Source organism: Actinophytocola sp. KF-1 (assembly GCF_054661535.1).
Map to the genome: position 1 here is coordinate 1 of NZ_BAAFVK010000014.1, position 57,671 is coordinate 57,671.

At 73.8% G+C, this 57,671-nt stretch carries 46 protein-coding genes (1 of these 46 running past the window's edge); 14 read left to right on the plus strand and 32 right to left on the minus strand.

The genetic code is table 11. The annotated features are described in order from the left end of the window. Positions 1-168 precede the first annotated feature (168 nt). The gene (locus ACYQ77_RS35325; protein ID WP_459719449.1) at positions 169-1,116 is read left to right on the plus strand and encodes a helix-turn-helix transcriptional regulator; all 948 of its coding nucleotides are present in this window, start codon (positions 169-171) and stop codon (positions 1,114-1,116) included. 231 nt (positions 1,117-1,347) lie between these two features. Here the strand turns inward: ACYQ77_RS35325 and ACYQ77_RS35330 are convergent, their stop codons facing one another. The 5 genes from ACYQ77_RS35330 to ACYQ77_RS35350 all read right to left on the minus strand — a co-directional run bounded on the left by ACYQ77_RS35330 (position 1,348) and on the right by ACYQ77_RS35350 (position 7,560). Then, a complete protein-coding gene (locus tag ACYQ77_RS35330) occupies positions 1,348-1,983 on the minus strand; it encodes a potassium-transporting ATPase subunit C (protein WP_459719452.1) in 636 nt (211 codons plus the stop codon). Positions 1,984-1,987: 4 nt separating this feature from the next. After that, positions 1,988-4,015: a potassium-transporting ATPase subunit KdpB gene (kdpB, locus tag ACYQ77_RS35335; RefSeq protein ID WP_459719455.1), complete on the minus strand. Its 2,028-nt coding sequence runs from the start codon at positions 4,013-4,015 to the stop codon at positions 1,988-1,990. Further along, the gene (gene kdpA / locus ACYQ77_RS35340; protein ID WP_459719458.1) at positions 4,012-5,673 is read right to left on the minus strand and encodes a potassium-transporting ATPase subunit KdpA; all 1,662 of its coding nucleotides are present in this window, start codon (positions 5,671-5,673) and stop codon (positions 4,012-4,014) included. Before kdpA ends, kdpB begins: the two co-directional genes overlap by 4 nt. Next, on the minus strand, positions 5,673-5,774 hold the full coding sequence (gene kdpF / locus ACYQ77_RS35345) for a K(+)-transporting ATPase subunit F (RefSeq protein ID WP_459719461.1): 102 nt from the start codon (positions 5,772-5,774) through the stop codon (positions 5,673-5,675). The genes kdpA and kdpF overlap by 1 nt, the downstream gene beginning before the upstream one ends. 1,006 nt (positions 5,775-6,780) lie before the next feature. Further along, positions 6,781-7,560: an enoyl-CoA hydratase-related protein gene (locus ACYQ77_RS35350; protein ID WP_459719464.1), complete on the minus strand. Its 780-nt coding sequence runs from the start codon at positions 7,558-7,560 to the stop codon at positions 6,781-6,783. Positions 7,561-7,651: 91 nt separating this feature from the next. On the opposite strand from ACYQ77_RS35350, the gene ACYQ77_RS35355 reads away from it, so the two are divergent. Both ACYQ77_RS35355 and ACYQ77_RS35360 read left to right on the plus strand, forming a co-directional pair. Next, positions 7,652-8,512, plus strand: coding sequence for a TetR family transcriptional regulator (locus ACYQ77_RS35355; protein WP_459719466.1), 861 nt, complete (start codon positions 7,652-7,654; stop codon positions 8,510-8,512). Positions 8,513-8,537: 25 nt separating this feature from the next. Further along, complete coding sequence (locus tag ACYQ77_RS35360) at positions 8,538-9,764, plus strand: acyl-CoA dehydrogenase family protein (RefSeq protein WP_459719469.1); 1,227 nt, start codon at positions 8,538-8,540, stop codon at positions 9,762-9,764. Between the two features lie 61 nt (positions 9,765-9,825). On the opposite strand, the gene ACYQ77_RS35365 is transcribed toward ACYQ77_RS35360, so the two are convergent. From ACYQ77_RS35365 to ACYQ77_RS35375, 3 genes are all read right to left on the minus strand, one after another. Beyond that, positions 9,826-10,086, minus strand: coding sequence for a hypothetical protein (locus ACYQ77_RS35365; RefSeq protein WP_459719470.1), 261 nt, complete (start codon positions 10,084-10,086; stop codon positions 9,826-9,828). Positions 10,087-10,098: 12 nt separating this feature from the next. Continuing rightward, positions 10,099-10,386, minus strand: a complete 288-nt coding sequence (locus tag ACYQ77_RS35370; RefSeq protein WP_459719473.1) for a hypothetical protein — start codon at positions 10,384-10,386, stop codon at positions 10,099-10,101. 173 nt (positions 10,387-10,559) lie between these two features. Further along, positions 10,560-11,816, minus strand: coding sequence for a hypothetical protein (locus ACYQ77_RS35375; protein ID WP_459719475.1), 1,257 nt, complete (start codon positions 11,814-11,816; stop codon positions 10,560-10,562). Between the two features lie 127 nt (positions 11,817-11,943). On the opposite strand from ACYQ77_RS35375, the gene ACYQ77_RS35380 reads away from it, so the two are divergent. Continuing rightward, a complete protein-coding gene (locus ACYQ77_RS35380) occupies positions 11,944-14,952 on the plus strand; it encodes an AfsR/SARP family transcriptional regulator (protein WP_459719478.1) in 3,009 nt (1,002 codons plus the stop codon). On the opposite strand, the gene ACYQ77_RS35385 is transcribed toward ACYQ77_RS35380, so the two are convergent. The 5 genes from ACYQ77_RS35385 to ACYQ77_RS35405 all read right to left on the minus strand — a co-directional run bounded on the left by ACYQ77_RS35385 (position 14,933) and on the right by ACYQ77_RS35405 (position 31,693). Further along, entirely contained in the window at positions 14,933-15,715 is a 783-nt protein-coding gene (locus tag ACYQ77_RS35385; RefSeq protein ID WP_459719480.1) for a Calx-beta domain-containing protein, read from the minus strand. The two genes, ACYQ77_RS35380 and ACYQ77_RS35385, sit on opposite strands and share 20 nt — an antisense overlap. A gap of 197 nt (positions 15,716-15,912) precedes the next feature. Continuing rightward, positions 15,913-18,099: a penicillin acylase family protein gene (locus ACYQ77_RS35390; protein ID WP_459719483.1), complete on the minus strand. Its 2,187-nt coding sequence runs from the start codon at positions 18,097-18,099 to the stop codon at positions 15,913-15,915. Further along, complete coding sequence (locus ACYQ77_RS35395; RefSeq protein WP_459719486.1) at positions 18,086-19,330, minus strand: MFS transporter; 1,245 nt, start codon at positions 19,328-19,330, stop codon at positions 18,086-18,088. The genes ACYQ77_RS35390 and ACYQ77_RS35395 overlap by 14 nt, the downstream gene beginning before the upstream one ends. After that, positions 19,330-21,990 carry an amino acid adenylation domain-containing protein gene (locus tag ACYQ77_RS35400; protein WP_459719488.1) on the minus strand — a complete coding sequence of 887 codons (2,661 nt, stop codon included), beginning with the start codon at positions 21,988-21,990 and terminating at the stop codon, positions 19,330-19,332. The genes ACYQ77_RS35395 and ACYQ77_RS35400 overlap by 1 nt, the downstream gene beginning before the upstream one ends. A 13-nt stretch (positions 21,991-22,003) precedes the next feature. Next, positions 22,004-31,693 (minus strand): amino acid adenylation domain-containing protein, encoded by a 9,690-nt coding sequence (locus ACYQ77_RS35405; RefSeq protein WP_459719491.1) that lies wholly within the window; start codon positions 31,691-31,693, stop codon positions 22,004-22,006. Between the two features lie 140 nt (positions 31,694-31,833). Between ACYQ77_RS35405 and sbnA the strand changes: the two genes are divergently transcribed. Further along, positions 31,834-32,832: a 2,3-diaminopropionate biosynthesis protein SbnA gene (sbnA, locus tag ACYQ77_RS35410; RefSeq protein WP_459719494.1), complete on the plus strand. Its 999-nt coding sequence runs from the start codon at positions 31,834-31,836 to the stop codon at positions 32,830-32,832. A 5-nt stretch (positions 32,833-32,837) separates the two neighbouring features. After that, complete coding sequence (gene sbnB, locus ACYQ77_RS35415; protein ID WP_459719497.1) at positions 32,838-33,860, plus strand: 2,3-diaminopropionate biosynthesis protein SbnB; 1,023 nt, start codon at positions 32,838-32,840, stop codon at positions 33,858-33,860. On the opposite strand, the gene ACYQ77_RS35420 is transcribed toward sbnB, so the two are convergent. The 9 genes from ACYQ77_RS35420 to ACYQ77_RS35460 form a co-directional block, all read right to left on the minus strand. Next, positions 33,861-34,346: a hypothetical protein gene (locus ACYQ77_RS35420; RefSeq protein WP_459719500.1), complete on the minus strand. Its 486-nt coding sequence runs from the start codon at positions 34,344-34,346 to the stop codon at positions 33,861-33,863. Between the two features lie 90 nt (positions 34,347-34,436). Next, positions 34,437-34,598 (minus strand): hypothetical protein, encoded by a 162-nt coding sequence (locus tag ACYQ77_RS35425; RefSeq protein ID WP_459719502.1) that lies wholly within the window; start codon positions 34,596-34,598, stop codon positions 34,437-34,439. Further along, positions 34,595-35,530: a peptidoglycan-binding domain-containing protein gene (locus tag ACYQ77_RS35430; protein WP_459719504.1), complete on the minus strand. Its 936-nt coding sequence runs from the start codon at positions 35,528-35,530 to the stop codon at positions 34,595-34,597. Before ACYQ77_RS35430 ends, ACYQ77_RS35425 begins: the two co-directional genes overlap by 4 nt. Further along, entirely contained in the window at positions 35,527-36,006 is a 480-nt protein-coding gene (locus ACYQ77_RS35435; protein WP_459719506.1) for a hypothetical protein, read from the minus strand. Before ACYQ77_RS35435 ends, ACYQ77_RS35430 begins: the two co-directional genes overlap by 4 nt. After that, on the minus strand, positions 36,003-36,527 hold the full coding sequence (locus ACYQ77_RS35440; RefSeq protein WP_459719509.1) for a MauE/DoxX family redox-associated membrane protein: 525 nt from the start codon (positions 36,525-36,527) through the stop codon (positions 36,003-36,005). Before ACYQ77_RS35440 ends, ACYQ77_RS35435 begins: the two co-directional genes overlap by 4 nt. A 7-nt stretch (positions 36,528-36,534) precedes the next feature. Then, positions 36,535-37,233: a hypothetical protein gene (locus ACYQ77_RS35445; protein WP_459719512.1), complete on the minus strand. Its 699-nt coding sequence runs from the start codon at positions 37,231-37,233 to the stop codon at positions 36,535-36,537. Positions 37,234-37,387: 154 nt separating this feature from the next. Continuing rightward, positions 37,388-37,999 (minus strand): class I SAM-dependent methyltransferase, encoded by a 612-nt coding sequence (locus ACYQ77_RS35450; RefSeq protein ID WP_459719515.1) that lies wholly within the window; start codon positions 37,997-37,999, stop codon positions 37,388-37,390. Between the two features lie 93 nt (positions 38,000-38,092). Next, positions 38,093-39,742, minus strand: a complete 1,650-nt coding sequence (locus ACYQ77_RS35455; protein ID WP_459719517.1) for a LuxR C-terminal-related transcriptional regulator — start codon at positions 39,740-39,742, stop codon at positions 38,093-38,095. Positions 39,743-39,759: 17 nt separating this feature from the next. Continuing rightward, positions 39,760-41,115 (minus strand): serine/threonine-protein kinase, encoded by a 1,356-nt coding sequence (locus ACYQ77_RS35460; protein ID WP_459719520.1) that lies wholly within the window; start codon positions 41,113-41,115, stop codon positions 39,760-39,762. Between the two features lie 137 nt (positions 41,116-41,252). On the opposite strand from ACYQ77_RS35460, the gene ACYQ77_RS35465 reads away from it, so the two are divergent. Next, positions 41,253-43,073 carry an AAA family ATPase gene (locus ACYQ77_RS35465; RefSeq protein WP_459719522.1) on the plus strand — a complete coding sequence of 607 codons (1,821 nt, stop codon included), beginning with the start codon at positions 41,253-41,255 and terminating at the stop codon, positions 43,071-43,073. On the opposite strand, the gene ACYQ77_RS35470 is transcribed toward ACYQ77_RS35465, so the two are convergent. Continuing rightward, positions 43,066-43,758 (minus strand): aspartate/glutamate racemase family protein, encoded by a 693-nt coding sequence (locus tag ACYQ77_RS35470; protein ID WP_459719525.1) that lies wholly within the window; start codon positions 43,756-43,758, stop codon positions 43,066-43,068. The two genes, ACYQ77_RS35465 and ACYQ77_RS35470, sit on opposite strands and share 8 nt — an antisense overlap. 123 nt (positions 43,759-43,881) lie before the next feature. On the opposite strand from ACYQ77_RS35470, the gene ACYQ77_RS35475 reads away from it, so the two are divergent. Then, positions 43,882-44,868, plus strand: a complete 987-nt coding sequence (locus ACYQ77_RS35475) for a D-alanine--D-alanine ligase family protein (protein ID WP_459719528.1) — start codon at positions 43,882-43,884, stop codon at positions 44,866-44,868. Positions 44,869-44,873: 5 nt separating this feature from the next. Then, on the plus strand, positions 44,874-46,235 hold the full coding sequence (locus tag ACYQ77_RS35480; RefSeq protein WP_459720053.1) for a UDP-N-acetylmuramoyl-tripeptide--D-alanyl-D-alanine ligase: 1,362 nt from the start codon (positions 44,874-44,876) through the stop codon (positions 46,233-46,235). Between the two features lie 3 nt (positions 46,236-46,238). Here the strand turns inward: ACYQ77_RS35480 and ACYQ77_RS35485 are convergent, their stop codons facing one another. After that, positions 46,239-48,449, minus strand: coding sequence for a hypothetical protein (locus ACYQ77_RS35485; protein WP_459719530.1), 2,211 nt, complete (start codon positions 48,447-48,449; stop codon positions 46,239-46,241). Next, a complete protein-coding gene (locus ACYQ77_RS35490) occupies positions 48,449-49,324 on the minus strand; it encodes a 5'-methylthioadenosine/S-adenosylhomocysteine nucleosidase family protein (protein ID WP_459719532.1) in 876 nt (291 codons plus the stop codon). The genes ACYQ77_RS35485 and ACYQ77_RS35490 overlap by 1 nt, the downstream gene beginning before the upstream one ends. Positions 49,325-49,458: 134 nt before the next feature. On the opposite strand from ACYQ77_RS35490, the gene ACYQ77_RS35495 reads away from it, so the two are divergent. After that, positions 49,459-50,163, plus strand: coding sequence for an NUDIX hydrolase (locus ACYQ77_RS35495; protein WP_459719535.1), 705 nt, complete (start codon positions 49,459-49,461; stop codon positions 50,161-50,163). Between the two features lie 82 nt (positions 50,164-50,245). On the opposite strand, the gene ACYQ77_RS35500 is transcribed toward ACYQ77_RS35495, so the two are convergent. From ACYQ77_RS35500 to ACYQ77_RS35510, 3 genes are read right to left on the minus strand one after another with little or no spacing between them, the layout of a single operon-like run. Further along, entirely contained in the window at positions 50,246-50,692 is a 447-nt protein-coding gene (locus tag ACYQ77_RS35500; RefSeq protein ID WP_459719538.1) for a helix-turn-helix domain-containing protein, read from the minus strand. A gap of 31 nt (positions 50,693-50,723) precedes the next feature. Next, entirely contained in the window at positions 50,724-51,716 is a 993-nt protein-coding gene (locus ACYQ77_RS35505) for a 1-aminocyclopropane-1-carboxylate deaminase (RefSeq protein WP_459719541.1), read from the minus strand. Continuing rightward, complete coding sequence (locus ACYQ77_RS35510) at positions 51,713-52,363, minus strand: GntR family transcriptional regulator (RefSeq protein WP_459719542.1); 651 nt, start codon at positions 52,361-52,363, stop codon at positions 51,713-51,715. Before ACYQ77_RS35510 ends, ACYQ77_RS35505 begins: the two co-directional genes overlap by 4 nt. A 37-nt stretch (positions 52,364-52,400) precedes the next feature. Here ACYQ77_RS35510 and ACYQ77_RS35515 point away from each other — a divergent pair, with 37 nt between their 5' ends. Beyond that, entirely contained in the window at positions 52,401-52,949 is a 549-nt protein-coding gene (locus tag ACYQ77_RS35515; RefSeq protein WP_459719545.1) for a VanZ family protein, read from the plus strand. Here the strand turns inward: ACYQ77_RS35515 and ACYQ77_RS35520 are convergent. Genes ACYQ77_RS35520 through ACYQ77_RS35530 form a run of 3 tightly spaced genes read right to left on the minus strand, consistent with a single transcriptional unit; the run spans position 52,935 to position 54,998 of the window. Then, positions 52,935-53,957 carry an aldo/keto reductase gene (locus ACYQ77_RS35520; RefSeq protein ID WP_459719547.1) on the minus strand — a complete coding sequence of 341 codons (1,023 nt, stop codon included), beginning with the start codon at positions 53,955-53,957 and terminating at the stop codon, positions 52,935-52,937. The two genes, ACYQ77_RS35515 and ACYQ77_RS35520, sit on opposite strands and share 15 nt — an antisense overlap. Before the next feature lie 45 nt (positions 53,958-54,002). Further along, the gene (locus tag ACYQ77_RS35525; RefSeq protein ID WP_459719549.1) at positions 54,003-54,530 is read right to left on the minus strand and encodes an N-acetyltransferase family protein; all 528 of its coding nucleotides are present in this window, start codon (positions 54,528-54,530) and stop codon (positions 54,003-54,005) included. A 15-nt stretch (positions 54,531-54,545) separates the two neighbouring features. Then, a complete protein-coding gene (locus ACYQ77_RS35530; RefSeq protein WP_459719551.1) occupies positions 54,546-54,998 on the minus strand; it encodes a hypothetical protein in 453 nt (150 codons plus the stop codon). Positions 54,999-55,151: 153 nt separating this feature from the next. Here ACYQ77_RS35530 and ACYQ77_RS35535 point away from each other — a divergent pair, with 153 nt between their 5' ends. The 3 genes from ACYQ77_RS35535 (at position 55,152) to ACYQ77_RS35545 (ending at position 57,383) form a co-directional block, all read left to right on the plus strand. Beyond that, positions 55,152-55,343, plus strand: a complete 192-nt coding sequence (locus ACYQ77_RS35535; protein WP_459719554.1) for a hypothetical protein — start codon at positions 55,152-55,154, stop codon at positions 55,341-55,343. A gap of 229 nt (positions 55,344-55,572) precedes the next feature. After that, positions 55,573-56,508, plus strand: coding sequence for a peptidoglycan-binding protein (locus ACYQ77_RS35540; RefSeq protein WP_459719556.1), 936 nt, complete (start codon positions 55,573-55,575; stop codon positions 56,506-56,508). Then, complete coding sequence (locus ACYQ77_RS35545) at positions 56,505-57,383, plus strand: peptidoglycan-binding domain-containing protein (protein ID WP_459719559.1); 879 nt, start codon at positions 56,505-56,507, stop codon at positions 57,381-57,383. Before ACYQ77_RS35540 ends, ACYQ77_RS35545 begins: the two co-directional genes overlap by 4 nt. Before the next feature lie 4 nt (positions 57,384-57,387). Here ACYQ77_RS35545 and ACYQ77_RS35550 read toward each other — a convergent pair whose 3' ends face one another. After that, a protein-coding gene (locus ACYQ77_RS35550; protein ID WP_459719561.1) for an Lrp/AsnC family transcriptional regulator crosses the window boundary here: on the minus strand, positions 57,388-57,671 show its 3' portion. 166 nt of this gene lie beyond the right edge of the window; the window shows 284 of its 450 coding nt (coding positions 167-450); the start codon falls outside the window, past its right edge; its stop codon occupies positions 57,388-57,390.

Genomic DNA, 57,671 nt, shown 5'->3' on the forward strand with positions numbered 1-57,671 from the left:
CACCGGGAGCGGGCTGCGGCAGCCGGGTGCGGTCCAGCCGCTCGGCCAGATCGTCCACCTCGGCCTGGGTGACCTCGATGCGGAAGGGGCGGATCTCCGTGTTCGTCATGACCAGAACGCTAAACTCGGTATAGGAAAGAAACGTTCCTATACAGCGGAGGTGACGGTGTGACCGCGGACACGTCCGGACGGCTGCTCGCCCTGCTCGGCCTGTTGCAGTCGCGCCCGTCGTGGAACGGCACCGAGCTGGCCGAGCGGCTGGGTGTCACGACCCGCACCATCCGCAACGACGTGGAGCGCCTGCGCCTGCTCGACTACCCCGTCGAGGCCACCCGCGGCGGGACCGGGGGGTACCGGCTCGGCGCGGGCGGCAAGCTCCCGCCGCTGCTCCTGGACGACGAGGAGGCGGTGGCCGTCGCGATCGGGTTGCGCGCGGGGCGCGGCATCGCCGGGGTGGAGACCGCCAGCGCCCGCGCACTGGCGAAGCTCGAACAGGTCCTCCCGTCCCGGCTGCGGCCGACCGTGGCGGCGCTGGCCGCGGTCGTCGACCACGCACCGGAGAACACCGGCACCGACGCCCCCGACCCCGAGGTGGACCCGACGGTACTGCGCACCATCGCGACCGCGATCCACGACGTCGAGTGGTTCCGCTTCGACTACCGGGATACGTCGCGGCTCGTCGAGCCCTACCGACTGCTCGCCTGGCAGCGACGGTGGTACCTCGTGGCCCGCGACCCGTCCAGCGGCGAGTGGGACGTCTTCCGGGCCGACTGGATCACGCCCCGCATGCGCACCCACCGCCGCTTCGCCCCCACTCCCCTCCCCGACGACGACTACACGACGTTCACCATGCGCCGCGTCGCGTCCAGCGGGTGGCAGGTGCACGCCCGCCTGCGGATCGACGCCCCGGCGGACACCGTCCTCGCCAGGATCAACCCGGCCGTCGGCGTCGTCGAGGCGGTCACCGACAGCACGTCGGTCCTGGTCACCGGCGCCGACTCACTGGACACGGTCGCGGCCTACATCGGCATGCTGGGGATGGACTTCACCGTCGAGTCACCCGTCGAGCTGCGGGCACTGCTCCACCGCCTCGCGGAACGCTACGCCCGCGCCTGAACCCGGTCACCGCCGGCCGTCCGCCCAGTCGACAGCAGCACGGACCTGCCCTGAAGGAGCGCGGTCCGCCAGTGTCCTGGACATCACGTCTCGCAACCGGTCCCGTGCGTCCCCGAGGACAGCGTTGGGTGAGGGGAACGTGCGCTCAGCCAGACGTTCTCGGCGGCGAGCGTTCCGGCACACGGCTTCGTGGCGTTCACGATGCCGAAACGGTGCCGGCCACGTTGCCGGTCACCGCCGCGCGGCCTGGACGGCCAGGTTGAGCCGCAGGACGTTCACGCCCGGTTCGCCGAGCACGCCTGCGCCCCGGCCGTCGGTGTTCTCCTCGACCAGTGCGCGGACCCGTGCCGCGGACAGCCCGTTCTCGCGGGCGACCCTGCGCACCTGCAGTTCCGCGTAGGCGGGGCTGATGTGCGGGTCCAGACCCGACGCGGACGCGGTCACGGCGTCGGCGGGCACCTGGTCCGGGCGCACGCCCTCGCGCTCGGCGATCACCGCCGCGCGGGCCCGGACGGCCGCGGTGAGGTCCGCGTCGAAGCCGCCCTTGTTGGAGCCGCCCGAGAGCGACGGGTCGGCCGGGCCGAGCAGGTCGGGTGACCCGTCGCCGTCGCGGTCCACGGCGACCGCGGACGGCCGGGTGTGGAACCACGGGTCGTGGGCGGGGTCGGCCGCGACCGGGTCGACGCCGATCAGGTCCGAGCCGACAGCACGGCCGTCGACCTCGACGACCGAGCCCTCCGCGTTGGCCCGCAGGCCCGGGACGCGACTGACGGCCCAGACGCCGAGCGGGTAGAGGATGCCGGTGAGGACGGTGAGGACCACCAGGATCCGCAGTCCGGCGAAGGTCTGTTTCGCGAGTGCGGTCATGACGTCACATCCCTGGGACGAGCCGGACGACGAGGTCGATGAGCCAGATGCCGGCGAACGGGGTGACCACGCCGCCGAGCCCGTAGACGAGCAGGTTGCGGCGCAGCAGCGCGCTCGCCGTGGACGGCCGGTACCGCACGCCGCGCAGCGCGAGCGGGATCAGCGCGACGATGATCAGCGCGTTGAACACCACCGCCGACGTGATCGCGGAGGCGGGCGAGTGCAGGCCCATGATGTTCAGCTCGCCGAGCTGCGGGACGATGCCCGCGAACATGGCTGGCAGGATCGCGAAGTACTTCGCGAGGTCGTTCGCCACGCTGAACGTGGTCAGCGCGCCCCGCGTGATCAGCAGCTGCTTGCCGATCTCGACGATCTCGATCAGCTTCGTCGGGTCCGAGTCGAGGTCGACCATGTTGCCCGCTTCCTTGGCCGCCATGGTCCCCGAGTTCATCGCCACGCCGACGTCGGACTGGGCGAGCGCAGGCGCGTCGTTCGTGCCGTCGCCGGTCATGGCGACGAGCCGGCCACCCTCCTGTTCCTTGCGGATCAAGGCCATCTTGTCCTCGGGCCTCGCCTCGGCGAGGTAGTCGTCCACACCGGACTCCGCCGCGATCGCCCCGGCCGTCACCGGGTTGTCGCCGGTGATCATGACGGTCCTGATGCCCATCCGGCGCAGCTGCGCGAACCGCTCCCTCATCGCGGGCTTCACGACGTCGGACAGCCGGATGACGCCGAGCACCGCGTCGTTCTCGGCCACCACCAGCGGGGTGCCGCCACCCGCGCTGATCTCGTCCACGACCCGGCGGGACTCCTCGGTGGCGAGGAAGGCGCTCGCCGCGCCCTTGCGGATCCGCCTGCCGCCGATGTCGATGCCGCTCATCCTGGACTGGGCGGTGAACGGCACGAACTCGTGCGGCTCCGCCACCTCGGCGGGACCGCCGCAGAGGTCGAGCACGGACCGCCCTTCCGGTGTGGTGTCGGCGATGCTGGCCAGGCGCGCCGCGTCCGTCAGCGCCGCGGGCGTGGTGCCGCCGACCGGGATCAGCTCCGTCGCCCGCCGGTTGCCGAAGGTGATCGTGCCGGTCTTGTCCAGCAGCAGCGTCGACACGTCCCCCGCGGCCTCGACCGCCCGGCCCGACGTGGCGAGCACGTTGCGCTGCACGAGCCGGTCCATGCCCGCGATGCCGATCGCGGACAGCAGCGCGCCGATCGTCGTCGGGATCAGGCAGACCAGCAGCGCGGTCAGCACGATCACCGACTGGGTGCCGCCCGCGTACCGCGCGATCGGCTGCAGCGTCACGACGGCGAGCAGGAAGATGATCGTCAACGTGGCCAACAGGATCGTCAGCGCGACCTCGTTCGGCGTCTTCCGCCGTTGCGCGCCCTCGACGAGCGCGATCATCCGGTCCACGAAGGACGCACCGGGTGCCGTGGTGATCCGCACGACGATCCGGTCGGACAGCACGGTGGTGCCGCCGGTGACGGAGGAGAAGTCGCCGCCGGACTCGCGGATCACCGGCGCGGACTCCCCCGTGATCGCCGACTCGTCGACCGTGGCGATGCCCTCGACGACGTCACCGTCGCCGGGGATCACCTGTCCGGCCTCGACGACGACCAGGTCGCCGATCCGCAGGTCCGCGCCCGGCACCGGTTCCTCGGCGCCGTCGGCACGCAGCCTGCGCGCCGTCGTCTCCTTCCTGGTGCGCCGCAACGTGTCCGCCTGCGCCTTGCCCCGGCCCTCGGCGACCGCCTCGGCGAGGTTGGCGAACAGGACGGTGCACCACAGCCACACCGTGACCGTGGTCGTGAACACGCTCGGGTCGCCGATCGCGAAGACCGTGGTGAGCACCGAGCCTGCCCAGACCACGAACATGACCGGGTTGCGGGCCTGGTGGCGTGGGCTGAGCTTGCGCAGCGCGTCCGGGAAGGACGCGAGCAGCTGCCGGGGGCTGAACACGCCAGCGGCGACGCGGCCGGTGTTCTCGGCGTGGTGCCGTTGCCGGTCGGCGACGGGTCGTTCGGTGGTGGTCATGCGAGAGCCTCTGCGAGGGGACCGAGGGCGAGTGCGGGGACGAACGTGAGTGCCGCGACCAGCACGACCGTGCCGGTGAGCAGGGCGCCGAACAGCGGGCCGTGCGTGGGCAGCGTGCCCGCCGTCGCCGGGACTTTCTTCTGCGCGGCAAGGGATCCGGCCAGGCACAGCACCGCGACGACGGGGACGAACCGGCCGAGCAGCATGCAGATCGCGAGCGAGGACTGGAACCACGGGCTGGTCACGGTGATGCCCGCGAACGCGCTGCCGTTGTTGTTCGACGCGGACGTGTACGCGTACAGCACCTCGGACCAGCCGTGGACACCGCTGTTGGCCAGGTAGCCGGGGGTGCCGGGCAGCAGGATCGCGGTGCCGGCGCCGAGCAGCAGCACGGTCGGCATGGCGAGGATGGCGATCGCGGCCGCCGTCACCTCCCGGCGCCCCAGCTTCTTGCCCAGGTACTCCGGCGTGCGGCCGACCATCAGCCCGGCCAGGAACACCGCGATGATCGCCATGACCAGGATCGAGTACAGCCCGGTGCCGACGCCGCCCGGCGTCATCTCGCCGAACAGCATGTTCAGCATCGCACCGCCGCCACCGAGGCCGGTGAAGCTGTCGTGCATGGCGTTGACCGCGCCGGTCGACGTGCCGGTGGTGGCGTCGGCGAACAGCGCCGATCCCGGGATCCCGAACCGGACCTCCTTGCCCTCCACGGCGGCGCCGGCGAGCAGCGCGGCGGGGCCGTTCGGGTGCGCCTCGGCCCACCAGATCACGGCCAGCATCGCGCCCCAGAGGACGCCCATCACCGACAGGAGCGCGTACCCCTGCCGCCGGTCGCCGGCGAGGGTGCCGAACGTCCTCGTGAGACTGACGGGGATCACCAGCAGCAGGAAGATCTCGACCAGGTTCGTCCAGGAGTTCGGGTTCTCGAACGGGTGGGCCGAGTTGGCGTTGAGGACGCCGCCGCCGTTCGTGCCGAGTACCTTGATCGCCTCCTGCGACGCGGCCGGCGCGAGCGCGATCGTGCTCGACGACCCGTCCGGGTTGGTCACGACCACCCCGGAGGACAGGCTCTGCACGACGCCCAGCGCGATCAGCACGACCGCGAACACGAACGCCATCGGCAGCAGGATCCGGACGACGCCCCTGGTCAGGTCGACCCAGAAGTTGCCGAGCCGGTCGGTCGCGGACCGGGTGAACCCGCGCACCAGGGCGATCGCCACCGCGAGCCCGACCGCGGCCGACACGAAGTTCTGCACGGTCAGCCCCACCATCTGCACGGTGTGGCCCATGACGACCTCGGGCACGTAGGACTGCCAGTTCGTGTTCGTCACGAAGCTGACCGCCGTGTTGAACGCGATCCCCGGGTCGACCGCACCGCGCCCGAAACCGAACGGCAGCACCGGCTGCAGCCGCTGGACGAGGTAGAGCAACACGATCGACACGAACGAGAACCCGAGCACGCCAGCGGCGTACACCGGCCAGCGCTGCCGGCTGCCGGGGTTCACCCGGCCCAGGCGGTAGACGACCCGCTCGACCGCGAGGTGCTCGGTGTCGGTGAAGACGCGCGCCATGTGGTCCCCGAGCGGCCGGTACACGACCGCGAGCGCCGCCAGCAGCACACCGACCTGGAGCAGACCGGCCACAGTGGACGACATCAGAACCTCTCCGGCCGCACGAGGGCCACGAACAGGTACCCGATCAGCAGCAGCGCGAGCACGCCACCGACCACGTTTGCGACAACTCCGCTACCGCTCACAGCTTCGCCAACCCCCGCAACACCAAGGCGAGAACGAGAAACCCGGCGACCAGCACCACGGCGAAGGCCAAGTCGGCCATCGGCGCATGCTCCCTCCACGTGGGCCGCCTCTGATGGCGGCCGGCCGGGCGAAGTGTGCGCCCGCGCAGGTGGCCGGCACCCGCACCTGACGGGACGTTGACGCCCCCAGGCCCACCGTTAACGCGATCCGAACACCAACGTGACGGCCGCCACCGGTAGCTGCTCGATCCGGAAGTGCTGGCAAGGCCGATGTCTTCAGCACCGTGGGAGCACACGCCAGGCGCCACTCACCCGCCGTTTCGGCAGCACCGCGGCGACACGCCAGACACACGGACCCCGTCACCGACGAAGATCGAACGCGCCGCTCCGGAAGCCGCCGCCACCGGCGCACGCCAGGAACCGAGTACCGGGAACAACGCCACTCATCCCAAGCCGCGGGGAACTCCGGCGTCGTTCTCCAGCACCGTGGGGGGCACACCAAGCAGCGCAGGTCCCCGGTCCGCAGCGCCTTGCCAAAGAAAGCCTCCGCCACCGGCGCCAGGAAGCCCGCACTGGAACAACGCCACCCACCTCAACCGCCGGGAAACGCCGATCCGCCGCGTCGCCACCACCGTGGGGACACGCCAAGCACCGCAGGTCCCGTCACGAGGACCGAACGCACCACTCCACAGAAGCCTCCACCACCGGTGCGCGCCAGGAACCGAGCCGGAAACAACGCCGCTCATCCCCATCCGCTGGGAAACTCCGGGCGTCGTTTCCTCAGCACCGTGTGGGTGCGCCACGCAGCGCAGGTCCCGTTACGAGGATTCGAGCGCACCGGAACAACGCCACCCACCCCAACGCCGGGAAACGCCGATCCGCCGCGTCGGCAACACCGTGGAGACACGCCAAGCAGCGCAGGTCCCGTCACGAGGACCGAACGCACCACTCCACAGAAGCCTCCACCACCGCATCCCCAGGGACCGAGTACCGGAACCAGCGCCGCTCACACCGAGCCGCTGGGGAACTCCGGGCGTCGTTTTTCCAGGAAGGCGGCCACGCCCTCCCTGCCGTCCGGGCTCGCGGCTCGGGTGCGGATCGACAGCGTTTCCCTGCGCAGCGCGGTCTCCTCGGCCGGGGTCGCCGTCTCGCGCAGGAGTCGTTTCGCCGCCACCTGGGCCGGGCGCGAACCCGCCCGCAGTTCGGCGACCACGTCCTCGACGGCGGCTGCCAGCTCGTCGTCCGGGTGGACCTGGGCGACGAGACCCATCGCGAGTGCCTGGTCTGCGGACAGCACCGGGTTGAGCAGCGCCAGGTGCAGGGCGCGGTGCAGGCCGACCGACGCGGTCAGCAGTGAACTGCCGCCGTCCGGGGAGAAGCCGATCTTCGTGTAGGCGAGGGTGAACCGGGCCGACGTGGCGGCGAGCACCAGGTCGGCCGCCGCCGCCAGGGGTACGCCCGCGCCCGCTGCCACGCCGTGCACGACCGAGACGACGACCGCGTCCATCCGGTGCAGTTCGCTGACCACCCGGTGCAACGACTCCGCGAGGTCGTCGACCGTCCGCTCGGTGTCGGGCGCCTCGGCGAAGGCGGCCACGTCACCGCCGACGCAGAACGCGCGGCCCTGCCCGACGAGCACCACGACGTGCGCGTCGTCGGCCCTGGCCCGGCGCACCGCCGCCGCCAGCTCGTCCACTGTGGACTGCCGGAGCGCGTTGCCCCGGTCGCCGTCGGCCAGCGTGATCCGCGCGACCCCGTCGCGGCACGCGTAGGTGACCAGGTTCATCGCACCTTCCCGAACGTTCGGCCGGTCGAACTGAACAGACCTGGAGTACTGTCTTCCGTGCACCTGACGATGTCAAGCGACGGGGGCGGGGATGGACGGACCGGCGACCGCCGACCGGGCCGAGGTCGGCCTGCGGCTGCGGGCCGCCCGGCGCGCCGCCGGGCTGACGCTCCGCGAGACCGCCAGGTCGCTGGACGTCAGCGTCGGCACCTGGAGCGCCGTCGAGAACGGCCGCACGCGGATCACCGGCGAACGGCTCCGCGCCGCCGCGCGGCTGTTCCGCACCTCGACGCGCCGCCTCCTCGCCGCGCCCACGTCGGCCGGCACCACATGGCGCGACTTCGGGCCGCTGGACCTCGACCCGCCGCTCGCCGGGGCCCTCGAGGCGTTCGCGGAGCTGGGCTACCACGGCGCGCGCATCCGGGACGTCGCGCAGCGCGCCGGGCTGTCCGCCCCGGGCATCTACCACCACTGGCCGACCAAGCAGCACCTCCTCGTGGCCTTGCTGGACCTCACGATGGCCGACCTGTCGGCCCGCTGCCGCGCGGCCAGGGCCGAGGGCGACGGGCCGGTCGAACGGTTCACCCTGCTGGTCGAGTGCCTCGCGCTGTTCCACACGCACCGCAGGGAGCTGGGGTTCATCGGCGCGAGCGAGATGCGCAGCGTCGACGAGCCGGACCGCACCCGGATCGCGGCGCTGCGGCAGGACGTGCAGCGGATGGTCGACGACGAGGTGGCCGAGGGCGTCCGGCGCGGGGTGATGGCCACGCCGCTCCCCCACGAGGCCGCCCGCGCCGTGGTCACGATGTGCACGGCGCTGCCGCAGTGGTGGTCGCCGACCGGGCCGTCCTCCCCCGAGGTCGTGGCCGGGCAGTACGTGGGGTTCGCGCTCGACGTGGTCCGCGCATTGACGCCCACCCGGGCGGCACCTATCGTCGAACCGACCAGTTGATCGGTTTGTTCAGGAGGCGGGCACCGTGGCCGCGTACGACCTTCCCGCACCGTCCGAACGCGCGCGGGCGCTGCACGACCGGATGGTCGCCTTCATGCGGGACCGGGTCCTGCCCGCGGAGGACGAGTACCTGGCCGCGCGCCGGGCGGCCGGGCCGGACGACCACACCGTGCCGCCGGTCGTCGAGGAGCTGAAGGAGCAGGCGAAGGCGGAGGGCTTGTGGAACCTCTTCCTGCCCGCCGAGTCCGGTCTCACCCAGCTCGAGTACGCGCCGATCGCCGAGTTGTCCGGGTGGAGCCTCGACCTGGCGCCGGAGGCCATCAACTGCGCCGCCCCCGACACCGGCAACATGGAGCTGCTGCACCTGCTCGGCACCGACGAGCAGAAGGAGCGGTGGCTGGCGCCGTTGCTGGCCGGGGAGATCCGGTCCGCGTTCGCGATGACCGAGCCCGACGTGGCGAGCAGCGACGCCACCAACATCGCCACCCGCATCGAACGCGACGGCGACGAGTACGTGATCAACGGCCGCAAGTGGTGGACCAGCGGCGCCATGGACCCCCGGTGCGCGCTGTTCATCGTGATGGGCAAGACCGACCCGGCCGCGGCCACCCACCGCCGGCAGACGATGGTGATCGTGCCCCGGGACACCCCCGGCGTGACGGTGGTCCGCGACCTGCCGGTGTTCGGCCACCACGACCAGCACGGGCACGCCGAGGTCCGGTTCGAGAACGTCCGCGTGCCGGTGACCAACGTGGTCGGCGAGGAGGGCGGCGGGTTCGCGGCCGCGCAGGCCCGGCTGGGCCCCGGCCGGATCCACCACTGCATGCGTGCGCTCGGCGCGGCGGAACGGGCGCTGGCGCTGCTGGTCGCGCGGGCCAAGGACCGGGTCGCGTTCGGCGGCCCGCTCGCCGACCAGGGCGTGGTGCGCCAGCAGATCGCCGAGTCCCGGCTGGAGATCGAGCAGGCGCGGCTGCTGTGCCACCACGCGAGCCACGTCATCGACACCCAGGGCAACAAGGCGGCCCGCGACCTCGTCGCCATGGCGAAGGTCGCCGTGCCCCGCGCCGCGACCCGCGTGATCGACCGCGCCATCCAGGTCCACGGCGGCGCGGGCGTCACCGACGTGACGCCGCTGGCCGCGATGTACGCGTGGCACCGCGCGATGCGGCTGTTCGACGGCCCCGACGAGGTCCACGTCCGCGCCATCGCGAAGGCCGAGCTGAAGCGGACGCCGGTGCTGCCGCCGAGGTAGCCGCGTCACCGCAGGCCGGGGGTGTGTTCCTCGAGGGCTCCGGGCACGGGAGCCCAGGCGATCACTCGCCCGCGGGTTCGTCCTTCCGCGCGATGCGCGCGGACGTGCCGCGGCCGACGTCCACGCGGTAGTTCTGCGCGAGGTCGGCCAGGTCGGCGAGGAGGTCCCGCTCCGAGGAGACCGCGATCGTGTCCGGCAGCTCGATCTGTGCGACCGCCTGCCCCGGCTCCATCGACGTCGGGAGCGTCGGCGGGGCGCCGTCCGGGCAGCCCACGATCCGCGCGATGTTGCCCGCTGTGTCGTGCACGGCGAAGAACCTCATGACCACTCCGTCCTAAGCGCCGATCGTGGTGACCCATATCGTGTACGCCACGACATGGGACGAGTGGACGTTCTTGATGACGTACTGCGCGTAGTGCTCGCCGAACTGGTTGACCGTCATCTGCACGAGGGTCACCGCCAGGGCCTGCGTGTACTGCGCCCCGGGGCCGATCCACGCGTGCGCCATGACCTGCACGGTCCCGCCGAACGACGCGGCAAGCGGCCCGGTCCACCAGGACTGCTCCTGCCCCGGCGCGAGCGCGCCGCCTTGTGGGTAACCCCAGACGTTGATGGTGGCCACGTGTCCACCTCCTCCATGTGCGCGAACCTCCGATTGTGCGACCCGCGATACCACAGTGGACACGCCCGCCGGCACGTCCGATGGGGCAGGCGGACCGGTCCATCGGGCAGGGAAAGGCGGACGCCGAGGCGCCCGGACCACTCCGGACGCCTCGGCGCGGTGCCACCCGCCGGTCAGGGGTTGACCTGCCAGTGCACGTTGACCTTGTAGCTGCCGCCGTGCCCGTTGAACGTGAACGTGCCGGTCGGCAGGCGGAAGTTCGTCCACCCGTAGTCCGAGGCGTTCTTGTACATCCACTCGTACCGGTTCGGCAGGTACACGTAGTGGGTGCCCGGGTCGAACAGGTCGTCCTGGAACAGCTCGAACAGCCAGTCGAAGAACACGCCGACGAGCCAGGCGACGGCCTTGCCGATGGCCTCCGCGAGCGCGGCGCCGAGGTAGCCGGTGAGCACGCCGGCGACGGCCTTCTCGATCACCGCCAGCACGTCGTCCTTGACCTTCGCCCACACGGTGTTGATGGCGTCGGCGAACCCGGAGCCGTCCTTCTCCGCGAGCATGACCACGGTGCTGTAGGTCCTCGGCCACGCGCCCGACCCGGTGAGGTCGAAGCGGTGGAAGAGCTTGCCGGGGTCGGCGTAGACCTTGACCTCGTTGTCGTCGAAGTCGTCGGCGACCATGAACTGGTTGACCTTGGTGGTGCCGCCGTTGTGCCCGACGGCGACGCCGCCCATCGCGATCTCGTCGTCACCCGGCCACTCGGGGTTGGTCTCGTCTGCGCACTTCACCCGCTCGATCCGGTAGTCGAGGCTGGTGAGCGTGGGGATCTGCAGGGCGGTCGGGATCTGGTACTTCAGCGCCATCTCCTTGGCGCCCGCCTCCTCGATCCGGTGCGTCGCGGCGATCCGGGCCGCCTGGTCGGTGAGCCGGTTCTTGAGCGCCTCCCGGTCGAACGGCACGGTCTCGGGGGTGAACACGCCGGAGAAGCCCAGCTGCGCGTACTTCGCCGGGTCGATGGCGCCGTGCCTGCCGAACTCGCGCTTGCGGATCGCCGGGTCGCTGATCATCGCCCGGGCGGCCGCGGCGGCGGACTTCTGCCGCTCGGCCGGCATCGACAGGATGCCCGTGCGCAGGTCCTCCTCGATGCTGCCGACCGGGTACGGCGTGGCCGGGTCCGCGGCGACCACGGCCATCGAGTACTTCAGCGCGTAGTCTGCGTCCTGCATGATCGACGCGATCTCGGGGTCGGCTCTCAGGTCGCCGGGCCCGGGCGGGGCCGGGTAGTCCCCCGGCTCCTCGGCCGTCACCGCCCGGGGCGACGCGGTGGCGACGGCCTGCGCGGGGATCAGCGCGGCCGTGACCGCCGCGACCGCGATCAGTGGCAGGGCGTAGCGACGTAGCCCGCCCGGACGAGAGCATAGGCGTGTACGCATGGGTATTTTCCTTTCGTGGACCGGGGCGGCAGGTGTCCGCCGTCCCGGTGGCAGGTCTACGGACCGGCGGTTGCCGGACGGCTGTGGAGCGGTTGCCGGGTGGATGCGCCCCTGGAAGGAGCGGTGGGTGACCGATCTCGAGATCCGGGTCCTCGGCGTGGTGGAGGCCGCCGGTCCGCACGGGACGGTCGCGCTGACCAGCACCCGGCGGGTGATCCTCGGGGTGCTCGCCATGCGCGCCGGTGCGGTCGTGCCCTACACCGAGCTGGTCGACGTCCTGTGGGGCGAGTCGCCGCCGCGCACGGCGTTCAAGACGCTGCACAGCCACGTCGCGCGGATCCGGCAGGCGCTCGCGGCGTCCGGGGTGGACCCGGTGGTCACCACACGCGACCCGGGTTACGTGCTGGAGCTGCCCCGGGAGCGGGTGGACGCGCACCGGTTCGAGCTGATGGTCCGGCGGGCCCGCGCCGACCTCGACCGGGGCGACCCGGCGGCGGCGGTGGAGACGCTGCGCGCGGCGGCGCGGCTGTGGCGCGGCGAGCCGTTCTCGGGCACCGACCTCGGCGAGTGGGGGCACCACGAGCTCGACCGGCTGCGCGAGCTGTACCTGTCCGCCACCGAGGACCGCTGGGCGGCGGAGATCGCGACCGGCGGGGCCGCCGCGGCGGCGTTGGAGCTGCCGCGGCTCGTGGCCGCCGAACCGTTGCGGGAGCGCCTGACCGGGTTGCTGATGCTGGCGTTGCACCGCTGCGGCAGGCACGCCGAGGCACTCACCGTCTTCGAACGGCTGCGCACCCGCCTCGCCGACGAGCTGGGCGCCGACCCCGGCCCGGAGCTGTCCGAACTGCACACCGCGATCCTGCGGCGCGACGCCGCCCTCGCCGCGCCCGCGCACGCCCAGGCCGCCGCGGTCGCCACGCACGTGCCCGCGCAGCTCCCGGCCAGGGTCGGGCACTTCACCGGCCGCGACGGGGAACTGTCCGACCTGGACGACGTGCTCGACGGCGACGAGCTGCCGATCGTGGTGATCTCCGGCCCGGCAGGCATGGGCAAGACGTCGCTGGCCGTGCAGTGGGTGGCGCGGATCGCCGCGCGCTTCCCCGACGGTCACCTGTTCCTCGACCTGCGCGGCCACGACCCCGACCACGCGATCACGGCCGAGCAGGCGCTCGCGCACCTGCTGCGCGGCCTGGACGTGCCGGAGGACCGCATCCCCGCCGGGGAGTCGGCGCGGTCGGCGCTGTACCGGACGCTGGTGCACGCGCGGCGGTGCGTGGTGCTGGTGGACAACGCGGGCACCGTCGACGACGTGCTGCCGCTGGTCCCCGGTTCGGACACCAGCCTGCTCGTGGTGACGAGCAGGCGTTCGCTCACCGGGCTCGTCACCCGGCACGCCGTGCACCATGTCGTGCTCGACGCGCTCGACGCGGCGGGTTCGGTCGCGCTGCTGGGAAAGGTGCTCGGCAGGGCGCGAGTGGCGCGGGAACCGGAGGCCACCGCACGGCTGGCGCGGGTGTGCGCGGGGATGCCGCTCGCGCTGCGGATCGCGGCCGCGCGGCTCGTCGGCGCGCCCACCCGGTCGGTGGCCGAGCTGGCGGACGAGCTGTCCACCGCCCGGCTCGACGGGTTCGCGGTGGAAGGGGACGCGCGCACGGTCCGCGCCGTGCTGGCGGGCGCGTACCGGCCGCTGTCACCCGGCGCGGCGCGGATGCTGCGCCTGCTCGGCACCGCGCCGACGCCGACGGTCAGCGGCCACCTCGGTGCGGCGCTGGCCGACGTGCCCGCCGCCGCCGCGCACGCGGTGCTCGGCGAGCTGACCGGGGCGCACCTGCTGATCGGCGCCGGCGAGCACCGCTACCGGTTCCACGACCTGATCCGCGAGTTCGCCCGCGACCGGGCCGCGGCGGAGGAAACCGCGCCCGCCGCGGTCGCCGGACGGCTGCTCGACTGGTACCTGTTCATCGCCGACGAGGCGAACCGGCTCGTCAACCCCGACCGCGACGCGGTGAAGCCCACGTTCCGGTTCCCGTTGCCACCGCTGCCCTTCGCGGCGGGCAGGCACGAGGCGACGGCGTTCCTGGAGTCCGAACGGGACGGCTTCCTCCCGGTGGTCCAGCACGCGCGCGAGCACGGGATGCCGACCGAGGCGTGGCACCTGGTGTACCTGCTCACCAGCTTCTACGAGGTGAGCGGCCACTGGACCGAACGGGTCGAGCTGTGCCAGGCGGGCCTGGGCGCCGCGCGCGACAGCGGCGACCAGGCCGCGGAAGCGGAGATGTTGCGCGCGCTCGGCGTCGCGTACTACATGACCCGGCGGCTCACCGAGGCGGTCGAGACCAACCTGACCGCGTTGCGCGTCGTGCGCGAGGTCGGCGACCTCGCGGGCGAGGGGCACGTGCTCAACAACCTCGCCAACGCCTACGCCGAGCTGCGCCGGTTCGACGAGGCGGTGCCGGTGTTCCGGGAGGCGGGTGCGCGTGCCGCGGCCGCGGGGAACCGGATCGGCGTCGCGTTGTCCCAGCGCAACCTGGGCCACGCGCTCGTGCGGATGGGCCGCGCGGGTGAGAGCCTCGCGCCGCTCGCCGCCGCGCTCGCGATCTTCGACGACATCGGCAACGCCCGCCTGCGCGCGGGCACCCTCGACACGCTGGGCGAGGCGCACCGCGACCTCGGCAGGCACGCCGACGCGCTGCGCGACTTCGCCGAGGCGCTGGCGATCAGCCGCGACATCGGTGACCGGTGGCTGGAGTGGGAGTTGCTGCGCGACTGCGGGATCACGCACCTCGCCGCGGGCGACCTCGCCGCCGCGCTGGACCACTTCGGACAGTCGCTCGCGGTCACGAGGGCCGTGCACGACCGCAACGGCGAGGCGATCGCGCTCCAGCTGACCGGCCACGTCCACCTGCTGGCCGGCCGGACGGACGCGGCCGCCGAGCACCTGGAGCAGGCCCTCGCGGTCCGCTCGCAGGTGCCCGACGCCTACGAGGAGGCGCACGTCCACCGCGACCTCGCCGCGCTCGCCGCCGCACGCGGGGACGGCGCGGCCGCGGCGTCCCACCGCGACCGCGCCGTGCACCTCTACCGCCGGGTCAACGCCACGGCCGAGGCCGGGGCACTCACCCCTCCTGGATCGTGACCTTCATGTGCGCCCACCCGATCGTGCCCGCGGTGGCGCCGCTGATCTCGACGCCGAAGTACTCGCCCGGCGCCGCACCGGCCAGCAGGTCGACGGGCACCACGACCCGGTCCGCCCCCTTGGGGATGGTGACGAGCCGGTCCTTGATGGGCTCGTAGTCCTTGCCGGCCACCGCGGTGCCGTCCACCGTCCGCATCCGCACCGAGACCGGCGCCCGCGCGACGGTGTTGAGCCGCACCGGGATCGCGCAGTGGTCGGAGGGCCACCAGCAGATCCCGCTCTCCGGCAGCGCGACCACGAGACCGGTGCCGGGGATGCTCCCGTCGTCGTCGAGCACCTGCACGGTCGTCGCCGGGTCCGCGATCGTCACGCCGCGCGGCCCGAACAACGCCAGGGTGAAGTACTCGTCCTGCTCCTTCAGGTCGTCACGCAGCACCGACAGCTGCACCTGCTGGGAGCCCGGCCCGGTCCAGCTCAGCGTCCCGGCCGCGGTCACGTAGTCCGAGCCGGCTTCCGCCGTCCCGTCGACGGTCTGGTAGCGCACGGAACCCGTCTCCGGGCAGCCCGCCGTGGACGCCGCCATCGTCACGGTGAGCTTGACGGTCGTCGTGCCGCCCTCCGAGCCCTCGTACTGCGCCCGCGGATCGGCCACCGACACCGCGGGCGCCGCGCACACGTCCGCGGCCGCGGCACCCCCACCCGCCACGACGTTCCCCAGCACGGCAGCGGCCGCCGCCACCACCGCGAGCACCCTCGCACGCATCCGTCCACCCCTTCTCACGGAACTCATGGCGGAAGGTGTACCCAGCACCGGTTGTGAGGCGGTTGTGACCGGCTGCCCGAAAGGGCAGCGGCACCGGACTCGGGGCGCGGCGCCCTCCGGCAACGGAACCCCGGACAGCTCAGCCAAGATCGAAGCCACCACGCGGCCCCGCCTCCCGCGACGAAACCCGGGACTGCTCAACCCCGCCGAGGCCGCAGGCGCAGCGCGGTGCCGCCGTCCGGTGGGAACGGGACCGTGGGCAGCTCGCCGCGGGTGTGCCGTGCCGTCTGGTCGTCGTAGTGCGGGGACGCCGGGTGGCCGGACGCGCCGTGCCGCAGCACGTCGCGGACACGCGGGCCGTCCCGGTGTGGTTCGGCGACCATGCGCCACGGGGCGCCCTCCACGACGTGTCCTTCCCGGACGGCGGCCATCATGCCCACCGTCTGGCTGCTGCCGCCTGCCGGCGTCGGCGGGGTGCAGAACACCGCCCGCAGTGCCGCGCCGCCCGCGCCCAGCGGGTGCGGGTCGGTGATGCGGTGCTCCGTGTCGTAGCGCCACGTCTCCGGCGGGCCGTACTGCTCCGTCAGCGTCGCACCGACCTCGTCGAGCAGCCTGCCCACCGTGTCCGCCAGCGGGGGCAGTCCCAGCGCGTCGCGGGCGGACGGGGTGCGGACCAGGTGGTCGACCTGCAGCACCAGGTCCGGCGCGGTCGTCGCGTGCGGGCCCAGCCACGCGTCGGCCAGTGCGATCATCAGGCGGGCGAACACCAGCGGTGCCGCCGCGTCCGGCCGGTCGTGGTGGTCCCACGTGGACAGCAGGGCCTGGCACGTCCGGCCCGCCGCGGTCGCCGGGGTGCCCCGCAGCAGCGGCACCAGCGCGCGGGCGCGGCCGTTCAGGTCGTCGGTCTGCCAGCGGGCACAGTCGTCCGCGGTCGCCTCCGGGGTGGCGCGGATCAGCTCCTCGATCCGTGCCGCACGGTACGGGGGCATCCAGTCGCCGCCCAGGTCCGGGGACGCGTCGTCGGGCAGGAGCTTGTGGTTGGCGGACACCACGTAGCCCTCCGGCGGGTTCACCGCCTCAGGCAGCGCGTCGAACGGCACGAACTCCCGCCACGACGCCGCCACCGCGTCGAACGGGGCCGGCGCGAGGCCGCTCCCCCGCACCCGGTCCGGTACCCGGCCCGCGGTCTTCACGGCGATCGTCCCGTCGCGGCCCGCGACCACGACGTTGAGCACCGGCACCCCGAACGACCGCAGCACGTCCCGGAACTCCACGTAGGACCGCGCGCGCCACATCCGTTGGCACGCCTGGATCTCCGCCGACGGGGTGCACCCGCTCCAGAACAGGCCGGTGCCGTCGCCCATCGCCACCCAGCCGTCGCCGCCCGCCGCGGTCACCGGCACCGGGTCGCCGCCGCGGACCTCGACCGCGCTCTCCTCTGTCCACGTCGGCGCGGGCGGGTCGGTCGCCAGGTCCTGCGTGTCCGCCCACGAGTTCGTGATGCCCCACGCGAGGTCCCGGGACGCCCCCGCGATCAGCCCCGGGATGCCCGGCACGGTCACGCCGTAGGCGGCGGACTCCCCGTGCCGCAGCCCCGCCTGGTACCACAGGCTCGGCTGGGTGAACAGCACGTGCGGGTCGTTCGCCAGCAGCGGCGCGCCGGACGCGGTGCGCTCGCCCGCGATGGCCCACGCGTTGGACCCGATCGTGCGTTCGCCGTCCAGCAGGTCGGTGAGCCACACCCGCGACGGCGCCGGCAACGCCGCCACCCCGGCCGGCCGGGCAGCACCGGCGCGCACGGTGACCGGGCCGTCCGCCGGGTACCTCGGCACCCGCAGGTGCGCGGGCACGTCCTGCCCGCGGAACGCCTCGTGGCGCAGGTTCAGCCCCAGGTCGAAGCCCAGCTGCTTGACGATCAGCACCGAGTCGAGCGGGGTCCACGGCTCCGGCCGGTACCGCAGCAGCACGAACTCGGGCGGCAGCCACCACCGCCTGCCCATGAGGGCGTTCACCCCGGCGCTGAACGCCTCCAGGTTGGCCAGCGTGCGGTCGTCGAGCAGCGCGAGGCTCGCCCGCGCGACCCTGGTCAGCGCGAGCGAGCGCCACCGCACGTCCTCGCCGGCCACGACCCGGCCGAGCACCGCGGACAGCCTGCCCGCGGCCCGGCGGCGCAGCACGTCCATCTGCCACAACCGGTCGGCCGCCTGCGCGTAGCCGAGCGCGAAGTACAGGTCCGCCTCGTCGTCCGCGTGCACGGTCGGCACGCCGCGCTCGTCGCGGGCGATCGTCGCGCCGGTGCGCAGGCCCGCCCCGCGACGGGTGCCCGCGGACCGGTGGCGGCCGAGCCGGGCGACCTGGCGGACCGCCCACTCAGCGAACGGCATCGACCGGCTCCTTCTCGGGGGTCTTCCCCATCAGCCCGGGCACGCGGCGGCCGACGACGAGGTAGAACGTGACGCTCAGCAGGGCGAGGGACCCGATGCCGAAGAACATCACGGTGCCGTTCCAGGTCGCGAGCAGCAGCCCGCCGAGGTACGGGCCGACGAACCCGCCGAGCTGCCCGAACGTCTGCGCGCCGAAGTAGCTGCCGCGCCGCTCCTCCGGCGCGATCCGGTCGATGACGGCGAACTCGGACGGCACGATGAACGTCTCGCCGACGCTGAACACCACCATGGCGACCACGAAGTGCCACGTGGTGGTGGCGGTGGCGAACCCGGCCATGCCCGCGAACATCAGCACGCCGCCGACCACGATCGCCGTCACGGGGTCCCGGCGGGTCACGACCTTCGACGCGAACAGCTGGAACACCACGACGGTGATCGCGTTGGTCGCCATCACGATCGCGAGGATCCGCGCCCCGTCGGCGAAGTCGGCGTCCAGGTCCTGCGCGAGGAGCGCGGAGATCCGCAGGTGCACCGACTCCAGCAGCAGCCCGGCGATGAGGAGGCACAGCAGCCTGCGGTCGGTGGCGACGGCGCGGGCGCTGTCGAGGAACCGGGACAGCACGGTGCCCTCGGTGCGAGCCGGCCGGCTGGTCACGACCGCGCGGCCGGTCCGCAGCGACCCGGCGAGCAGCACGAAGTACACCCCGTACGCCATGGCGGCGACGAGGAACGCGGTGCGGCCGCCGGACAGCCCGAGGAACACGCCGACCAGCGGGCCGACCGCGAACCCGACGTTCGCGACCAGGTACTGGTAGGAGAACCACCGCACCCGGTCACCCGACGGCAGCAGGTCGCTCAGCAGCGCCTTCCCGACCGGGCTGAACGACGCCGTGGACAGCGCGAGCGTGGCGTTGAAGACGAACATCAGCGCCACGTGCCGGCCGAGGTAGAAGCCGACGAACGACAGCGCGACGCCGAGCATCGAGCACAGCAGCACGTTCGTCCGCCCGAAGATGTCCGACAGGGTGCCGCCGAGGAAGCCCGCGAAGATCGAGAAGAACACCGAGGACCCGATCAGCAGGCCGATCGTGGTCGGCGCCATGGCCATCTCGCGGGCGAGGAAGATCGCGAGGAACGGCACGGTGATCGCGATGGCGAGGCTCATGATGCCGGAACCGGCGACCAGGAGCTTCGCCAGGAACGGCGGCCGGGCGGGCAGGCTTTCGGTCATCAGGACGCCTTCCGGTGACTGGTCTGCTCGACGTCCGCGAGGAACTCGGACGTCATGGCGGCGAGCGTGGTGGCGTGCGGGGCCTGGATCATGAGGATGTGCGTGGCGTCGATGCCGCGTGCGGTCAGGGGCAGCAGCGCGGACCAGCCCGCGACCTGCCTGCTCCCCAGCGACGCCGTGCGGGCCTGCACCAGCAGCGCGGGGACCGGCACGGGTGCGGGTGCCGGCCAGCGCAGGTCCGCGAGCCTGCGGTAACCGTGGTACGCGGGCACGAGCCCGCGGGGGAACAGGTCGGCCACCTCCCGGTCGAGCAGCGACTCGGCCCGGGCGACCACCTCGTCGTCCGGCACCGACCCGTCCGTCGGCAGCGCGTCCGGCCAGCGGGTCGTCGCGCCCGGGAACACCGTGGCGACGTGCGTCAGGTACTCCCACATCCGGTGACCGCGCGACGCGGCCAGCTCGTCGGTCAGCAGGGCCGGGTCGACGGCGTCGTACAGGACGAGGCTCGACACCTCCTGGCCGAGCGCGCGCAGCACGGGCACCAGCGCGAACCCGAGCGTGCCGCCCAGCGAGTGCCCGACCAGGTGCACGGGCCGCCCGGCCGCCGCCTCCGTGACGTGGGTGGCCAGCTCGGCGAGCAGCACGGGCATGGTCAGCCCCGCGCCGCGCGCGGTGGCGAGGTCGCCGAGGTCGATCGAGTACCACGGCCGCCCGGGCATGGCGGCCGACAGCTGCGCGAACGACAGCCCGAACCCGAGCGCGCCGGGGATCGACACGACGACGGGCCCGGGGTCGGCGCTGTGGTGCAGGGGAAGGAGGGTGGACGTGGCCGCGGTCGCGGCGGTGGCGGCCCGCACCGAGTCCGCGAGCGCCGCCACCGTCGGGTTCAGGAGGAAGTCCCGCAGGGACAGATCGGCCCGGAACGTCTCACGCACGGTGGCGAGCAGCCGGGTGGCGAGCAGGGAGTGCCCGCCGAGCGCGAAGAAGTCGGTGGTCGTGCTGACCGACGGCACACCGAGCAGGCCCGCGACGACGTCGTGGACCCGGCGCGTCACCGCGTCCATCGTGGACACCTCGACGGGCACAGCCTCCCGCACGGCCTCGACGGCCGGCGCGGGCAGTGCCGCGCGGTCCAGTTTCCCGTTGTCGTTCATGGGCATCGCGTCGAGGAACTCGATCCGCGCGGGCAGCATGTACGCGGGCAGCACCTCGCCGAGCCGCTCCCGGATCGCGTCCGCGCCGGGCGCGCCGGGCTCACCCACCACGTACGCGACGAGGCTCGGGCCACGCGTCGGCAGGTCCCGCACGACGACCGCGGCCTGCGCGAGCCCGGGCACGGCACGCACCGCGCTCTCCACCTCGCCCAGCTCGATGCGGTAGCCGCGGATCTTGACCTGGTCGTCGCGGCGGCCGTGGTACACGAGCTCGCCGTCGGGGGTGCGGGCGGCGAGATCGCCGGACCGGTAGCCGCGCACACCGCCGACCGTCACGAACCGCTCGGCGGTCAGCTCGGGCCGGTTCAGGTAGCCGATGGCCACGCCGGGGCCGGTCACCACGATCTCGCCGACCTCGCCGTCGGGCACCGGGTTCAGGTCCTCGTCGACGAGCAGGAACGCCAGCTCGGACATCGGGACGCCGATCGAACTGTCCGAACGCGACAGGTCGGCGCGGGTCACCGGCCGGTAGGTGGAGACCACGGTGGTCTCGGTGATGCCGTACATGTTGACCAGCCGGGGTGTGGTGTCGCCGTACTTCGCGAACCACGGCGCCAGGTCGGCGAACCGCAGCGCCTCACCGCCGAAGATCACGTGCCGCAGCGCGAGCCGGTCGGCGTGCCGGACGTCCTCGGCCATCAGCTGGGTGAACGCGGTCGGCGTCTGGTTGACCACCGTGACGCGTTCGTCGCGCAGCAGGGCCCGGAACGCGGCCGGGTCCTTCGCGGTCTCCGTCGGCACGACCACGACGCAGCCGCCGTGCAGCAGCGCGCCCCACATCTCCCAGACGGAGAAGTCGAACGCGAACGAGTGGAACAGCGACCACACGTCGTCCGGGCCGAACCCGTACACCGGCGCGGCGTCGCGGAACAGCCACAGGACGTTGCCGTGCGAGACCTGCACGCCCTTCGGCCTGCCGGTGGTGCCGGACGTGAAGATCACGTACGCGCGGGAGTCGTGGGTGGCCGGGCAGTCCCGCAGCGGGACGGCGGCCGGGTGCGGCTCGTCGACCAGCAGCGTCGCGGCACCCGCCCGGTCGGCGAGCCGCCGGGACGTGATCACGAGCGCGGGCGCGGCGTCGGCGCGGATCAGCTCGACGCGGGCGGGCGGGGTGGCCGGGTCGATCGGCACGTAGGCCGCGCCGACCCGGACCACCGCGAGCGCGGCGACCACCATGTCGATCGACCGGTCCAGCAGGATGCCGACGAGCGTGCCCGGGCCCGCGCCGCGGTCGCGGAGCGTCCCCGCCAGCTCGGCGACCCGGGTGTCGAGGTCCCGGTAGGAGAGGCGGTCAGCGCCGCAGCGGATGGCGGTGCGGTCGGGGAACCGCTCGACCGAGCGGGCGAAGGCGTCCGCGAGGTTGGCCGGCCCGGGCGCGGGGGCGGCGGGCACCCCCCGTTGCCTGGCGAGCCGCTGCCGCAACGCTTCCGCGCGATCGATGCCCATGTGCCCTCCAGAGTCACAGCGTCAGCAGCAGCGCGGTGAGCAGCCCGCGCCGGTCGGCCAGGTCGAGGAACGCCGTGGCGTGCTCGGACGCGAGCACGGTGGCCGCGTCGAACACCGCCTCGCCGGTCAGGTCCCGCCAGATCGCGGCGAGCGCGGCCCGCTCGTCGTCGCCGCACAGCACCGCGTCGGTGAGCGGGCGGTCCGGGGCGGTGACGAAGAAGTCCAGCAGCCGCACCACGCCGTCGGCCAGCTGCCCGGCCGCGGCCGGGGAGAACAACGTGGCGTCGTACTGGATGGTCAGTTCGAGCCCGTTCCACTCGACGAACCGGAACAGCAGGTCGAACCGGCTGGTCTCCTGCGGCACCTGGATCAGCGTGCTCGTCAGCCCGGGGAGCCCGGACAGGTCGAACGGGAAGTTGTCGAACGTGGTGAGCACCTGCACGAGCGGCGGCACGCCGGGTTCGCGGCGCACCCCGCCCGCCTCCACGATCCGGCCGAACGGCAGCAGCTGGTTCTCCATGCCGCTCACCGCGCTCGCGGCGACCGAGGACAGCACCGACGCCGGGGTCGCCGTCAGGTCCACGGAGTACCGCAGCGGCAACGTGTTCGCGAAGAACCCGACCAGCTGCTCGGTCTCCGGCACGGTCCGGCCCGCGACGACCGCGCCGACCACCACGTCGTCCTGCTGCGCGAGCTTCGCCATCAGCACCGCGGTGACCGCGTGCCCGAGGATGAACGGGGTGACGTGGCGTCCGGCGGCGAACGCGGCGATCCGGTCCGCGGCCGCGCGGTCCCACGTGCGGGTCACGTAGCCCGCGGTGCGTGCGCGGGCCGGGTCGCGCGGGTAGGTGGTGGCCACCTCGAGCACGCCGTCGTAACCGTCCAGGTAGGACTTCCAGAAGTTCTCGTCCTGCTGCGCGTGCGTGGCGAGGTAGTCCTGCTGCCAGCGGGCGTAGTCGGCGTACTGCACCCGCAGTTCGGGCAGGCCGGGGTCGCGGCCTGCCAGGTGCGCGAGGTAGGCGGCGCGAATCTCGCGCATGGCGACGTCCGAGGACCAGCCGTCGGTCACGATGTGGTGCACGCGCCACTCGAACACGTGCTCCTCGGGGCCGAACCGGTGCAGCCGGGCGATCGCGAGCGGGCCGCGGGCCAGGTCGAAGCGGTGGTCGCCGGCCCGGACGTGGGCCACCATCGCGTCCCGGTCGGTGGCCACCCCGGTCGCGTCGACCACCTCCAGCTCGACCGGCGCGCCCGGCGCGGGTGTCTGGTAGGGCACGCCGCCCTGGTCGCCGAAGCGGACGGTCAGCACCTCGTGGCGCCGGGCCATGGTGGCCACGGCGTGCCGCAGCGCGCTGACGTCGAGCGGGCCGCGCAGGTGCAGGAGGCTGAGGTTGTCGTAGGCGCGGTCGTCCGGGTCGACCTGGTGCAGGTACCACAGGCTGGCCTGGTTGAGCGTGAGCGGGAACCGGGTCATGCCCGCCGGCCGGTCCGGGATGCCGTGCGCGGTCACCTCCTCGGCGCGCCACTCCCCCAGCGCCTCGTCGATCGCGGCGGCGACCCCGCGCGCGGTGCGGTGCTCGAACAGCAGCCGCAGCGGCAGGTGCACGCCGAACCGGTCGCGCAGCCGGGCCATCACGTGGGTGGCGTGCAGCGAGTGCCCGCCCAGTTCGAAGAAGTCGGCCGTCGGGTCCTGCGTGCCGGTCCTGAGCACCGCGCCGATCACCTCGAGCACGGCCGCCTCGGTGGCGGTGGCGGGTGGCTCGGCCGCGACCCGCTCCAGCGCGGGGAGCACCTCGGTGCGCTGCAGCGCCTTGGTGTCGACCTTGCCGTGCGGGGTCCTCGGCAGCTCGTCGAGGCACACGAGGAAGTCGGGCACCGCGTACCGGGGCAGCACCCCGGCGAGCGCGGCCCGCAGGTCCGCGGTGGACAGCTCGGTGCGGGCGACGAAGAACCCGGCGAGGCGCTGCTCGCCGTCGTCGGTGCGCACCACCACCGCGCTCTCGCCGACCCCGGGCACGGCGGCGAGCGCGGCCTCGACCTCGCCCAGCTCGACGCGCTGGCCGCGGATCTTCAGCTGCCGGTCCACGCGGCCGAGGAACTCCAGGCTCCCGTCGGCGAGCACCCGGCCGCGGTCGCCGGTCTTGTAGAGCGTGGCGCCCGGGTCGAACGGGTCCGGCACGAACGCCGCCGCGGTCCGGTCGGGGTCGTTGACGTAGCCCGCGCCGACCGCGACGCCGCCGACGTACAGCTCCCCCGGCGTGCCGTCCGGCACCGGCTCCCCGGTCCCGTCCAGCACGTACACGGCGGTGTTCTCGATGGGCGTGCCGACGGGAACGGACGGCAGCCGCTCGTCCACCTCGGCCGTGACCTCGTGGTGCGTGGTGTCGTCGGAGGTCTCGGTGATGCCCCACATGTTCAGCAGCCGCACGTCCGGCAGCAGCCGGCGGAACTCGTTGGCGGCACCCGGTTTGAGCGTCTCGCCGCTGGACGCGACCCAGCGCAGCGCGAACGGCGGGTACGCGTCCACCCCGTAGTGCGCGAGCTCCGCGCAGAACACGCTGAGCACCGACGGCGCCACCTCCAGCACGGTGATGCCGTCCTCGGCGACGGCACGCAGCAGCCGCGGCGGGTCCTGGCTGACCTCGTCCGGGTAGATCACGGTGGTCGCGCCGACGGCGAGCGGCGAGAACCACTGCCACAGCGAGATGTCGAAGGTGGCGGCGGCGTCCTGCGACACCCGGTCGCCCGGCGCGATGCCCAGCACGCCGACCTTCGCGAGCACGTGGTTCAGCATGCCGTCGTGGCGGATGAGCGCGCCCTTCGGTTCGCCCGTCGAGCCGGACGTGAAGATGACGTACGCGCCGTCCCGGCCACCGGGCAGCGGACCGTCGTACGGCGCGTGGTCCTCGACGTCGGCGAGCCGCGCGGTCGCGATCCCCTCGGCCGCCTCCCGCACCACGTCGGCCGACGCGTCGTCGTGCAGTACCAGCACGGCCGCGCCGCGCCGGAGCATGCTCGCGACGCGCGACGCCGGACCGGCGGGCAGCGGCAGGTACACCGCGCCGACCCGCAGCACGGCCATGAGCGCGACGAGGTAACCGATGTCGCGGCCCGCACGCAGCGCGACCACGTCCCCGGCACCCACCCCGCGCGCGGCGAGCCACCCCGCGCACGAGGCGACCCGCGCGGCCAGCTCGGCGTATGTCACCGCGTCGTCGCCGCACATCGCGGCCACCCGGCCGGGGTGCGCGGCCACGGACTTCGCGAAGGTGGCGAGGAAACCGGTGTCGGCGTGCGGCCGCACGGGACCGCGGCTCGCGGCCAGCAACCGCCGGTAGGTGTCGTCGCCGAGCAGGTCCCGGTTCGCCGGGACGGCGTCCGGCGCGGCCACGACGTGTGCCAGCGCGTTGCGGTACAGCTCGCCGATCTGGTGCAGCTGCGCCTCGCTGACCCGCTCCATGTTGGCCTCGAGGTCCAGCGACAGCAGCCGCGTGAACGGGTCCTTGTTCAGCTCCACCCGCAACGCGAAGCTGGTCTGCATCCACGCGCGGGCGTCGAGCACGGCGATGCCGGTGGCGGCGGCGAGCCGCTCGTAGCCGTGGAAGTGCGTGAAGTTGAAGCTGACGTCGAACAGGTCGCCGCCGGCGCCCGCGAGCCGCCGGATCTCCGCGTACGGGAAGCCGCGGGTGGCGAGCAGCTCGGTGTCCTTCGCCAGCACCTTGTTCGCCAGTTCGGTCCACGTCAGGCCGGTCGCGGTCAGCCGGTACGGCACGACGTTGATGTGCACGCCGAGCGACTCGGTGCCGCCCTCCTCGGCGACCCGGCCGTTGGACACGATGCCGACCACGACCTCCGACTGCCCGGACAGCAGCGCCTGCACGCGGGCGTGCACGGCGACCAGCACGTGCTTGAGCGACACCGACAGCGCACCGGCGAGCTCGTCGAGCCGCTGCGACACGTCCGCGGGCAGGTCGACGGACAGGAACCCCATCCGCCCGTCGTGGATGTCGCGTGCCCCGGACGCCAGCGACGGCAGCGGGGTCGGCACCACGTCCGCCATCTCCCGCGCCCAGAACTCGCGTGCCGACGGCCGGGCCAGCACCTCCCGCTCGGCCGCGACGAAGTCGGCGTACCGCCGCGCGGGCAGCTCGACCGGCCCCAGTGGACGGTCGTGCAGCAGCGCCCAGTACTCGGTGAGGATGCCGGTCATCATCACCGACTCGCTCCACCCGTCGAGCGTGGCGTCGTGGAAGCTCATGGCGAACCGGAACACGTCGTCGGCGGTGACGTGCACGGCGAACCGCACGAGCGGCGGCGTGTTCCAGTCGTACGGCGTCTGCTTCTCCCGCTCCCACCACGCGGCCAGCTCGGCCTCCTGCGCCGCCTCGTCGAGGTGGCGCAGGTCGGTGCAGGTGAGCGGGAGGTGCGCGGTGGCGTGCACCAGCTGCAGCGGCTCGGAGTAGCGGGTGAAGTCGAACGACGTGCGCAGCATCTCGTGCTTCGCGACCGCCCGGTCCACGGCCGTGCGCATGGCGGCGTGGTCGTAGCGGGCGCCGAACGTGAACAGGAAGACGTCGCAGTACATGTTCACGTCGGTCTGGTACGTGCTGTGGAACAGGAAACCCGCCTGCAGCGTGCTGACCGGGTAGGCGTCGACCACCCCGGCGGGCACGAGCGCCCGGTCCTCGGCGCTGATCTGGGCGAAGGGCGCCACCGGCGCGGCGGCCTCCTCGGGTGGCGTGCCCGCGGCGGCGGCGATGGCCCTCGGGGTCTGCAGCGCGTAGATGTCGGACAGCTCGATCGCGACGCCCTGCGCGAGCGCCGCGGTCCGCAGCCGCAGCGCGATGATCGAGTCGCCGCCGATCGCGAAGAACGAGTCGTCCGGGCGGACACCGGTGGTGCCGAGGACCTCCTCGAACAACGCGCACATCCGCCGCTCGGCCGGGCTCGCCGCCGTCCCGTCCGCGGTGGACGCGCGGAGCGCGCCTGCCGCGCTCGGCGCGGGCAGCCGGTCCCGGTCGACCTTCCCGTTGTGGTTGAGCGGGATCGCCGCCACCGGGACGACGAACGCGGGCACCATGTACCCGGGCAGGCACGCGTGCAGGTGCGCGAACACCGCCGGCCCGTCGAGGTCCGCGCCGACGACGTACGCGACGATCCGGGGGCCGGTGCTCGCGGGTGCGCTGGTGCCGCGGATCAGCTCGCGGGTGTCGGCGATCCGGAACGTCGAGGCCGGCTCCTTGACCACGACGTCGGCGGTCGGCGGCTGGTCCACCACGACGGCGGCCTGCCGCACGCCCGGCGCGCCGGTGAGCGCGGCCTGGATCTCGCCCAGCTCGATGCGGAAGCCGCGGATCTTGACCTGGTCGTCCTTGCGGCCCAGGTAGACGTACTCGCCGCTCGTGCGCACGGCGAGGTCGCCGGACCGGTAGCCGCGCACCCCGCCGACGGTCACGAACCGCTCGGCGGTCAGGTCGGGCCGGTTCAGGTAGCCGAGCGCCACGCCGGGGCCGGTCACCACGATCTCGCCGCTCTCGCCGTCCGGCACCGGGTTCAGGTCGTCGTCGACGAGCACGAAGTCCAGATCGGACAGCGGCAGGCCGATCGGGCTGTCGGTGCGTTCCAGGTCGGCGCGGACGAGCGGCCGGTACGAGGCGTGCACGGTGGTCTCGGTGATGCCGTACATGTTCACCAGGCGCGGCGCGGTGTCGCCGTACCCGGCCACCCAGCGGCGCAGGTCCGCGAGGCGCAGCGCCTCGCCGCCGAAGATCACGTACCGCAGCGGCAGCCGGTCGGGGTGCCTCGTGTCCTCCGCGACGAGCTGGGTGAACGCGGTCGGCGTCTGGTTGAGGACCGTGACCCCGTTGTCCCGCAGGAGGGTCCGGAACGCGGCCGGGTCGGTGGCCACCTCGCGCGGCACGACGACGAGGCAGCCGCCGTAGAGCAGCGCGCCCCACATCTCCCACACCGAGAAGTCGAACGCGAACGAGTGGAACAGCGTCCACACGTCGTCGGGCCCGAACCCGTACGCCTCCTCGGTGGCGGTGAACAGCCGCAGCAGGTTGCCGTGCGAGACCTCGACACCCTTCGGCCGCCCGGTGGTGCCGGACGTGAAGATCACGTACGCCCGGGTGCCGTGGCCTGCCTGGCACACCTCGGCGGGCAGCGGCGCCCCGGACAGCGGCCCGTCCACGAGCAGCACCGGCGCGGCGTCGCCGGCCCGCTCGGCCAGCGCGGCGGTGGTCACGACCAGCGAGGGCGCGGCGTCGGCGAGGATCAGGGCGGTGCGGGCGACCGGGGTCGCGGGGTCGACCGGCACGTAGGCGGCGCCGGTGCGGACGACCGCGAGCGCGGCGACCACCATGTCGAGGGACCGGTCGAGGAGGATGCCGACCGGCCGCTCGCCGTCGTCCGCGCGGGCGGCGATCGCCCCGGCGAGCGCGGCGACGCGCGCGTCCAGCTCCCGGTACGTCAGGGTCTCGGTGCCGCAGCGCAGCGCGGTGCGGTCGCCGAACAACTCGACCGAGCGGGCGAAGGCGGCCGACAGGTTCGGCGCCCACTGCAGCGTGGGCACCTCCTCGGCCGCGACCGCCGCGGTCCGGCCGAGCGCCTCGTCGACGGCGAGCCGGAACTCGTCGACCACCCGCTGGGCGACCGCCTCGCCGACCAGTTCCCGCTGGTACACGAGGCGGTAGACGGTGCGGTCGCCGTCCCGCGCGCCGTAGAGGCTGAGCGCGAACGCGACGTCGGCCGGTGGCACGTCCACCACGGTGACGCCGACGCCGCGCACCGTGCCGGAGGCGCCGCTCCACGGGATCGCGAACCCGTCGCCGAGCCGCCCGTCCGCCGACTGCTGGTAGGTCAGCGTCGCCTGGAACACGGGGTTCTGGCCGTGCCGGTCGGGCGCGAGCGCGCGGACCAGCGCGGCGAACGGAAGGTCGGCCGTGCGGAGCGCGTCGCGCAGCTCGTCACGGGTGCGGTCCTCGATGTCGGCGAGCCGGTCGCCGTCGGTGAAATCGCCGCGCAGCGGCACCGGGTTCACCAGGTAGCCGACGGTGTTCGCGAAGCGGGTGTCGGTGCGGCCGTGGTGCGTGGTGCCGATGGTGACGGCGGTCCTGCCGGTCACGCGGTGCAGTGCGCGCAGGTACGCGGCGGCGACGGTGACGAACGGGGTGGTGCCGCGCGCGGCACTCCGCGCGTACAGCTCGGCGGTGCGGTCGGCGTCGATCGCGAAGTCCACCACGGCGGCCGGGTTGCGGCGGCGGTGCGCGGGCGGCGCGGCGAACAGCACCTCGTTGCGGACCGGGCGCCACCGGTCGGCCAGCTCGGCGAGCCGGGCGCGCGCCTCCGGGGTGGCGAGGTGGCGGGCCTGCTCGGCGGTCCAGACCCGCGGGTCGGCGCCGCCGGTGAGCGCGAAGTCCCTGTCCCCCAGCAGTTCCGCGACGACGTCGGCGAGCACGACCCGCAGCGAGACGTAGTCGGCGATCGCGTGGTGGCACGCGACCAGCACGGTGGTGTTCGCCGGGTCGAGGACGACCGCGGCCCGGACGAGCGGGCCCCGCTCGAGGTCGAACGGGCGCCGCGACACCTCGGCCAGGTCGGCGTCCACCGCCCAGTCGAACCGCGGCTCGTCGTGCACGTGCTGGTGGCCGTCGCGGATCGTCGTGCGCAGCGCGGGGTGCCGCGCGACGACGGCGGCCACCGCGGTGTGGACCTGCGCGGCCGGGAACGGGCGGTCCAGGCGCAGCGCCACGGACAGGGTGTTGGACCGGTCGTCGGGGTGGAGCTGGTCGTGGAACAGCATCTGCAGCTGGCTGTCGGTGGCCGGGCACACGTCCGGCACGGTCGCGGGTGCCTCGGCGGGGGTCGCGCCCGCGACGGCGGCGAGGGCGGCGGCGAGGACGTCGTCCAGGGACGCGTCGCCGAAGAACAGCTCGGCGGGGAGCCGCGTGCCGGTGGCCGCCTCCGCCGCGCCCTTGAGCGCCATGAGCTTCATGGAGTCCAGGCCGAGCGCGGCCAGCGGGCGGGCGGCGTCCCCGGGGGCCGGGTCGAACCCGATCCTCTCCACCAGCACGGACCGCAGGTCCGTCGGGCGCGCGGCCGCCCTGGCCTGCCCGACGGCCTTCAGCTCGCCGCGTTCGTAAAGTTCCCGGGTCGCCGCGCGGCGGGTCTTGCCGCTCGACGTCTTCGGGATGGCGCCGGGCCGCACGAACACGACCTCGGCCAGGTCGAGTCCACAGTCGACGGACACGGCCCTGCGCACGGCGGACGACAGCGCCGCCCGTTCCCCGGCCGCGAGCCGGACGGCCGCGCCGACCAGCTCGGCGACCAGCACGACGCCGTCGCCCACCTGGAACGCCGCGGCGCCGCGGACCCGCGCGTCCGCACCCGCCGCGGCGGCCTCGAGGTCGTGCGGGTGGTGGTTGCGCCCGCCGACGATGATCAGGTCCTTGGCACGGCCCGCGACGTGCAGCGCGCCGCCGACGAGCGCGCCGAGGTCGCCGGTGCGGAGGAACTCCCCCGCGTGGCCCGGCACGGTGGCGCGGAACGCGGAGGTGTCCGGGTTGCCCCAGTAGCCCCGCGCGACACCGGGGCTCCGCACGAGGATCTCGCCCACCGCACCGGTCACCGGGCGGCCGGCCGCGTCGACGACGACCACGGTCGTGTCCGGTGCGGGCGGCCCGGACGACACCACGGCACGGCCGTCGATCTCGGTCGTGCCGACACCCGCCGCGCCGGTGACGAACAACGTCGCCTCGGCCAGGCCGTAGCACGGGAACCACGCCGACGCCGCGAACCCGTGCGCGCCGTAGCGTTCGGCCACCGCCGCCATCGTCGCCGCGCGCACCGGTTCGGCGCCGTTGAACGCGATCCGCCACCGGCTCAGGTCCACTCCGGACAGTCGCGCCGGGTCGTACCGCTCGGCCAGCAGCCGGTAGGCGAAGTCCGGCCCGCCGGAGCAGGTGGCGCCGAACCGGGCGACCGCCAGCGGCCAGATCAGCGGGTCGCGCACGAACTCGAACGTCGGCAGCAGCACGGCGGGGATGCCCGCGTACAGCGGGAGGAGCGTGGTGCCGATGAGGCCCATGTCGTGGTACATCGGCAGCCAGCTGAGCACGACGTCGTCCGGCCCGATGCCGAACCCGGCCTCGATCGCCCGCAGGTTCGCCACCAGGTTGGCGTGGCTCACCACCACGCCCTTGGGGGTGCCGGTCGACCCGGACGTGTACTGCAGGAACGCCACGTCCCCGACCGCCGCGGGCACGGGTGCCGCGGCGGGCAGGTCGCCGGTGGCGACCGCGGGCACGGGCAGGTCCGCGAGCAACGGCAGCAGCGGCGCGGCGGTCAGCGCGAGCGTGGCGGCGCAGTCGTCGACGACCGCGGTGATCCGGTCCAGCTTGGCGCCAGGGCGCGGCGGGTACAGGGGCACCGCGACCACGCCCGCGGACAGGCAGCCGAGGAACGCGGCGAGGTAGTCCGCGCCGGGCGGGAACAGCAGCAGCACCCGTTCGCCCGGCCGCACGGTCTCCCGCAGGAACGCGGCGACCCGCGCCGCCTCGGCCGCGAGGTCGCCGTAGGTCAGCACCCGTTCGACGGCGCCGCCCGCGCCGAGGCACGTGAACGCGGTGTCGTCGCGCCGTTCCCGCGCCCAGTGCTCGAGCGCGTGCGGGACATGGGTGAACCCGTCCGCTGGACGTGTCATGCGGCCGCACCTCCAACGCATCCCCAGCCGGCGTTCCGAGGCTATGAGCGGTGGGTCACTCCGGGGTAATCGCGGCGATAGACCGGGTTTACCGACGGCGCACGAGGTGAACCCCAGCCGATTTCGGTTCGCTGTAAGGCATGACGACCGGTCCCACGGACGACCAGTTGCGCGACCGGCTCCGCGTGCTGCGCGGCGGGCTGACGCCGACGCCGGTACTGCCGCTGCGCGAGCCGGGGCTGGAGCTGCTCACGAAGCTCGAGTACTGCAACGTCAACGGCAGCGCCAAGGACCGGGCCGCGCTGTGGATCCTCCAGCAGGCCGTGGCACGGGGCGACGTGCGCACCGGCACCACCGTCGTCGAGTCCTCGTCCGGCAACTTCGCGATCTCGCTCGCGTCCTACGCGGCGGCGCTCGGCCTGCGGTTCGTGCCGGTGCTCGACCCGCACTGCAACCGGGGCACCGAGGCGTTCCTGCGGTCGATGTGCCCGGTCGTGGAGAAGGTCTCCGAACCGGACGGCACGGGCGGCTACCTGCGCACGCGGCTGGCCAGGGTGCGCGAGCTGGTCGACGGCGACCCGGCCGTCTACTGGCCGAACCAGTACGTCAACACCGACGCCGCCGAGGCGCACTACCGGTTCACCGGCGCCGAGCTGTGCGCCGCGGTGCCGCGGCTGGACTACCTGTTCGTCGGCGTCGGCACCGGCGGCACGATCGCCGGGGTTTCCCACCGCGTCAAGGAAACCTTCCCCGGCTGCGCGGTGATCGCCGTCGACGCGGTCGGCTCGGCGATCTTCGGCGGGCCACCCGCGCCGCGCCGCATCCCCGGGCTGGGCTCCGGCATCGTGCCGCCGCTGGTGCACCAGGCGATCATCGACGACGTCGTGCTGGTGCCGGAACCCGACGCCGTCGCGGGCTGCCACGCACTGCTCGGCACGCACGGCCTGTACGCGGGCGGCTCCACCGGCAGCGTCTACCACGCCATCCGCCGGTACTTCGCGGCCAACGCCACCCCGCGGCGCACACCGGTGGTCGCGTTCCTGTGCGCGGACCGCGGGAACGCGTACGCCGACACCGTCTACAACCCCGCCTGGGTCCACACACTCCGCACCGGCGAGCCGTTCCCGGCCGCCGCATGAAAGGGATGCCGATGTCTGATCGACTGCCCACCCTGCGCGTGCTGAGCGGCGCCGACGTCGCGAGCCGGCTGGACGGCAACCGGGACGAGTGCCTCGACGTGGTCCGCAGGGCCTATCTCGCGCACGACGCGGGCGAGAGCGTGAACCCCCAGAGCGGCTTCCTGCGCTTCCCGCACCAGCCGCGGTCGCGGATCATCTCACTGCCCGCGTACCTGGGCGGCGAGTTCGACGTGGCGGGCATCAAGTGGATCGCGAGCTTCCCCGCCAACCGCGACATCGGCATCCCGAGGGCGTCCGCGGTGCTGGTGCTCAACGACGCGGCGACCGGCTACCCGTACGCGTGCCTCGAGTCGTCGATCATCTCGGCCGCGCGCACCGCGGCGTCCGCGGTCCTCGCCGCGCAGACCATCACCGGCGGCCGCGAGGCGCGGCGCGTGGGGATCGTCGGCACGGGCCTGATCGCCAGGCAGGTGTGGAAGTTCCTGCGCGACCTCGGCTGGCGGATCGGCGGCTTCCGGCTGTTCGACCTGGACCGGGCGGCCGCGGACCGCTTCGGCGCGGCGCTCACCGAGCAGGGCGCGCGGGACGTGGTGGCGGTCGACGACGCTGCGGGCGCCTTCGCCGACTGCGACCTGGTGCTGCTGACGACGGTGGCAGGCGAGCCGCACCTGCACGACCCGGCCCTGCTCGACCACGCACCGGTGGTGCTGCACGTGTCGCTGCGGGACCTGGCGCCGGAGCTGATCCTGGCCGCGCACAACATCACCGACGACATCGACCACGCGGTCCGGGAACGCACCTCGCTGCACCTGACCGAGCAGCGGACGGGCAACCGCGACTTCGTGCACGGCACGCTCGCCGACCTCTTGACCGGCCGGCACACATGCCCGGCGGGCACGCCGGTGATCTTCTCCCCGTTCGGCCTCGGCGTGCTCGACCTCGCGGTCGGCAAGTGGGTGCACGACGGGGTGACCGCGGCCGACGGCGGCACCGAGATCACCGGCTTCTTCGACGCGGTCGCGAGCTGATCAGAACAGCAGGACCGCCAGCGCGACGGCCACGGCGAGCCCGCTCGCGACCTTGATCGCGGTCAGGTGCCGGTGCAGCACGTCGTCCCACGTCTCGCCGTCGCCGCTCGCGTACCGCGCCGTCGGCGTGAGCGCCCGCCCGAGACCGAAACCCGCCCCGGTGGCGACCGCGGTGACGAACCCGGGCCCGGTCAGGAGCAGCGCGACCACGAGCACGTACGGGACGGTGGACGAGACGTACGTGCGCACGCCGGTGCCCATCTCGAACCCGAACCGCAGGGAACCCCGGCCCACGTCACCGGTCAGCACCTCCCGCGGCACCTGCCGCGCGTTCTGCGGCAGCGGGAACCGCACGAGGCCCGCGTCCCGCAGCACCGCGGCGACCGCCACCGCGACGACGATCCCGTGCCGCACGGGCGCGGGCACCGGAGTGGCCAGGCCGCTGACGAGCCACAGCACGAGCGCGCTCAGCAGCGCGCCGAGCACGAGCCCGGTGTCGAACAGCAGGAGCGCCGTGCCCTGCCGGGTCTTGCCCCGCCACCCTGGCGAGGTCAGCGCGAACGCGCTGTTCCTCGTTCAAACGGAGCCGGACAGCGTGTACCCGGCGAGCCCGCCGAGCACCGCCCACACGGCGACGGCCCACCCGGCCAGTGCCAGCGCGACCGCGGCGGGCGCCAGCAGCAGCGCCGCCGCCGGGTGGGTGAGCCCGCGGCGCACCGCCGGCGGTGGTGCGCTCACACGGCGCCGCCGGTGAGGGTGCGCCACGTGGTGGGCCCGACGATGCCGTCGGCGGTGATCCGGTTCTGCCGCTGGAAGTCCGCGGCCGCCGCGAACGTGCCCGACCCGAAGACGCCGTCCACGACCAGCTTGTAGCCGTAGCGGTTGAGCTCCACCTGGGTGGCGCGCACGTGGCTGCCGTTGTCGCCCTGGCGGGTGGTGACCGCGAGCGACGGCCACGTGGCGGCGCCGACCTCGCCGGTGACCGCGAGGCCGCGCGCGACCTGGAAGTCGCGGACCGCCTGCGCCGTCGCCGGGCCGTACACACCGTCCACCGTGGTCGGGAAGCGGTGGTGGGTGAGCAGGTGCTGGATGGCGGTCACGGTGGCGCCGGTCGCGCCGGACGAGACCGACGGCCAGCTCACCGACGACGGGCAGCCGCAGTCGGTGGTCCACCGGCAGATCGAGTTCACCCAGCCGGACGCGGTCTTGCGGTAGCCGTCGTGGCAGCGGCGCTCCACGTGGCACGTGCACGCCCCGCACGCCTGGTCGTAGCGCCACATCCAGCCGTCGTAGCTGCCGGACAGGCACGCGTTGGGCCGCAGCCGCCAGGTCACCTGGTCGTTCTTGTGGAAGCCGGTGTTCGACCCGGACGTCACGCACGCGTCGGCGAAGATCGTGCTGGGCCCGCAACCCGGCGAGCAGTTGTGGTCGGCCGCGTACGACGGACAGGTCGGGTAGATGTCGTAGCCGTCGGCGACCGCCCTGCGCACCGACGGGAACACGCCGCCGAGCACGGTCAGCCCGGCCACGCCGCCCGCACGGAGCACGGCGCGCCTCGTGGGTGCCCAGCCGGCCCAGCGGAACCGCCTGGTGCGCGTGCGTGGTTCGACGGGCATGCCGGGATCGGTGCCGCGCAACGGCGGCACCGTGATGACGTCGCGGTCGGTCATCGAACCTCCATCACCGGGGCGAGCAGTGCGCGGACGGCCGCCCGCGACCCGACGGGCGCGGCGGCGGTGATCCGGCCGTCCGCGCCGGCCACGACCGCGAACGGGGTGGCGAGCGCGCCGTAGCCGGCGAACAGGTGGCCCTGGTCGGCGAGCGCGACGACGCCGGGCACCGGGTCCGGCGCCGGTCCTTCGTAGAGCGCGACGACGGTCAGCCGGTCCCCCGCCACCGCGACGGTCTCCGCCAGCGCCTCGACGCACGTGTGGCACGTCGCGCGCAGGAACAGCAGGACCGCGGGCCCGGTCACGCCGAACCGGGCGAGGTCGGCGGGATCACCGGTCCGCGGCCCGGCGGCGACCGGGCGCGGACCCGCGCCGGACGACAGCGCGTGCACCTGTCTGACCAGCCCGGCCACCACGAACGCCAGCAGCAGCAGGGCGACCCACGTCACGATCAACGCGCTGGTCTCGAAGCTCACCGGGCCACCTCCGGGTGTCGGGTCATGGCGGCGGGCAGGTGCCAGAGCAGGGTGCCGATCGTCGCCGCGGCGAGCAGGACCAGCAGGAGCCGCGCGTCGAAGCGGGTCAGCGGCAGCACGAGGTCGCCCGCCGCCCCGGCGACCACGGCCAGCCCGGCGAGCGCGAACGCGCGGCCGGTGACCCAGTGCCCCATCGGCACGTCCGCCCCGCCGCAGCCGCACGGTCCGCCGCGGCCGCTTTCCGTGACGTACCAGGCGTAGCCGCCGTAGCAGGCGAACAGCACGGCCGCGCCCGCGAGGACGAGCGGGGACGGTTCGCCGGTCAGCCCGGCGAGCAGCAGCAGGCCGAGCGCCACCTCGGCGCCGGTCACCGCGATCGCCACCGGCCGGATCGCGCGGCGCGGCACGATCCGGTGCGCGGCCAGGGCGGCGGGCAGCGCGCCGGGCGCGCGCACCCGTTCCGCCACCGCGATCACGAGGACGACCAGGACGGCGTAGGCCGCGACGCTCACCGGGAACACGGGTGCCTCACCGGTCGCCGAGCAGGCGCGCGCCGAGCCGGTCCACGAGCGCGGGCACCCGCGCGAGGTCGGTGTCGGCGAGCGGGAGGACCGTGGTCCACGTGTCCTCGCCGGCGAGCACGAAGTAGGGGTCCCCGTTGGACATCCGGTCGGAGAACAGCTCGCCGGAGCGGGTCTTCGCACCCTTCCACCCGGGTAGCCGGGTGGCCTGCGGCGCCGTGGGGACGGTCATCTCCAGCAGGCCCAGCGTCGGCACCTCCTTGACGACGGCCGCGGGCGCGACCACGGCGCTGCCCGCCGTCGGCCGCACGGCCACCCCGTCGTCGTGCTCGGTGATGCCGAGCGTGGCCAGCGCCGCGACCGCGGCCGCGGTGGACGTGCCGTAGAAGTGGCTGATCAGGCAGTGCCGCCGCCCGCGCCACACGGCGACGAGGATGTCCTCGGTGATCCGCGAACCCGGCTCGACGCGGCGGGTGCGGCCGATGAGCAGCGTGCCGCCCGCGAACCCCAGCTCCTCGTCGAACCCGGACACCCCGAGGGCGGTGGCCACCTCCTCGGCGAGCCCGCTCACGCCGGCGACGAACTCGTGGGTCCGGCCGCGCACGGTGACCCGCACCGAGGACGTGCTCGGTTGCCCGAGGTCCAAGGGGCCGCTCAGCTCGTAGCGCCTGCCGTCCAGCGCGCGGTGCACCACGGTGGACGTCACAGGGGCCTCCCGCAGGGTTGGGAACTCACTGACAAACATCCATCACGTACGGTAAAGGTATTACGAGCAGTCCTGAATGGAAATAGGCCGTTCCCCGCACCGGGTTCCTGCGGTCAGGCGACGACGATGGTCCGTCCGTCCACTCGGGGCACCGTCATCCGGCCCGACGGACGGTGTAGAAGGTCGGGGTGGTCGCGCGGAGCGGCTTGGGCATGCCGTCGACCGGAGCGGGCTCCGCGTCGGCGACCCGCCAGCCGGGGAAGGCGGCCTCGATCGCCGTCTCGTCCGCGCCGCGCGGCAGCGGCCTGCGCGTGACGCCGGGGCGGAACGCGAGCAGGACCAGCACCGCGTCCGGGGCCGCGACGGCGTCGACCGAGCGGCCCATCCGGACGCGCTGCTCGTCGGTCAGCCCGTGGAAGCACCCGATGTCCAGCACCAGGCGGTGCCCGGTGCCGACCCGGCCCGGGTCCAGCGCGGTCACGTCCCCCTGGAGCAGGGTCACGGTGACGCCCGCGGCGGCCGCACGGGCCCGTGCCCGGCGGACCGCCTTGCCGACGGCGTCCACGCCGGTGGCCTGCCAGCCGCGGCGGGCGAGCGCCACCAGCTGCGCGCCGGACCCGCAACCGAGGTCCAGCGCCCGGTCGGGGCCGCCGAACTCGTCCTCGGCCCGTGCGATCAGCTTGTCGATGGCGTGGGAACCCGCTTCTCCTGCGCGCTCCCACGGGGTCAGGCCCAACGCGTACGCGATGGTGTATCCGGTGCTCATGGCGACTCCTGTGCTGACGGTCGGTGGTGGTGTGACCGTAGGAGCGCGGGGCACGGCACCGCGTCGGCAGAACTATGCAGATCGCCGGACGGGTCAGACCAGGTGGTGCTGGTAGGCGTAGGCGGTGGCGGCCGAGCGCGACGTCACGCCGAGCTTGGTGAAGATGTTCGCGACGTGCCGGGCCACGGTCTTCTCGGAGAGGAACAGGGTCTGCGCGATCGACCGGTTGGTGGCGCCGGTGGCCACCGCGCGCAGCACCTCCACCTCGCGCAGGGTGAGGCCGCCGGGTCGCGCGCCGGCCACCGGCGCGCGGGCGAGGCGGTCCACGCCCGCGACGTCCGGCGCCGCCCCCAGCTGCGCGAACGCCCAGCGGGCGGCGCCGAGCTCGAGTTCCGCGGTGTCGTCGTCACCGAGTGCGCGGCAGGCGAGCGCGATCAGCACACGGCAGCGGGCCGCGTCGTACGGCGCGGGGATGTCCTGCCACGCCGCCCACGCGGCACGCAGCGTGCCGAGCGCGGCGGCCGGGTCGTGGGCGAGGTCGACCGCCCCGCACGCGTGCGCGGCCGCGGCCCGCAGCCACGGGGCGGCGTGCCGCGCGGCGGCCGCCCGGAGTTCGTCCGCTGCCGCGCGTGCCGTGGCGACGTCGCCCGCCGCGAGCGCGATCTCGACGCAGCCCGGCAGCAGCCGCAGGCGCAGCGACGGCCGGGTGACCTCGTCGAGCGCGCGGCGCACCGCGGCGAGCGCCACGGCGGTCCGGTGCTGCGCGAGCCGCAGCAGCGCCAGCCCCGGCTGCGGGTCGTGGCCGACGAGCAGCGCCTCCTGGTAGGCCGCCTCGGACGCGTCGTACTCGCCGCGCAGCCGGTGCAGCTCGCCGCGCTGGTAGCACGCCATGCCCGTGGCCGGGTCGCGGGTCATCGCCGCGGCGGCCGCCTCGGCGCGGTCGATCTCGGCGGCCGCCTCCGCCCAGGAACCGGTGAGCCGCAGGATCTCGGCGCGGTGCACGGTGCACTGGCCGCGGTACGGCACGAGGTCGGGCTGCGCCGCGCACCACCGGCTCAGCGCGGCGGTCCACTCGCGGCCGCGGCGCACGTCGAAGGTGTCGCGGCAGGTCTCGATGACCGCGCAGTAGACCAGCCCCGTGAGCTGCGGTGAGACGTCGTCGGCGGTCGTCACGAGCACCATCACCTCGTCCAGCTCCGCGAGGCCGGCCGCCACCTCGCCGGTGCCGACGAGCGCCTGCCCGTGCGCGTTGTGGGCGAGCACGGCGAGGTCGTGGTCGCCGTACCGGTCCGCGTGGGCCACCGCCCGGGCGGCGAGGTCCAGCGCGGTGGTGAGGTCGCCGCCGAAGAGGGCGTCCATGGCGCGCGGCACCAGCAGGAAGCCGTGCCAGACCGAGTCGGTGACGTGGTGCTCGTCGAGGACGGTCGCCACCCGTGCGAACCACCCCGCGCCCCGGGCGTGGTCACCGCGGAGGGTGACCGCGAGGCCCAGCCAGAACGCGGCCCGGCACGCCGCCTCGACCCGCCCGGCACGCAGGTGCGCGTGGTGCGCGCGGGCCCGCGCGTCGTCGGACTCGGCGTCCCGGGCGGTGAGGAACGCGGCGAGCCCCCGGCGTTCGAGGTCCTCGGCCGTGCCGTCGCCCGCGCGGGCGAACAGGTCGGCGGCCGCGCGCCAGCGGCGCTCGGCGAACGCGGCCCGTGCCGCGACCAGCTCGTCGGCCATGCCGACAGCTTCGCAGGTCACCGCCCGGTCCGCGCGGGTCAGCCGCAGCTGACCGCCTGTTTCGGGGACGACGTGTCGTCGAGGCGGCGGACGAAGGCGTCGCCGCCCTCGTCGGCGCGGCGGGCGCACGCCTCGTCCCGGCCGGGGAACGGTCCGTAGTAGACGGAGTAGATGTCCGCGCCGTCGATCCGCTGGCGCAGCGACCCGCAGCCGGTCGACGGGGCGTGGAGGTAGCTCGCGCCGGGCTTGGCGTCGAGGAAGGCCTGGACGTCCTCCCGGTACTCGTCCGGGTTCAGCGCGGAGCCGACGATGACGATGTAGCTGCCGTCGCAGTCCGGGGTGCTGATCGGGACCGAGACCCCGAGGTCGGCGCCGAACGGCTCGGGACCGGTGGTGGTGGCGGTCGTCGCCGTGCGTTCCGGTGTGCCACCACCGCCGCCGCCGGAGCCGAGCAGCCCGGCGAGCGCCGCCGCACCCGCCACGACGGCCACGACCGCGACCGCGCCACCGGCGAGCCACCACCGTCCCGTGCGGCGTGGTGCCACGGGTGCGGGCAGCGTCGCCGGGCGCGCCGGTGCCCCCGCCAGTGCGTGGCGCGCCGCCGCGGCCAGCGCACCCGCGGTCGGGTAGCGGGCGGCGGGGTCCTTCGCCATCCCGATGGCGACGACGTCGTCGAAGGCGGGCGGCAGGTCGGGCCGCGGCGCGGTGACCCGCGGCGGCGGCCGGTGGAGGTGGGCCTGCATGAGGGCGAGCGGGTTCTCGTCGGGGAACGGCGCCACCCCGGTGAGGCACTGGTACAGCAGGCAGGCCAGGGAGTAGACGTCGGCGCGGTGGTCGACCCGCCCGTCGGGGGCGAACCGTTCCGGCGCCATGTAGGCGACGGTCCCGACGGGCATGCCGACCCCGGTGATGGTGGCGCTGCCGGAGGTGGACCGGGCGATGCCGAAGTCCACGAGGTAGGCGAAGCCGCCCGCGTCGAGCAGCACGTTCGAGGGCTTCACGTCCCGGTGCACGAGCCCTTCTGCGTGGGCGGCGTCGAGCGCACCGGCCACCTGCGCGACGAGGTCGACCGCGGCCGCCGGCGCCAGGACGCCGTGCCGGGCCAGCACGGCACTGACGTCGTCGCCTTCGACGAGCCGCATGTCGAGGTACAGGCGGCCGTCGATCTCGCCGTAGGCGTGGATGGGGATCACGTGCGGCTCCCGCAGCCGTGCCGCGGCACGCGCCTCACGGATGAACCGCCGCCGGAAGTCGTCGTCATCGACGAGGTGGGCGTTGAGCAGCTTGACCGCCACCACCCGGTCGTGCTGGGTGTCGTAGGCGCGGTGCACCTCGCCCATGCCGCCCCGGGCGATCAGCCCCTCCATCCGGTAATGGCCGAACTGCCACCCCACGTCCGCTCCCGTCCCGCCGAGCCTCCCCCGTGCGGGGATCCTATAAGCGCGGTTCGCCGTCCCGTGGCGGAACGCTGTCGAGAAACCGTGACACGCAGCGGACAGGGCACGCACATTCGGCGGCGATCGTGGGTGGCGTGCGTGCACCACTCGCCCGGCGTCTCGAGGCCGCGCGGCTCCGTGCCGTCGTCGGGCGGAAGGAGGAGCTGGCCGCCTTCGACGAGCTGCTGCACGGCGGCGGCGGGGTCCTGTTCGTGCACGGCCCCGGCGGCGTCGGCAAGTCGGCGCTGCTGCGGTGCTTCGCCCGGCGCGCCGAGCAGGCCGGCCGCGCGGTGACCGTGTCGGCCGGGCGGACGTTCGACCCGGACCCGGACGTCGACGAACGGGCCGTGCTGCTGATCGACGACGCCGAGCCCGGCCTGGAGGACCGGCTGCGCGAGCGGTTCCTGCCCGCACTGCCCGCCGGTGCGCTGGTCGTGGTGGCCGGGCGGACACCCCCGGCGCTGACGTGGCAGGCCGACCCGGGCTGGGCCGAGGTGGTGCGGGTCGTCGCGCTGGGCGACCTGGAGCCCGCGGAGGCCGACGCCCTGCTGGAGTCCCGCGGCGTGGCCGGCCGGCTGCGCGACCCGCTCCTCGCCTTCGCGGGCGGGCACCCGCTCGCCCTGTCCCTCGCGGCCGCGGCGGCGCGGCAGGACGGTGGCTCCCGCTGGACGCCGCCCCACGACGTGGTCGCCGCCCTGCTCGACCAGCTCGTCGGCGCGGTACCCAGCCCCGTGCACCGGCAGGCACTGGAGGTCTGCGCGCTCACCTACCGGTCCACACAGGACGTGCTCCGCGCGGCGCTCCCCGGCGAGGACGCGGCCGCGCTGTTCTCCTGGCTGCGGCACCTGCCGTTCGTCGCGTCGAGCCCGCGCGGCGTGTACCCCCACGACGTGGTGCGCCGGGTGGTCGACACCGACCTGCGCTGGCGCGACCCGCAGGCGCACGCCGACCTGCGGGACCGCCTCAGCGCCCACTTCACGCAGCGGGTCCGCACCGCGGCCGACCCCGACGTGCTCCGCGCCGTCGGCTCGCTGTTCCACCTGCACCGCGCCGCGTACCGGACACCACCGCACGTCTGGCGTGCCGCCGACGAGGTGTACGAGGACGTCCTGCGCCCCGAGGACACCGACGACGTGCTGCGCCTGGCCGCCGAGTCGGACGCGGCGGCCGTCGTCTCCCGGTGGCTGTCCCTGCAACCCCGGGGATTCCGGCTCTACCGGGGCGTGGCCGACGGCGAGCTGGTGGGTGTGTCCGCGTGGCTGCGCCTCACGGAAGGGACGGACGCGGACCCGGCCTGTGCCCACGCCCCGCTGCGGCCCGGTGAGCACGTCGCCGTCCACCGCGGCTGGGTGCGCGCGCGGCCCGGGGGCACGTCCGCGGTGACGAGCCTGATCCACTGGCGCGCCGTGGGCTGGTTGCTGCGCTCGGAACGCCTGGCGTGGACGTTCGCACCCGAGCTGCCCGACCACGACTGGCGCGCGGTGCCACCGCTGGTGTGGCTCGGCCGGCTGCTGTCCGGCGAGCACGACCCTGCCGTCCACACCGGACCAGAGCTGGCTGTGCTGTCCAAAGAGGAGTTCGCCGAGGCGGTCCGCACGGCGCTGCGCCACCTGTCGAAGCACGCGGAGCTGGCCGCCAACCCCCTCGCCCGCAGCCGGTTGCTCGCCGGCCGGCCCGACCCGGCGGCCGCGCTGCGTGAACTGCTGGAGGACGGCATCCGCGCCCTGGGCCGGGATCCGCGGGCGGGCAAGCCGTACCGCGCCCTCGACGTCACCTACCTGCGCGGCGCGCCGACCCAGGAGGCCGCCGCGGAACGCCTCGGCCTGTCCTTCAGCACCTACCGCCGCCACCTGATGGCCGGCATCGAACGCCTCGGCGACGACCTGTGGCGCCGGGAGCTGACCGACGTCACGTGAGCAGGGCGAGCGAGGCCGCCGCCTCCGCGTGCAGCCGCGCGCTCGGCAGCACCGGGACGACCGCGTCCTTGTCGGTGATCAGCAGCTCGATCTCCGTGCAGCCGAGGATGACGGCCTCGGCGCCCCGGTCGGCGAGGCCGGCGATGATCCGCGCGTAGGCGTCCCGCGACGACGGCCGCAGCACCCCGCGCACCAGCTCCTCGAAGATCACCCGGTGGACCAGCTCGCGGTCGTCGCGGCCGGGGACGAGCACCTCGAAACCGTGTGCCGCCAACCGGTCCCGGTAGAACGGCTCCTCCATGGTGAAGCGGGTGCCCAGCAGCCCGGCCGTGCGCATGCCCCTGGCGCTCACCTCGGCGCCGACGACGTCGGCGATGTGCAGCACCGGCACGCTCGCCGCGCGCGCCACCTCGTCGTTCACGCGGCTGAACGTGTTGCTGCAGATGAGGAGCAGCTCCGCGCCCATGGCCTCCAGCCGCACACCGGCACCGGCGAGCAGGTCGCCCACCTCGTCCCACCGGCCCGCGAAGATGAGGTCCTCGACGGTCGTGTAGTCGACCGACCAGATGAGGCTGTTGGCGGAGTGGCTGCCGCCGAGGCGCGCACGCACCCGCTGGTTGATGACCTGGTAGTAGAGGACCGTCGATTCCCAGCTCAGCCCGCCGATGAGCCCGATTGTGCGCATGGCCCGGCACGGTAGCCACCGGCGTTGCCCGTTTCGCAGACCGAAAACTGCCCAGGTGCCGACCAGAAATTGAGCAGTGAACGCTCTGGTGACCGGTCGGCCGGAACGCCGACACTGCCCGCGTTGCCGGACAGGGAGAAGGGCTGGACGACCATGGTTGATCGCCTGCGGGTGGCGGTGCTGGCAGGCGGGCCGTCCGCCGAGCACGAGGTGTCGCTCCAGTCGGCGCGGGCGGTGTTCGACGCGTTGCCGCCGGAGCGGTACGACCCGGTGCTCGTCGTCATCGACCGGCAGGGCAGGTGGTCGGCGGACCTGCGCGCCGGCGTGGTGGACGTCGTCTTCCCCGTGCTGCACGGCCCGTTCGGCGAGGACGGGGTCGTGCAGGGGTACCTGGAGACGCTGGGCCTGCCGTACGTGGGGTGCGGTGTCCTGGCCTCGGCCGTGGCGATGGACAAGACCGCGGCGCGGCGGGTGTTCCAGGCGGAGGGCATCCCGGTCACCCCGCACGTGTCGGTCACCGCGCACGAGTGGCGCACCGCGACCGACCGGCAGGGCATGGTGAAGTCGCTCGACTGGCCCCTGTACGTCAAGCCGGCCAACATGGGCTCCTCGATCGGCGTCTCCCGCGTCACGTCGCAGGCGGAGCTGGACGCGGGTGTGGAGCTGGCGTTGCGCTACGACCGGGTGGTCGTCGTCGAGCAGGGGGTCGTGGCCCGCGAGCTGACCTGCGGGGTGCTCGGCGACCACGACTCCCCCGGCGCGTCGGTCGTGGTCGAGCTCAACCGGCGCGGTGACTGGCTGGACTACGAGTCCAAGTACCTCGGCGACTACGAGCTCGCGACCGTGCCCGCCCCGCTGCCCGCGCCGGTCGCCGAGGAGGTGCGTGCGCTGTCGCTGCACGCCTACCGCACGATCGGCGCCTACGGCCTGGCCCGCGTGGACTTCCTCTACGAGGAGCACACCGGCCGCCTGTACGTACTGGAGATCAACACGATGCCCGGCTTCACCGCCCGCTCCGTCTACGCCAGGGGGTGGGCGGCGAGCGGCCTGTCCTACCCGGACCTGCTGACCCGGCTCATCGACCTGGCGCTCGCGAGGAGCGGCGCGTGATCCCCATGACGCTGGCCGGGATCGCCCGAGTCCTGGACGCGGAGCTGGACGCCGTGCCCGACCCGGCGGCACTGGTGACGGGCCCGTCGGCGGTCGACTCCCGTGCGGTGGTGCCCGGCGGCCTGTTCGCCGCGACGGTCGGCGCGCGCGTCGACGGCCATGACTACGCGGCCACCGCGGTCGCGCGTGGTGCCGTGGCCGTGCTGGCGGCCCGCCCCGTCGGGGTGCCGGCGATCGTGGTCGAGGACGTGCAGGCGGCGCTCGGTGTGCTGGCGCGGCACGTGCTCACCAGGCTCGACTGCACGGTGGTCGCCCTGACCGGTTCCGTCGGCAAGACCACGACGAAGGACCTGCTGGCGCAGGTGCTGGAACGGCACGCACCGACGGTCGCGACCGACCGCTCGTTCAACAACGAGCTCGGGCTGCCGCTCACCGTCCTGCGGGCCGACGCGGGGACCCGGTACCTGATGCTGGAGATGGGCGCGGGCAGGAAGGGTGATCTCACGTACCTGACGGGGATCGCGCCACCCCACGTGAGCCTGGTGCTCAACGTCGGCGCGGCGCACGTGTCCCGCATGGGCGGCGGCCTCGCGGACGTGGCGGCGGCCAAGGGCGAACTGGTGGCGGCGCTGAAACCCGACGGGTACGCGGTCCTGAACGCCGACGACCCGTACGTCAGGGGGATGGCGGACCGCACCAGGGCCCGGATCCTGTATTACGGCGAGGAAACCGGTGTGCGCGCCGAGGAGGTGCACGTGGACGAGGGCGCCCGCCCGTCGTTCGACCTCGTCACCCCCACCGGGAGGGCGCGGGTCGCGGTGGACCTCGTCGGCGAGCACCAGGTGGCCAACGCCCTGGGCGCCGCGGCGGCCGCCGTGGCGCTCGGTCTGCCGGCCGACGAGATCGCGGCGGGGCTGACCGCGGCACGACGCCGTTCGCCGGGCCGCTTCGAGATCACCGACCGACCCGACGGCATCACCGTCATCGACGACGCCTACAACGCGAACCCGGAGTCCATGCGCGCCGGCCTGCACGCGTTCCGCGCGCTCGCCGCGGACCGCCGCACCATCGCGATCCTCGGCGCGATGGGCCAGCAGGGCGACGCGTCCCAGGCCCGGCACGAGCAGGTCGGCAAGCTGGTGGCCGACCTCGGCATCCACATCCTGATCGCGGTCGGCGACGGCGACCCCCGCGCCATGGCGAACGCGGCATCCGGCACCACGGTGCACACAGCCGACGACGTGACCGAGGCGACCCGGCTGGCCACAAGCCTGCTAGCCCCGGGCGACGTGGTGTTCGTCAAGGCCTCCAGCGAGTACGGACTGGGCGCCTGCGCACGCGAACTGTCCACGCCGCCCGGACCCTGATCGTCAGGACACCTCGGGCGGTCGCCCGGCGGGGCCGATGCCCAGCGGCCACGGCCTGCCGGGCAGCACGGTCCTGCCGCGCCGCTCACGTTCCCACTCACGCCACCGCCGGTTCCGCCGGTCCTGCTCCCGCGTGATCCACTCCCGGCCCTCCGCGGCGACCGCCTCGAGGATGTGCAGCGCGATCGCGACCCCGGACGCGTCCAGCGCCAGCTTGTCCAGCGCGGACCTGTCCTCGGTGGTGCTGTCGTCCAGCAGGCCCTCGTAGTTGTCCACCACCACCTCGATCTTCTGGTCGTTGACCAGTGCCAGCTCGAAGGTCCGGCTGAGCACGAGCGACGACTTGTCGGTCAGGTGCACGTCCCGCCCGAGCAGCACGACGTGCTGCTGTCCCGCCGCCGACTGGAAACCCTTCTCCAGCACCTGCGCGGAGGCGAGCGCGTCGTACCGGAACGCGGTGCGCCGCTCGTCGTAGATCGCGCCGGTCCGGAAGTCCAGGTCGACGTCGACCTCGCGGACGCCGTGCTCGGTGAGGAGGAAGACCAGCACGACGTACTTCGAGAACCGCGGTGGGCCGTTGACGACCCTGGCCCGCATGGCCCTCGGCTTGCCCGCCGTGAGCACGACGTGGGCGATGATCTCCCGGCTGCTGAGTTCGCACCGGCGCATCGCCAGCGTCTTGACGTACGCCTTGTCGTACTCCAGCCAGTTCGCCACCTCGTTGTCCGTCGGCCGGTCCCGCAGCCGGTCCCGCCACCGGTCGTACTCGCGACGCTCGTCCGCGTGGACCTCGTCGAGTTCCCGCTGTTCCTGGGCCATCGCACGGCGGTCGGCGAGCACGTAGCCCGCGCCCGCCGCGGCCGCGCAGGCCGCGAGGACCTGCAGGACCGAGAGCACCGTGGGCAGGATGCCCTGCTCGGCGGAGCTGACGACCAGCGCACCGGCGCCGATCGTCGCGACGATCCCACCGGCCACCACCCACAACACCGTGGCGGGCCGGGGCCGCAACGTCCGGCGGAAGTCGGGCAGCTCCCCCGCCCGCCACTGCTCGGCGGTCCGCTTGGCGTGCCACCGGATCAGCCAGTTGAGCGTCGGCACCGGCACCCGTCTCGCGCTGTACTGCCGGACCAGCCGCCAGTGCAGCGCTGCCTGGATCCCCGCGGTCGCCGCGTCCCACACGTCCTTGTTCTTGAGCGGTCCGCGCACACCGAAGTAGAAGTGGATCCGCTTCCACACCGTGTGGGCGAACTTCTCCGTCGCGGTGAGCTCGATGCCGTGTTCCTCGTGCCCCTCGAACTCCGCCGGGTTCCTGCGGTGCTCGACCTCCTTCATCCGCCTGCGGAGGTGGACGGTCAGCACCTCCGACCCGCCCCAGCAGGTGACCGCGGCGCCGAGGAGGAACAGGACCGCGGGCCCCAGCAGCGACCACCGCACCGCGGCGTCGTTGACGGCGAGCAGGACGAACAGCGCCAGGGCGAGGAGGCCGAACGCGGTCACGACCCCCGCGGTCGCCTTCGGTTCGCCGTCGCGCAGCGGGAGCGGCGTCGCCCTGCGCGGTTCCGTCGGATCCGGGTGGAAGTACTTCCACGCGCGGTCGGCCCGGTCGCCCTTGGCCCGTTCCACCGCCACGGTCGCGGCGTTCAACCGGTCCAGCTCCTCCTGCACCGCACCGTCGAAGATCATGTCGAGGTGCCGGGTGATCTCGGCCTGGCGCTCGTGGGCGAGCGCCTGGAACTCCTTGAGCACGAGCTCCAGCGGACCGTTCAGCGCGGTGGGCGCACTGGCCGGGTTGACCGCGCACTGCACCAGCTCGCCGATCACCGCGATGGCCGCCCACCACTCGTCGCGCGGCAGGCCGTCAGCCACCCGCATGGCGTGCTCGAGCTTGTCCAGCTCGTCCGCCCCGAGCTGGTTCAACGACCGTTCGCTGAGCACGGAGATGGCGTAGTAGTAGGCGACCTCGGTGGTCGCGTACCCGGAGCCGAGCGCCTGCCGGATGAGCTCCTCCGCGGGTCGCGGGATGCCACCGTCGAGGAAGTTGCGCGCCACCCGGAACTTCCGTTCGGCCGAGTCGTCGTCGGCGAACTGGTAGATCGTCTCGTGCTTGTGGAAGACGGCATCGCCCTCCACGTACCCGATCTGGGCGTCGACCTTCGCGTTCCCCGTGGCGGTGTTGGTCGTCTGCGTGCCCTCGGTCGCCTTGTCGTCGGACATCACGAGCCGCCTTCGCCCGGGGGCGTGCCGAACCGCACACCGCCGTGCACCACGCCGATCTGCGCGATGACGTTCGCGTTGCCCTTGGCCACGTTCCTGATGTGGTGGTGCTCCCCGTCCTTGCCACGCCGGTCCGCGGGCGGGCCGGTGTCCTCGACCGTGGCGACGACGGCCGCGGCGAACGCGGCGGCGTTCTCGGCCGCGAGCCGCGGCACCCCCTGCTGGTCGGTGACGCGTTTCGTGCGGTCGGCGTGGTCGCTGACACCGCGGATCGTGATGGTGGGCGTCGCCAGGTTGAGGTGGCCGGCCTGTGCGACCCCGGCGCTCTCCATCTCGACGGCCACCGCGTCGTTGTAGTGGTGGCGCAACTGCTCCGCGACGTCCGAATCCGCCGACTCCAGGAGGACCTCGCCCGCCGCGATCGGGCAGAAGTGCACGTCGGGCTCGCCCGACGCCGCTGACCGCCACGCGCCGGTCCGGTCGACGTGCCGGGCGACCTGGTCGAGTTCGTGCGAGGTCTCCCAGGCCCTCGGCCGGGCGTCGAACCCGTCGTCGCCGCTGCTCCCGCCGTGATATCCGTAGACCCGGGTGGCCACGACGACGTCGCCCAGCTTGAGCCAGTCGCGCAACCCGCCCGCGATCCCGACGAACAGCACGGCGGCCGGCCGGAACTCGGTGATCGCCCGTTCCGCGATGGTCGCCGCGCGTGCGTTGCCCTCGCCGGTGACCGCCAGCCCGACCTGCCGGTCCGGATGGCCGGCGAGGGTGCCCACGTCGAACAGGGTCCCGGCGCTGTGGCGGTGCGTGCGCACGTCTGTCAGGTGTCGTCGAACCGCGGTGAACTCGCATTGCAGGGCAGTGAGAATCACGATCATCAGCTCGCTCCGATGCTACGGCCCCCCATGAACCGAAGTCTCGACGGTAGCCGCGACCGCGACTTCTCGTCAACCTGACGTTTAGTGGCGCACCCCGGTTGTCGTCACCATGACGAGAACCTAGACTGGCCCGCATGACCACCGAAGCCGCATGGACGATCCCCACCGTCGCGGTTGCCGTCGACCTGGCGGTCCTCACTGTCCGATCAGGACGACTGCAGATCCTGCTGGTGCGCAGGGGCGTCGAGCCGTTCCTCGGCGCGCTGGCGCTGCCGGGCGGCTTCCTGGCTTCGGAGGCCGAGGACGTCGACGCGGCGGCCGCGCGGGAGCTCGCGGAGGAGACCGGGCTGACGTCGGAGCAGGTGCACCTGGAACAGCTGCGCACCTACGGCGCACCCGACCGGGATCCACGGCGCCGCGTCGTCACGGTGTGCTATCTCGCGCTGGTGCCCGACCTGCCGCTGCCGGTGGCGGGCGGCGACGCGCAGTCCGCCACGTGGGTACCGGTCGACCGGGCCCTCCGGCGAGGGCGGTCACTCGCGTTCGACCACCGGAAGATCATCACCGACGCCGTCGAGCGCGCGCGGAGCAAGCTCGAGTACACCAACCTGGGCACCGCGTTCTGCCCACCGGTGTTCACCGTGACCGAGCTGCGCACCGTGTACGAGATCGTGTGGGGGCAACGGCTCGACCCGCGCAACTTCCACCGCAAGGTGACCACCGTCGAGAACTTCCTCGAACCGACCGGCGAGTACAGCACGAAGAACGGCGGCAGGCCGGCGATGCTCTACCGGAGCGGCTCGGCGACCACGCTGTACCCACCCATCCTGCGCGGCTGAGCCTACGCCCGCCACTACCGTTCGATCTTTCCGTTGGTGTGCGGGCGGTAGGGCGGGTATGCCGAGCGGGCGGGAGCTGCGGTCAACCATTCCCGCTCCGCCGTCGCGGTAGCGACCGGCCCATTCGCGGGCTGGCGATGCTGCGGTTCCAGACCTGGGTGGCGGGATCATGGTCGGCGTGACCAGGGCGTTTGCGGCGAGGCCGGATCACCGAGGTCGCCGAGGGCGGGTGTGCGGGCGAGGAGCTGGTCGAACCCGCCCGTACCGAACGCCGCCCGGTCGTGGGTGCGGCTTCGTGGGTGGCGCGATCGGTGCGGCGGTTCCCGACCGGCACGATCGTGCCGTCCACGACAACCAGCCTCCCGGCCAGCACGTCGGACAGGGGGTGACCGGGCAGACAGGTGACCTGCTCCAACAGCGGCAACATCGCCCGACAGATCCGCGACACCGTGGCCTGGGAAATCCCGAACCAGCCCGCCAGCATCGTCTGCCCCGCGTTGGACCGCAGTGACACCAGCGTCAGCACCACCCGCCGTACAACCCATCCCCGGACAGCACACCTAGAACTCCAGGTCCGCGTACGCGTTCAGCGCGGGCTGGCCGCCGAGGTGTGCGTACAGCACGCGTGCGTCGCGGCTGATCTCGCCCCTTGTCACCATGTCGATCAGGCCTGCCATGGACTTGCCCTCGTACACCGGGTCGGTGATCATCGCTTCGGTGCGGGCCGCCAGTTTCATGGCGGCGAGTGTCTGGTCGTCGGGGATGCCGTAGGTGCCCGCGTGGTAGCGCTCGTCCAGTTCGACGTCGTCGTCGGTGACGGTCGTGCCGCGCAGGTCGGCGGTCTGCTTGGCGATCCGGCGGACGGCGTCGAGGGTCTCGGCGGGTTTGGCCGAGGCGTCGACGCCGATCACGCGCCGCTTGCGCTCCTGGCCCGCGAAACCCGCGACCATGCCCGCCTGGGTGCTGCCGGTGACCGAGCAGACGATCACCGTGTCGAAGAAGATGCCCAGCTCGCGTTCCTGCCGCTGGACCTCGTCGGCCCAGTCGGCGAAGCCGAGGCCGCCGAGCGGGTGGTCCGAGGCGCCCGCGGGGATGGAGTACGGTGTGCCGCCGGCGGCACGCACGTCGTCGAGCGCGCGCTGCCAGGACTCCTTGATCTCGATGCCGAAGCCGGACGGGTCGCGCCGGACGTCGGCGCCCATCAGCCTGCTCAGCTGGATGTTGCCGACCCGGTCGTAGCCGCGGTCCACCCAGTCGACCCACTTCTCCTGCACCAGCACGCACTTCAGCCCGGCGCGCGCGGCCGCGGCGGCGACCTGCCTGGTGTGGTTGGACTGCACGCCGCCGATCGACACGAGCGTGTCGCAGCCCTGCGCGAGCGCGTCCGCCACGAGGTACTCGAGCTTGCGGGTCTTGTTGCCACCGAAGGCGAGCGCCGAGTTCAGGTCCTCGCGCTTGGCCCACAGCTCGGCGCCGCCGAGGTGCGCGGTCAGGCGTTCGAGCGGGTGGACCGGGGACGGGCCGAGCAGCAGCGGGTAGCGCGCGAACGTCATGACTTCTCCTCAAGCAGTACCGCGAGGTTCGCCCAGTTCCGCTCGGCCAGCTCGGCCGCGAGAGCGGCGTCCCCCGCTGCGCACGCTGCGATGATCCGCTCGTGCATCGGGGCCGAGTCCCGGCCGAGCGGGGACCGGAAGTACAGGTAGATCGCGCGGTGCAGCAGCGGCGTGTACCTGCGGATCGTCGCCGCGACCGCCGTGTTCCCGCACGCCGCGACCAGCACGCCGTGGAAGGCGTCGTCGCGGTCGATGGCGTCCTCCAGCGCACCGCCGTCGACCGCGGCGGCGAACCGGGCGTTGGCCTCGCGCAGCGCGTCCAGGTGCGCGGGCGTGAGCACGGGCACCGCGAGGCGCGTGGCCAGCCCGTGCATGGCCTGCACCACCGCGTGCGCGTCGCGGACCGCGCCGGCGTCCAGCGGTGTGACGCGGGTGTAGCTGTGCGGCTTGGACTCGATCAGGCCCTCGTCCGCCAGCCGGGCGAGCGCCTCCCGGACCGGCGTGCGCGACAGGCCCATGCGGGCGGCCAGCTCCACGTCCTTCACCGGCGTCCCCGGCGCCAGCTCCCCGACCACGATCGCGCGCCGGATGGCCCCGAGCGCCTGGTCGCTGAGCCGCACCCGGTCCACCCGGCTGATATATTGCATATCGGCACTGTAGCAGGCTGGGGACGCGGGTGGTGGCGTGAGCGCGGGGTGGCACGGCTGGGTCGGCACGTTCACCGGCGTCGTGGTCCTGACGGTGGTCGCGCTGCCGCTGTCCGCGCTGGTGGTGTGGGCGCTGGCCCGCCACCGGATCGCGGCCGGCACGACGCGGGCACGGGCCTGGCGCACGTCGTTCGCCGAGGTGGGCCTCGTCCACGGGACGGTGCCGTGGGTGTGGATGATCCTGTTGCCGGGCAGCCGGGCGGGTGAGGTCCCCGGCCGGGTGAGCCTGGTGCCGCTGCGGGACCTGCTCTCGATGTCGCCGGGTCAGATCGTCGGCAACCTGCTGGTGTTCGCGGCGCTGGGGTTCCTCGCCCCGCTGCGGTTCACGGCGCTGGCGTCCGTGCCGCGGGTCCTGGTGCTCGCGGCGGGCTGCTCGGCCGTGGTGGAGACCGCGCAGTACGTCCTCCAGCTGGACCGGGTGTCCTCTGTGGACGACGTGCTGCTCAACGCGACGGGCGCCGGGCTGGCCGCGCTCGCGGCGCGCCGCTGGTGGGCACGCTCGCCCGCGCCCTCACGCGCGCGATGACGCTCCTCGGCGGACGAAGCGGGTCAGCAGACCGTACGGGTACGGCAGGGTTTCCGCGTCGCCGGCCGTCGTCAGCCGGTCGACCTGGTCCGGCGTCAGGGCCCAGCCGACGGCGGCCAGGTTGTCCTCGACGTGGTCGATGGTGCGGGGGCCGATGATCGGCGCGGTGACCGGCGGGCGTTGCAGCAGCCAGCGCAACGCCACCTGTGCCGCGGTGCGCCCGGTCTCGTCGGCGATCGCGGTCACCTCGTCGATCACCCGCCAGGTGCGGTCGGTGGCGTAGCCGCGCCACGGGATCACCCCGGCCTCGGCGCCGGCCTCGACGCGGCTGCCCGCCACCGGCGCGGTCGCGCCACGCCGGTGCGCGCCGGCCAGCCACCCCGCGCGCAGCGGTGACCACGGGAGCACGCCGAGACCTTCCGCGCGGCACACCTCGAACAGCTCCCACTCGGCCTCCCGGTCGAGCAGGTTGTACAGGGGCTGCAGGGACACCAGCGGCTCCCACCCCCGCAGCACCGCCACGTCCACGGCCTTCTGCAGTTGCCAGCCGGTGAAGTTGCTGACCCCGATGTACCGCACCGTGCCCGCGCGCACCAGCCCGTCGAGCGTGGACAGCGACTCCTCGAGCGGGGTGCCGTCGTCCCAGACGTGCAGCTGGTACAGGTCGATGTGGTCGGTGCCGAGCCTGCGGAGGCTGGCGTGCACGGCGTCGAGGATGTGCTTGCGGGACAGGCCGCGCTCGTTGGGCCCCGGCCCCATCTCGCCGTACGCCTTCGTCGCGATGACGTGGTCGGTCCGGCGCCGCGTCCTGAGCCAGCTGCCCAGGATCTCCTCGGCACGGCCGTGCCCGTAGACGTCCGCCGTGTCGATGAAGGTGCCACCGGCGTCGGTGAAGGCGTCCAGGATCCGGTGGCTCGTCCGCTCGTCGGTCCGCTCGCCGAACATCATCGTGCCGAGGCACAACTCGCTGACCCGAAGACCCGACCTGCCGAGGAATCGATACTCCATGGCGCCCGACGCTAGGCCCTGGAGCGCGCTCCACCGCAAGACCGTTCAGGCGCCCAGGTCGTGGTGGAGCCGTCGTTCGCGCAGTGCGACGCCGCCGGGGCCGTGGTCGAGCTGGGTGCGCCCGGTGTCGGTCCACCCGTGGTGGCGGTAGAAGCGCAGCGCGCGCTCGTTGGTGTCGAGCACCCACAGCCCGGCGTGGGTGAAACCGCCTGCGCGCAACCGTTCGAGGGCGGCGGCGTGCAGCCGGGTGCCGATGCCGCGCCGCCAGACGTCCGGGTCGAGGTAGAGCGCGTGGAGATCACCGAGGGTGGGGTCGGCGCGGTCCGCGGGCACGAGCGGCGGCCCGGTCGCGGCGAAGCCGACAACGGCCGCGCCGGTCGTCGCGACGACCGCGCCGGTGCCCGGCGCGCGGGTGGTGAGGACGTCCGACCAGACGGCCTCCCGTTCGGCGACGGACAGTCCGGCCAGCACGTCGTCGGGGAGCAGACCGCGGTAGGCGGCACGCCACGACCGCACCAGCAGGGTGGCGATCGCGTGCGCGTCCGCCGGGGTCGCGTCCCGTAGCTCGACCACGGTGTCAGCACGGTGTCAGCGCAGCGCGCCGGCGATCTTCGCCAGGCCGTCGCGGATCAGGCGGCCGTACTCGTCGTCGGCCAGGGCGCCGATCGTGTCCTCGGCCTGCCGGAGGTGCGCGCGGGCGCGGTCGAGGTCGCCGAGCTTGCGGTAGCACTCGCTGAGGTTCAGGTGCAGCGACGGGTACAGGCCCGCCACCGGGAGCGCGACACCGGCCTGCCCGACGCGGTCGTCGGTGAGCTGGTCGGCGGCCGCGAGGGCGCGCTGGTCCCAGAGCAGTTCCTCGTGCACGTCGTCCTGCGCGTCGGCCATCGCGTGCGCCAGGGTGCAGCGGTGCAGCGGGTCGCCGGTGTCGCCGCCGATCTCGGTCCACAGCTCCTCGAACAGGCGACGGGCGGCGTCCCGTTCACCCTGGTGGTTGAGCCGCACCGCCTCGCCGATCCGGACCAGCATCGGGTCGGTGATCATCGGGCGGCTCCTTCCGCAGGAGGCGACCGTATCCCCGGTCCGGCCGCCGGACAACTCACGTCGGCGGCCCGCAAGTACTTCCACCGGTTCCGCGCCGACCCGGCGATCAGCCCGGTGGGGCCCACCACGACCGCGCCCGCGGTGGGTGCGTCCGTGAACCGGCTGCGGCACCGCAACCGGGTGGTCGACCGGACGGCCGACTTCGCCGACCCGGCCTCGGAAACGCTCGCCACCGAGGACCTGGGCACATCGATCTCGAGCGGCGGCGACCCCGCCGCTCGAGCACCGTACACGCTCGCCACTTTTGTCACCGACGACGGCAAACCCGCCGCCCGGCGGGTCTGATCCGTACCGGACGGACGTGGCTGGTCCGGCACTGCCCCACCGGACCAACGACGCTCCACACCGGACACCAGCTCCCCGTCTGACCCCGGAACCCCGTACCCGGATCAGGCAGCACCGGCGGCGGAGACGCGTTGCGCTGAACGGCCGTCGGTCGAACACCCGACACCACTGCCGCTCCCCCGCGGTTACGTTCGCCGCCGGAACTGCCACTCGTCTTCGGGGAGCCGGGTTGGGAACACGCATCGTCAGCACAGCGAAACCGTTGCTCGCCGCCATCGCGGTCGTCGCGATGCTGGTGGGCTTCGTCCAGCCCGCGTTCGCGGCGCCGGGGTGGCCGGTGCTCAGCGCCGGGTCCTCGGGCCCGGACGTGGGCACGGCCCAGCACCTGTTGCGCCACCACGGCCACGGCATCACCGCGGACGGCGCGTTCGGGCCGCGGACCCGTGCGGCCGTGGTCGCTTTCCAGCAGGCGCGGGGTTTCACCGCCGACGGCATCGTCGGCGCGCAGACCTGGGGCGGGCTGATCGTCACGGTCCGCCAGGGCGACACCGGGGAGGCGGTCGCCGCCGTGCAGACCGCGCTCGGCAAGCACGGCGCCGGGTTGGCCGTGGACGGCGCGTTCGGGCCTGCGACGGCCGCGGCGGTGCGCTCGTTCCAGTCCGCCAACGGGCTGGCCGTCGACGGCATCGCCGGGCCGCAGACCTGGCAGCACCTCCTCGGCGGAGGCGGCGGGGGCGGCGGGTTCTCGCTGCCCATCCCCCGGGGCGCCCTGTCGCGCGGCTACTACACGGCCCCGCACCACGACTACCCGGCGCTCGACCTGCCGGTCGGCTCCGGCACACCGCTGTACGCCGTGCGGTCCGGCGTCGCCAACCGGATCAGCAACAGCCGCTGCGGTCTCGGTTACTCGCTGGCGGGCGACGACGGCGCGTCCTACCTGTACTGCCACCTGTCCAGCCACGGCGTCGGCTCCGGCACCAGGGTCGGCGCGGGCGCGCAGCTCGGCTGGTCGGGCAGCACCGGCAACTCCACCGGCCCGCACCTGCACCTCGAGATCCACGCGGGCGGCGTGAACCGCTGCCCCCAGCCGTTCCTGCTGGCGATCCACGACGGCCGCACGCCGCCCGCCGCGGCCGCCCTGCCCACCGGGGGGTGTGTCGGATGACGCGGCTCGCCGCCGTGCTGTGCGCGGTGCTCCTCCTGCTGGCCGGGTTCACGCCCGTGGCCGCGGCGGAACCGTCGTGGCCGGTGTTGCGCACCGGCGCGCACGGCGCGAACGTGACCACCGCCCAGTACCTGCTGCGCGCCCACGGCCACGGCATCTCCCCCGACAGCGACTTCGGGTCGGGCACGCAGGCCGCGGTCGTGGCGTTCCAGCGGGCGAACGGGCTCACCGCGGACGGGATCGTCGGCGCGCAGACCTGGGGCCGCCTGGTCGTCACGGTGTCGCAGGGCTCGGCGGGCGACGCGGTCCGGGCGGCCCAGGTCCAGCTGAACAAGTTCGGCTCCGCGCTGGTGATCGACGGCAGCTTCGGCCCGGCGACGGCCGCGGCGGTCCGCGCGTTCCAGTCCGCGAACGGGCTGGCAGGCGACGGTGTCATCGGGCCGCTGACGTGGGCGCACCTCGTCGGCCAGGCCGGGTCGGGCTGTCCCGTGCCGGGTCAGCCGGACCTCGACGTGGCCAGGGTCGTGCACCGGGCCGGCACCGAACTGGGCGTCGGCGACCGGGTGATGCTGGCCGGGTTCGAGACCGGGCTGGTCGAGTCGCACATGCACAACCTGCCGTGCGGCGACCGCGACTCGCTCGGGGTGTTCCAGCAGCGCCCGTCGCGGGGCTGGGGCACGCCGGAGCAGGTCGTGGACGTGGCGTACGCGTCGCACTCGTTCTTCACGAGGGCGGTCACGGTCGCCGCGGCCCACCCGGACTGGTCGGCGGGCCAGGTGGCGCAGGCCGTCCAGGTGTCGGCCTTCCCCGACCGCTACGACGCCGCGGAAGCCGCCGCGCGCGACCTCATCGGACGCGTGCGGGCCGCCCTGTGACGGTTCAGGCGGGTGTGCCGATGCCGCGGAACGGCAGGGTCTGGGTGTAGACGATGTTGGTCGTGGTGGTGCCGAGCGCGGTCAGCTCGTTGACGACCTGCTCCAGGTGCCCCATGGACGTGGCGGCGACCTTGAGCGTGTAGCAGTCCTCCCCGGTGGTGCGCAGGCACTCGAGGATCTCGGGGCGTTCGGCGAGCAGGCGGTGCAGCGGCTGGTGCTGGTTGCCCGGGTACTTCAGGCGCACCAGCGCCAGCACGCCGAACCCGAGCCGGTCGAGGTCGACGGTGG

Coding starts and splice junctions, on each gene's coding strand:
- ACYQ77_RS35480 (WP_459720053.1), top strand. CDS start 44,874: ATGACGCTGGCCGGGATCGCCCGAGTCCTGGACGCGGAGCTGGACGCC.
- ACYQ77_RS35485 (WP_459719530.1), bottom strand. CDS start 48,449: ATGTCCGACGACAAGGCGACCGAGGGCACGCAGACGACCAACACCGCC.
- ACYQ77_RS35350 (WP_459719464.1), bottom strand. CDS start 7,560: ATGAACCTGGTCACCTACGCGTGCCGCGACGGGGTCGCGCGGATCACG.
- ACYQ77_RS35490 (WP_459719532.1), bottom strand. CDS start 49,324: ATGATCGTGATTCTCACTGCCCTGCAATGCGAGTTCACCGCGGTTCGA.
- ACYQ77_RS35400 (WP_459719488.1), bottom strand. CDS start 21,990: ATGGGCATCGATCGCGCGGAAGCGTTGCGGCAGCGGCTCGCCAGGCAA.
- ACYQ77_RS35520 (WP_459719547.1), bottom strand. CDS start 53,957: ATGGAGTATCGATTCCTCGGCAGGTCGGGTCTTCGGGTCAGCGAGTTG.
- ACYQ77_RS35330 (WP_459719452.1), bottom strand. CDS start 1,983: ATGACCGCACTCGCGAAACAGACCTTCGCCGGACTGCGGATCCTGGTG.
- ACYQ77_RS35395 (WP_459719486.1), bottom strand. CDS start 19,330: ATGACCGAAAGCCTGCCCGCCCGGCCGCCGTTCCTGGCGAAGCTCCTG.
- sbnB (WP_459719497.1), top strand. CDS start 32,838: ATGCCGATGTCTGATCGACTGCCCACCCTGCGCGTGCTGAGCGGCGCC.
- ACYQ77_RS35495 (WP_459719535.1), top strand. CDS start 49,459: ATGACCACCGAAGCCGCATGGACGATCCCCACCGTCGCGGTTGCCGTC.
- ACYQ77_RS35530 (WP_459719551.1), bottom strand. CDS start 54,998: ATGATCACCGACCCGATGCTGGTCCGGATCGGCGAGGCGGTGCGGCTC.
- ACYQ77_RS35390 (WP_459719483.1), bottom strand. CDS start 18,099: ATGCCGTTCGCTGAGTGGGCGGTCCGCCAGGTCGCCCGGCTCGGCCGC.
- ACYQ77_RS35365 (WP_459719470.1), bottom strand. CDS start 10,086: ATGAGGTTCTTCGCCGTGCACGACACAGCGGGCAACATCGCGCGGATC.
- ACYQ77_RS35470 (WP_459719525.1), bottom strand. CDS start 43,758: ATGCGCACAATCGGGCTCATCGGCGGGCTGAGCTGGGAATCGACGGTC.
- ACYQ77_RS35510 (WP_459719542.1), bottom strand. CDS start 52,363: ATGCAATATATCAGCCGGGTGGACCGGGTGCGGCTCAGCGACCAGGCG.
- sbnA (WP_459719494.1), top strand. CDS start 31,834: ATGACGACCGGTCCCACGGACGACCAGTTGCGCGACCGGCTCCGCGTG.
- ACYQ77_RS35405 (WP_459719491.1), bottom strand. CDS start 31,693: ATGACACGTCCAGCGGACGGGTTCACCCATGTCCCGCACGCGCTCGAG.
- ACYQ77_RS35545 (WP_459719559.1), top strand. CDS start 56,505: ATGACGCGGCTCGCCGCCGTGCTGTGCGCGGTGCTCCTCCTGCTGGCC.
- ACYQ77_RS35505 (WP_459719541.1), bottom strand. CDS start 51,716: ATGACGTTCGCGCGCTACCCGCTGCTGCTCGGCCCGTCCCCGGTCCAC.
- ACYQ77_RS35355 (WP_459719466.1), top strand. CDS start 7,652: ATGGACGGACCGGCGACCGCCGACCGGGCCGAGGTCGGCCTGCGGCTG.
- kdpA (WP_459719458.1), bottom strand. CDS start 5,673: ATGTCGTCCACTGTGGCCGGTCTGCTCCAGGTCGGTGTGCTGCTGGCG.
- kdpB (WP_459719455.1), bottom strand. CDS start 4,015: ATGACCACCACCGAACGACCCGTCGCCGACCGGCAACGGCACCACGCC.
- ACYQ77_RS35385 (WP_459719480.1), bottom strand. CDS start 15,715: ATGCGTGCGAGGGTGCTCGCGGTGGTGGCGGCGGCCGCTGCCGTGCTG.
- ACYQ77_RS35375 (WP_459719475.1), bottom strand. CDS start 11,816: ATGCGTACACGCCTATGCTCTCGTCCGGGCGGGCTACGTCGCTACGCC.
- ACYQ77_RS35430 (WP_459719504.1), bottom strand. CDS start 35,530: ATGACCGACCGCGACGTCATCACGGTGCCGCCGTTGCGCGGCACCGAT.
- ACYQ77_RS35450 (WP_459719515.1), bottom strand. CDS start 37,999: ATGAGCACCGGATACACCATCGCGTACGCGTTGGGCCTGACCCCGTGG.